The organism is Bacillus sp. AR13-1 (assembly GCF_008042285.1).
Classification (GTDB): domain Bacteria; phylum Bacillota; class Bacilli; order Bacillales; family Bacillaceae_G; genus Bacillus_A; species Bacillus_A mycoides.
Window position 1 is genome coordinate 1 of sequence record NZ_QNUA01000022.1, and the last position, 57,671, is coordinate 57,671.

The following is a 57,671-nucleotide window of genomic DNA, read 5'->3' on the forward strand; positions in this document are numbered from 1 at the left end:
CTTCTAACACTATTTTTCTTCATGATTTGGAATACGCACAATAAATTCTGTACCATTTCCTTCTACACTCTCAACTTTTATTTTTCCTTGATGAAGGTCGAGTACTTTTTTTACAATTGCTAGACCTAATCCACTTCCTCCATAAGCACGGTTTCGTGAAGAATCCGCTTTATAAAAACGTTCAAAAATATGTTGTTTCTGTTCTTCGGATATACCAATTCCCGTATCATGAATACTTACTTCCAGGAATTCCTTATGTTCTTTTAAATGAATTGTAATCGTGCCACCATTTGGTGTGAATTTAATACTGTTATGAATTAAATTAATCCATACTTGGCTCATACTTTCTTTGTCTGCAGTAACACACACTTTATCCATATCAAGATCTAGCTCAAGTCCTTTTTCATCCCAAAGAGGCTCACTATTTAACACAATTTGTTTCAACTGTTGATCTAATCGATAAGTAGCTCTTTCTGGTGAATACTCCTCTGACTCTAAAATTGTTAGCTTCAATAAATTTTGACTCAATTTAGATAATCGCGTTGTTTCAGTTTCAATAATAGTAAGATAATGTTTTCTTTTTTCAACTGGTAGATTATCATCTTGTAGCGCTCGAGCAAATCCCTTAATAGATGTTAATGGCGACTGTATTTCATGAGAAACATTCGATACAAATTCTTGTCTCATTTTCTCCATTGCATTAAGTTCATCCGTCATATCGTTAATACTTTTTACAAGCACACCAATTTCGCCATCATACTTTTCTTCATTCCGTATTTTTACAGAGAAGTCCCCTTTTGCAATTTTTTGTATCGGTTCAATGATCGTCCAAATCATCGCCTCTCGCTTCGGTCTCATTAAAATTCCGATTAATGTCCAAATAAGAACGATAAAAACAAAGCCGACCATATCACTAATTAGAAAAGTAATAAAAGGCGATACGTTTATTTCAAAAGCTTTCATTACACTAGACGATACAAAAAAGGCTATTGACCAAATTATAGTAAGAAAAGTAAAGAGCGCTACTATCGCCCCCATTACTTTTAACATCTTCATCTTACTCATTCTTTCTCTTTTTCTCATTTACTTACCTCTAAGCGATACCCTAAGCCCCTTATCGTCCTTATACTAAACTTCGATAACTCTTCTTGAAACTTTTCACGCAACCGATTAATATGAACGTCTAGCGTGCGTTCATTCCCTTCAAAATCATATCCCCATACGTCTTCTATTAATTGCTCTCTTGAACAAGTTCTCCCCGCTTTAGATCCTAATGTAAAGAGCAACTCAAATTCTTTTAGCGGCAGCGTCACCGTTTGTTCTCCAACGTTAACTTCAAATGTTTTACGATTTAACAGTACATTCCCAACTTGAATAGATTGCGATACTGTAATTTGGTAACGTTTCAATAATGCCTTCACTCTCACAACTAATTCTAAAGGATCAAATGGTTTTACAAGATAATCATCTGTTCCGAGGTGAAATCCTTTTACTTTTTGAGATGTTTCACCTTTAGCAGTCAGCATAAGAATTGGGATATCATAGTATTTTCTTAATTCATAACATAAATCAAACCCATCCATATTTGGCATCATAATATCAATAATCGCCATTTCGACTCTCACTTCTTCTATTTTTCGAAGAGCATCTAATCCATCAACGGCCTCATATGTTTGAAAACCTTCTCGTTCCAAAAATACAGAAACAAGTTCTCTAATGTGCGGATCATCATCTACAATTAAAATTTTGGGTATCAAGGAATCATATCCTTTCTGCTTAACATACTTTTTAGCACTCTAAAATCAACAATCAGTGAAGTGCCCCTTCACTGATTGTTTTCATTCTATAATGCTCCTTCTTTAATTTTCAATTGTTGCATTGCAAATTCACGGTACATGTCATGTGTCCGTAATAACTCATCATGTGAGCCACTTCCTGTAAGATTCCCTTTTTCAATAAAGATAATTTTATCTGCATCTACCACAGTAGAAAGTCTATGCGCAATAACTAAAGTTGTTCTACCTTTCATTAAGTTATTTAACGCCTTCTGAACAACCGATTCCGATTTACTATCAAGACTTGACGTCGCTTCATCTAACATAAGGATTTGTGGGTTTCGTAGTAACGCTCGAGCAATCGCAATTCGTTGTCTTTGCCCTCCAGAAAGCTTCACACCACGCTCTCCAACTTCTGTTGCGTATCCACTTGGTAAATCATGAATAAACGCATCAACATACGCCATCGCTGCTACTTTTTCAATTTCTTCATCCGTCACTTCACCCTCAACACCGTAGCAAATATTATCGCGAATCGTTCCATCAATTAACGGACTATCTTGTGAAACGTAACCAATTTGACGTCGCCATGATTGTAATGAATATGCTGTAATTGGTTCTTTCCCTAATTTTATGAAACCACTAGTTGGCTCATAAAAACGTTCTAACAGCGAGAATAAAGTTGTTTTTCCGCTACCACTTGGTCCTACAATCGCCGTTACTTTTCCAGATTCAATCGTGAAGTCGATATTTTTCAAGATTTTCTCTTCTTCGTTATACTCAAAATGTACATTTTCAATAACGATCGGCTGCTTCGCATTTGTAACATTCATACCTGTTTCATGATCTTCTACTTCATATTCTAAAATCGTATTAATTCTTTCGGTTGCACCAATTGCTTTTTGGAACTGAGTAAAGAACATTGATAACTGACTCATTGGCATAATAATTTGAACCAAATACAAAATAAATGCTACAAGTTCACCTGTTGTTAATGCACCACTAGAAACTCGCATTCCACCATACCCTACGATAATAACAAGCAATGCCATTAAAACAAACGACATAACAGGTGAAATTAATGCTTGCACTTTTCCTTCTTTCAAACCAAATTGCAATAATTTTTGGATACCTGTATTACCTGTTTCATATTCTTTTTTTTCCGTATTTGAAGATTTTACTAAACGAATTTCTGATAGTACTTGTGTTAATACACTAGTAAAAGAAGCCGTTTCATCTTGAAGTGCTTTTGAAATCTTATACATTTTCCGTCCAAGTGGAACTAAAATTAGTACCGATAATGGAATAACCGTTAAAAGTAAAATTGTCATTTTCCAGTCTAAAACAAATAATACAATTAATGACCCAATAATTGAGATACCGCCTGTTAATAAGTTTGACAAATGCTCAGAAATTAATGTTTTAACAACACCTGTATCATTTGTCATACGACTAATTGTATCTCCCGTTCTGTTTTGATCATAATAAGACACTGGTAAAATAAGTACCTTTTTCCACAATCGTTCTCTAAGTCCAGCTACAATTTTTTGTCCAATATAATTCAGTAAATAAATTGACAATCCTGCAGCAATTGTTTGAATAATAAAGAATGCAATTAATCCAACAATTTGTCCCGTACTAATTGAAGAAAGTGAAAAATTATCAACTAAACCTTTTGTCAGCATTGGAATAAACAAACTCGCTCCAGTAGAAAGTAAGCTCATTATTAATGCAAAAATAAGAATGCCTTTCGGTGGATTTGTATCTTGAATGAGACGTAAAAACTGCCTCCAATTCCCTTTTTTCTTTTCTGTATTCCTAACTTCCATTGTCGTTCATCTCCTCGTTATAAACAAAACTATTCTTTCTAAAACTAGAATACGCTATAAATGTAAACTGAATGTAAACACACTTTTTTCTAATTTTACAAAATATACATATAAACTCATCTTTACAACAAGTATAAATATCTGATATTATTACCTGGTACTTATTATTATTCTATGTAAATTATAGACTACGCATAGAAAATATATAACTAATTTTATCAATTAGCTAATTTAAAACACTATATAAATCTCCAGCATTGAAAGGAGTATCCTTTTTGCAAACAAATAAACATTCCGAAAAGGAAACAATCATTTTTATTCATGGATTAGTTGGAAATCGCCGCGCCTTCAAAAAAGAGCATAAACGATTTTCTGCCTCCTACAACATTATAACTTATGATTTATTAGGTCACGGCGACGATAAAGGAGAAGCTATCGACTTTTCAATACAGCGCCTCGTAGATCAATTATTGAACTTGTATGAAAAAGAGGGAATTAAAAAGGCTCATATTTGTGCTCTAAGCTATGGCTGTTATATCTCTACGACATTTGCACAAATGCATCCAGAAAAAGTATTGAGTATTTGTCATATTGGTGGACATTATAATAACCCTTCCCGTTTATACAATGTTTTTCAGAAATTTTGGGAAAAACGTGGTGATGAATATTCATCTTGGCTTTCTCAGTATGCTAGTACTATTTTTCCAAGTGGAATACTAAGGGCAAATCCGTTCGCTGTTATTTCACGAAATATTTATTACCGTTTCGGATTACAATTACACTCGTCCATTATTGCTGAGTCATTACGACACCGCTTAGAATTCGACTTAAAATCTAAATTAAAAGCACTTCCCCATCCTATATTATGGGTGATGGGAGAACATGATCATCTCTATAAATCTTGTCTCTTTGATTTGAAGTCCATTCTTCCGAACGTTTTATATAAAGAAATTCCATTAGCAGGTCATGCAGCAAACTTATTCCGTCCAAACTATTTTCATGATTTATATGCTAAGTTTTTGCATGGAAAATTGACATAAAGTGAAACTTTAATCAGCGGGGATTTGTCCATCCCCCGCTGATTATTATCCCGCAAATAGCAGGATAAATACTACTATACTGTTAGTTTATCCAACTATGAAAAAGGCTTCCCAAGTTTCCCTGGAAAGCCTTTTCTCTATACGAAAAGTATATAAAATACTTTTTCTTAGTATGCTTTTGTGTAACCTAATAGGTGCTTACTCCAGTAAGAGTTGCTTACAGAGCTAATGCGTACACCAGTTGCGTCAGTTTCTGCACTGATGAACTGTCCATTACCTAAGTAAACGCCCATGTGAGAAGGACCTGATTTATAAGTATTTTGGAAGTATACTAAATCACCTGGTTGTGGATTGCTAGTTTTTGTTTTAGAGCTCCAGTATCCAGCAACTGTTTGACGAGCGCCTTTATGACCAGTTTGATTTAATACGTAGTGAATGAATCCACTGCAGTCAAAACCAGCAGGTGTTGTACCAGCAGTTCTGTATGGTGAACCATTTAAAGATCTAGCGAATCCAGCGATTGAAGATGTATCTCCACCTGTTGGTGCTGTTGGTTTTTGTACTTGGTTCGTACCTTGGTTACCACCAGTAACTACATTGTTCACTCCGCCTTTTACAAACTTAACAAAGTCTGCACTTACGTAACCAGTGCGGCCATTATGGTTAATTTTATACCAACCATTTTCAGCGCCAGTAACGTTTAATACTGTACCGTTTGTTACCCCACCAATTACAGGGTTATATGTAGCTGGACCTGTACGTACTTTTAAAGCACCTGTGTTAACAACATATGATCCACCAGTTTGAACTGTAGTAGTATTGTTGTTGTTGTTTGTAGTTGGTTGCTGAGTTTCGTTAGATACAGCTGAGCCACCTTTTGTTACGTAGTCTTTGCTTACGTATCCAGTTCCACCATTGAAGTTAATTTTAAACCAATCTTGAACTTCACCTACAACTTGAACTGTTTTTCCTTTATTTACAGAACCTAAAACAGTATGAGATGCACTTGGGCCTGTACGTACGTTTAATGAAGAAACGTTTACTGTGTAAGTACCTGTTCCTTGCTGAACAGTAGTAGTAGTTCCTTTATTGCCACCAGTTGTTACGAAGTCCCCACTTACATAACCTGTTTGACCATTTACACTAACTTTGAACCAACCGTTTTCTTGTCCAATTACTTGAAGTACTTGACCTGATTTCACTTTAGAAATAACGTTATGTCCTGTACCAGCACCTGAACGTACATTTAATACATCAGCTGTTACTGTGTATTTTAATTCAGAAGTTGTTTCTACCGTTTTTGTTTCAGTTACAGTCGTTTGAGTTTGAGTTTGAGTTTGTCCATTAATTTCTTTTAGCGCATCATTTGAAACTTGTGCATGAGCAGAATCCATTCCAGGAACTGCTACACCTACTACAGATGCTGCTGCTAAACCTGCGATTACTTTTTTCATAAGTTGTCTTTACTTCCTTTCCCTACTATCCTCTTGAGAAAACTATAAACTTAGTACTTTACAATATTATCAAAGTAAAATATTCATCCAGTTCCATTTTTTAGCAAGAGTTTTATTTTTCACACATCGTTTATTTTAAACGATTGAAGTGAATTTAGTGTGAACTTCATGTGAACTTTATCATTAAACAGTGTGTTTTTGCAATGCTTTTTTCAAATTTCTTATGTATTTCATTGAAAATTCGACATTCCATTCATTATCTTAATATATATTTTTCTTTTGCTATCCATTTTAAAAAACTCTATTAATCTAATACAATGCAAAGAATGTATTTTCTAGTAAAGTCCCTTCCATGAAGCATACTCTTATCATGACAAAAAATGCTTTTTTTATCAATAGTATAATATTTTTAGAAAACTATTTTTGATATTATCCATCGTTTTTAAAAGGTTTGACGATTTGTAAGATTTAACTCCAAAAATTCTGTTCTAATTTGACGAAAATGCACATTCCACTATCTATTTTTCACTATCCATGGAATTTTCAGGATATTTATATTATCATATATAAAGTAGGATTTTAATCCATACAAATTTTATTCACCCCACACTGAAACCAATCGAACTTTTACAGGTCGGTATTCTATACGTATCATTGAATTTTGATATGGAAGCCTTACTGCCCGCAAATAGTGAGATAAAAAAAGGAGATATATTTATGAAAAACATAATAGATGATCCTATAAATAAAAATATAGAACTGTACTATGCTTTTTTTCAATTCGTTTCAATTATAACATTACAAAAAGTATCAACTATTGAAACACGTAAAAACAAATTAAAAAATCAGATGAAAAATCCCTACAAAAAAAATCCTTACTACTTATAAAAGGTGAACAGATTATATCTCTGTTCACCTTTTATTTTTTATTTTATTTGTAAATTTTCACACGAGTTTCTAATGGCTGATATTCTTTATCTCCTGCCGAAACTACCGGTTTACCAAATGGCATTTGCGCAGTTAACTTCCAGTTTTCAGGTACATCCCATTCTTTCCTTACTTCTTCATCAATCAACGGATTATAATGCTGCAATGTAGCACCAAAACCTTCAATCTCTAATGCTGTCCAAATCGAAAATTGCAACATTCCAGAAGATTGCTGAGACCATGTAGGAAAATTATCTTTGTATAGTGCAAAGTTCTCTTGCAAACTTTCTACTACTTTACTATCTTCAAAATACAAAACTGTCCCATAGCCACTTTTAAATGCATTCATTTTCTCTTCCGTAGGTGCAAAATTATTTTCAGGTACAATTTTTCGTAACGTTTCTTTCGTAACATTCCATAATTTGTCGTGTTGTTCACCTAGTAATACAACAACTCTTGCACTTTGAGAATTAAAAGCCGAAGGTGTATGTTTCACAGCATGATAAATCACTTCTTGAATTCTTTCATCAGAAACTACTTGCTCTTTACTAATCGCGTAAATAGATCTTCTGTCTTCAATTGCTGAGTAAAAATCTTTTGCCATTACAATTCCCTCCAATTTTCATTTGAGGCAGTATCATATGTACGAAGCATATAATGCCTCTCGAACTTATTATTAATAAGTTCTTAACTTAATAATATCAACAAACAAAAACAAACTCAAATGATATCACTTGAGTTTTCACTTCCTATACGTCAAAAAATAAAAAAACAGTTTATTGTCACCAAAATCAAGGTTCAATAAACTGTCTGTCTTATTTTTATAACAATCTAAATTACTTCTTTCTTCACCTAATTAAGCAATTGAAATGCATAGGACATTAATTTATTTGTTTCTGTAAAACGTTTTGTTTTACTTTTTGTCCCCATAACAACTGTAATAATGCGATTATCACCTTGTTTTGCAGTACCTGTAAAACAATACCCTGCGCTATCTGTAAATCCTGTTTTTAATCCGTCTATTCCTTCTATATATAAAGCTTTATTATTTTTGTTTAACATCTCATTTGTGCTTGTAACATTAACATTATTAAATGCTAACTGACTTTGACGTAAGTGAGTCACTTCTAATATCTCTGGATAGTCTTTTATAAGATGATACGCTAATTTTGCTACGTCAGCTGCTGTCATTTTCGTTTCACTTCCGTCGGGCTCCTGTAATCCGGAAGCATTCGCGAATTTAGCTTTATCTGACATTTCTAACTGCTTTGCTTTTTCATTCATAAGTTGAACAAAGTTTTTTTCTGTCTTAGCTACATGTTCCGCTAAAGCGACAGCCGAATTATTAGCCGATTCAATCATTAACGCATGATATAAGTCCTTAACAGTTAATGTATCATTTGCTTGCATCGGGATTTTTGCACCCTCTGTTTGTGCCGACTTTGCACTTATTTTCACTGGATCTTCCCAGTGGACTTTCCCATTATGTATACTCTCTAAAACGAGATATGCTGTCATCATTTTTGACATACTAGCAGGGGCAACAGCTTCATTTTCATTATTTTGATAAATAACCTCTCCATTACTCGCATCGATAATAATAGCTGCTTTTGCATCAATTTCTGGTGGTATATATTTTGGTGGAACTACTTTTTCAGATAGCCCTGTTTTAGGTAGCTCTGCCACTTGTAAAGGCTGAGTATCTACATTTGTTTCACTCTTTTGAACTCCTTGGAAAAAGAACCAACATATACCCAGAATTACTACTAATAGGATTGTTAATCTTCCCCATTTTAACCGCTTCATTCTAAAACTCCTTTAACAAACCTTTTATACACTCATGTTTAACCATAACAACAATTACTTTATATCGTCAAGGTAAAAAGCATATTTATTCATCTATAACAATTATAATTTCAACCTCGTTCTCTTTTTCATATGTGTTACACTAAAAACAACGAAATATAAGAATATTCAATTACATTTAAACACAAAAACACTATATAATAGAAAGGATTTATACAAATGATACTTCCAAAAGCATTAAAATATGGCGATACCATTGGCATCTACTCTCCCTCTTCACCAGTAACCTATACTTCTTCAAAGAGATTTGAGCGCGCAAAATTATACTTAGAACAGAAAGGATTTCATATATTAGAAGGTTCACTAACAGGTCAATATGATTATTATCGTTCCGGGAGCATTAAAGAGCGTGCTGAGGAATTAAATGACTTGATTAGAAACCCTAACGTCTCTTGTATCATGTCGACAATTGGGGGACTGAATTCAAATTCATTATTACCTTATATTGATTATGAGACTTTTCAAAAGAATCCTAAAATAATGATTGGCTATTCAGACACAACGGCATTATTACTAGGAATTTATGCAAAAACAGGAATTCCTACATTTTATGGTCCAGCACTTGTTCCTTCTTTTGGTGAATTTGAGCCTTTCGTAGATTGCACGTACAAATATTTTGCGGATACTTTATTAACTAATCAAAACCTTCCTTACAACATAAACCAGCCGTTATTTTGGTCAGATGAATTTATTAATTGGGAAGAAAAAACGAAAGAAAAAGATCTTCGACCGAACAATTGGATTTCAGTAATTGGTGGGAAAGCTACTGGACGTATTATTGGTGGGAATTTAAATACTATACAAGGTATTTGGGGTAGCCCCTATATGCCACTTATTCAAGATGGTGACATTCTCTTTATTGAAGATAGCTCAAAAGATGCAGCTACTATCGAAAGAAGTTTTTCATTACTTAAAATTAACGGCGTTTTTGATAAAGTTTCAGGTATCATCCTTGGAAAACATGAGCAATTTGATGATTGTGGTACAAATAGAAAACCTTACGAAATATTATTAGAAGTATTACAAAATCAAAAACTTCCTTTTCTAGCCGATTTTGATTGTTGTCATACTCATCCAATGATTACTTTGCCAATAGGTATTCAAGTAGAGATGGATGCAACCAATAAAACGATACAAATTATAGAGCGATGGAGAGACTAACGACACTTATTCCACTATCTTGTAATGCTTAAAAATACAATTACATTTTTAATAGAAGGAAGTGGATATCACTCATAACAAATAGTGCCTAATGTCTTCTGTTGTTTTACAATAGAAGACATGTTACTATATATTTTGGAATGTGAAATGATAAGCAACAATCTATGATATGTACTGAAAAAACAATTTCAATGTACATTATGTAATAAGAAACTATTGATTACATACATTCATTTCAAATGTATGTATTTATATGTAAAAGAGAGTGAATATATGAAACCAACTATTAAAAACTATGTATTTCTACATGTAGCCTTCTTGATATATTCTATCATTATGGTTTACATGAAATGGGCATCTCAATTCCCTATTGCATCAATTTCATTTTTTATTGCTTACTTCGGACTTGTTGTACTTTTATTCGGATATGCAATTCTATGGCAACAAGTCATTAAGAACTTTGAAATTTCTAGAGCATATTCACACCGTGGGATTATCATACTATGGTCAATGCTTTGGTCAGTATTCCTGTTTGGAGATACGATACAGTGGAATCACATACTTGGCGCAGCTATTATTATCGTCGGAATTGTGGTGGTGACAAAAGATGAATAGTTATATGTTATTATTGATATTTGGGATAATTTTAGCCAATTACTCACAAATATTATTAAAAAAGGCTACTTTACAACAATACGATTCTAGAATAAAAGAATATGTGAATCCTTATGTTATCATCGGCTACTTTTTATTTGTAATTAATGCCGGATTAAATGTGATCGCCTTAAAGGGCATGGCATTAAAGCAAGCATCTGCATTAGAATCATTAAGTTATATCATCATTTTAATTTTCAGTTGGTACTTCCTAGGGGAGAAAATCACGAAACGAAAAATCATTGGCAACATTATTATTGTCATTGGTGTAATCATCTATTGTATTCAATAACAAAAAGATCCGTTCGGCAATATTAGTTTTTTCATTGATTTAATCATCTATTGTATTCAATAACAAAAAGATCCGTTTATGATAAACGGATCTTTTTGTTATTGCCCTAAATTTTGAACCTTATCTTTCAAATCACGAACTTGTTCTATCGTCTGCATAAGCTCAGAGTTTTTAAACTGCTCTACATTCATTTTCCCTTCCTCTATCTTTGTCATAGATGTATCAATTAATGTATTTAACTTTTCATTATACCCGACGATTTGCTGGTGAAGATCCTTCGCTACATCTGGTGGTGTTAATTCATTAAAAGCTGGTATATCTTGTTTAATTTCAGTAAGTTTCGTTTCTAGTTCTTTCCGGGCTTCCCCATCATTAACGGCCTTTTCTGCTAATGCTGGCGCTTCATTTGCAAATGCACTTATTTCATTTACATAGTCTGTCGCTTTTTGAGCGTAATCTATGGAGTTCTTCCCTTCCTCTACTAGCGAACATCCCATCAAACCAATTGAAACTACAATTGAAAGTAACATTGTTTTTGTAAACTTCATTTTTACCTCCTAAATAATTGCCATACTTTTATTCATTTTTAAACACTTTATTTTCTTCTTATACACTTTATCACATCATATCTTATTTTTTTAATCTTCCTCTTATAAATTCTAGAAAAATCATTATTATCCTGTTCAACATGTACCTCGAAACTATCTTCATTTAAATATAAAAACAGACATACTTATTTTAAGTACGTCTGTTTTCCAGATACTTATAACTCTCACTAATTAAAGTTTCTCTTTATCCTCTCACATGCCCTATTACTGTTATAATATCTATGTCTATATGTACACTAATAATATCTTCTATAATGTCCGTATATCCTTGACCTAAAGGTGTTCCGTAATGTAATAAAATTTCTTTTTTTTCATAAACTGACTTCGGTACTGTAAAAATAAATTTCCTCATATTCCGCTCATCAGCAGGCTCCAGTATTAAAACAATGCCATCCTCTTCAAACATATAATCACGCCTTCCAACAATCCTTTCACTATGGCTCAAGTATTGCCTTGAAAGGATAGGTTTTAAACACCCTTTCTAACAATATATAACCATTTCATGATCAAATAGCTTATACGGCTTATATGATTTCACCACAAATACAAAAAAACTCAAACCTTGAACTACCAAGAATTTGTGTTTTTTTGCATCTCATTCTTATATACCTTTATCAAGCTCATATAACCTACGATATTTCTCATTTTCTTTCAGTAGCTGTTCGTGACTACCTTGCATAGCGATTTGGCCACTATCAAGGAAAATAATTTCATCTACATGTTCAATTCCTACAAGATGATGTGTAATCCAAATAACAGTCTTTTCTTCTGTTGCAGAAAACATTGTTTCTATTAAGGCTAATTCCGTTTTAGGGTCTAAACCGATAGTTGGTTCATCAAGCACAATAATCGATGCTTCTTGCATAAGAGTTCTTGCAAATGCTACCCTTTGCCTTTCTCCGCCAGAAAACCTCTTTCCCATTTCATGCATTTTTGTTTGTAATCCATCAGGAAGAGAAGCAATGTGCGGTGCTAGCTGTGCTTTCTCTAAAGCTCTCCATATCTCTTCATCATTACCCTCTGGTTTACCGATCCGCACATTATTTCCAATTGTCGTATCGAATAAATGTGGTTTTTGGTTTAATACAGAAATATATTTTGACAAAAAACCCGTACGAGCTTGTTCACCATTCAATATAACTTGCCCACTCACCGGACGTAGCGCCCCAGTTAACAGTTTTAGTAAAGTAGATTTTCCTGTTCCACTTCTACCTAAAATAGCAATTTTCTTTCCTGCCTTTATTTGCAATGATACATCTTTTAATACAGGTTCATTACTATCCGGATAATTATACGACACATTACTCAGTTCAATATCTATATGTTTTTGTGCAACGTAATCTTTATCTCCAGGTAACTCATTTCCATCTTGCAAAATGCTATCACTTTCTACGCTTTTAAGCCTATGAGCAGATTCTACATAAGATGGAATTCGATCAATAGCATCTGATATAGGGATAAGCGCATTTGTCACAGATAATGTCATTAATACGAACGCTGCAATAACTGTAGGTGCAATCTGTTCACTTGCTGCTTGATTTCCAGTCCACATAATCATTGAAATAACTACAATGCCGACTATTAAATGAATGATACTGTCTCGAATATGGTACCAGCGTTTCACTCTCTTTTCTGTCTTTAACAGCTGGACATTTTGCTCTACATATGCATTAATAAATTCATCTTTTCTACCACTCGCCTGCCAATCAGATAACCCAAATACAGCATCTGTCAATTGTTGATACAAACGATTTCTTCCTCGCTTCAAAGCAACATGATGTCGTTTCATCAAAAGTAGTGATACGAATGGAAGAAGAAAAACAATAACAGCTAACATACAAGCTGCGATAAGTGCAAATACTAAGTCAAATGCACCGATAACAAGTACGAAAATGCTATATACAACTAACGCTAATATACTAGGGAATATTGTACGTAAATATAGATTCTGTAAATGTTCTATATCATCAGACAATACACCTAGTACATCACCAGTTTGAAATCTTGAGCGCAAAAATAACGCCTGTGGTTCTACAATTCTATATAGTTTTGTCCTCATTTTTTCTAAAATTCGTAGAACGACGTCATGCCCTACTAAACGCTCTAAATAATGAAAAACAGCTTGCCCTATACTAAACGCACGCGTTGCAACTATAGGAACATATACAACCATTACATTTTCTGGTCTGAGAGCAGATTTAGAAATTAAATAACCTGAAATGAAAAGTAACATCGCACCTGAACTAACTCCAAGAAGCCCGAGGAAAATAGTCAACGTCATTCTACCTTTATTTTGCTGTATATGAGGTTTAATCCAGTTACTCATCGCTCTCCCCTCTCTTCCCTATGAAAATGTAATGTCTCATTCTTTAAAAGCTCTTCATATGTTCCACTTTCTTTAATTTCCCCTTTATTTAAAATAAGAATATGATCCATTTGCTTCATCCAATGGAGACGATGCGTTGCAAGAAATACTAGCTTACCTTCAAACAGACGTAACATCGATTGCTTTATTTCAAATTCAGTTTCAATATCAAGATGTGCTGTAGGTTCATCTAATAAAATGATTGGCTTTTTACTTAAAAGTGCACGTGCCATAGCGACACGTTGTTCTTGTCCGCCACTAAGCATACGTCCACCTTCTCCAATTCTTTCGTACATCCCATGTGGTAATAATGCAACGAGCGAACGAAGACCAACTTCATTAATAACTCTCTCAACTTCTTCATCAGTTGTATTCGTTTCATAGAAACAAATATTATCTTTTAACGAAAGTGGAAAAATATAAGGCTGCTGCGGAATATAAGCAATATTTTTTTGCCAATCTTCTCGAGTAGATTCACCAATTTCCACACCATTTACTAACATTTTCCCACCCGAAGGAGGTAGAAATCCTGCTAACACATCGATTAACGTTGATTTCCCTGCCCCACTTTCACCAATAATGCCTATAGCACCGTTACCTTGCCAAGTAAAATCAATTTCCTCTAATATAGCCTTTTCAGATTCATCATTATTTACTTTTACATCTTGTAATTTCAAACTACTAGAAGAATTCCATACTATATCTACATTTGAATCTTTCTTTTCTATTTCTTTTTGTTTCTGTAAAATTTCTTCTATTTGCTCCATTGCAAGTTGTCCATCTAATGTAGCATGATAATTCGCTCCAACTTGCTTAATCGGCAGAAAATATTCCGGCGCTAAAATTAAAATCGTAAGAGCTGGTAACAGTATAATTGTCCCATCTATTAACCGTATCCCTAATCCAACTGCTACAAATGCAATTGATAAACTCGTAAAGAAATCTAATGCAAAAGAAGAAAGAAAAGCAACTCGCAAAGTACGCATCGTTGCTTTTCTATATCGTTTACTTACTTTTTCAATCTTTCCTTCGTGCTGTTTACTTTTCCCTAAATACTTTAATGTTTCTAACCCTTTTAACGTATCTACGAAATGATTAGAAAGTACACGATATGTTTCATATTGGCTATCCGCCATTTTCTGCGCTGCTAATCCTAGAAGGATCATAAATATAATCACAATTGGAATCGTTACAACTAAAATGATTCCAGACTTAATGTCCAGTGTAAAAACATATAGAACAATTAGTCCTGGTACGATAGTACTTCTAATCATTTTAGGAATTGTTAATTCAATATAAGTTTTAAATTTTTCAATACCTTCTATCGATAAAGTAACCAGATGGCCAGTCCCATTCGTTTGGACAAATCTCGGCCCTAATGTAAAATATGCTTCTATTAACTGTTTACGTAATGCCAATCCTGTTTTTTCAGCGAAACGCTCAACCAATATTTGCGATGCTCGCACCAACATTTGGCGTGCTGCAAACATGATTCCAAAATAAACAGTTTCATTTAGCACAGCTTGCACTGTTTCTCCTTGAAATAAAAATGTGATTGCTCGTGCTAAAAACACTGTCTGCGCAATGATACTACACGCCTCTAAAATGCTAATAAGACTTAAAGTTACATATAAAACTCGGCTACCAGGATACGACGGAAGTCCTCTTTTTCTTTTCATTAGTACTCCAAATCTTTGTCTGACTTAACAGGTTGTCTAAATACATAGAAACTCCATATTTGACTACCGATAACAAACGGTAAAATAGCAAGAGAGAAATAGCTCATCAGTTTTAATGCATAAGGTCCTGATGCTGCATTATAAATTGTCAAATCATTTACCGCTCCTAATGAGCTAATCATGACACGCGGGAACATACCGATGAACACACTTGCACTTAGCAAAATGATTGTTAAACTTGTCATAAAGAAGGCCCAACCATCTCTTCTTCTTTTATTTAATAAAGTAGAAACAAATAGTGCTACAAAAGCTCCAATCGGAACCATTAGCCACTCTGAACCATGTGCAGTGAAAATATCTGTTTTCCATAACCCTACAGCTGCAAAAACAAGAAGTGTTATTAATGCAAAAGGTGCAATCTTTGTTGCGGCAATACGTGCGCGTTCTCGTAATTTTCCTGTTGTACGTATAGTAAGAAATTGCAAACCATGAACAATACATAGAAGAAGAAACATAACTCCTCCAAGTAATGCAAATGGGTGAAGTAATTTCATAAATCCGCCTACCATATTTTTACTTTCATCAATTGGTACACCTGTCATAAAGTTTGCAATTGCAACTCCCCAAAGTATAGGAGGTAGCATGCTTCCAATAAACATGCCCCAATCCCAGAAACTTTTCCACTTATGGTTTTCTATTTTCGCACGGAATTTAAAGGAAACACCTCTTATAATTAATGCAAGAAGCATAAACACAAACGGAATATAGAACCCACTAAATAAAGTTGCATACCAATGCGGAAATGCCGCAAACATAGCGCCACCAGCACAAACAAGCCATACTTCATTAGCGTGCCAAAACGGTCCAATTGTATTTAAATATATACGCTTTTCCAAATCATTCTTTCCTAAAAACCTTGAAACGATTCCTACACCAAAATCGAAACCTTCAAGTACAAAGAAGCCAACGAATAAGGTTGAGATAATTAGAAACCACAACTCATTAAGAGATAACATACTCTTCCTCCTTATCAAATGGATCATGGCTTTGATAATCCTTTTTCGTTTTCTTATTCGCATGTCCTTTAATGATACGAACGAATAAGTAAACAGTAATGCCTCCAATAATTACATATAGTGATGTGAATGAAACAAGAGAGAATAATACTTCTCCAAATGAAACATTTGGAGATACTGCATCTTCTGTTTTCATAACACCGAAGACAACCCAAGGCTGACGTCCCATTTCAGTCATAATCCAACCTACTGTATTTCCGATAAACGGTAGTGCAATTGCATATACCATTAATTTTAAATACCAAGTTTTTTCAGCTAAACGATCTTTTCTTGATAAGAACCAGCCGTACACTCCTAGAAGAAGCATGAATGTTCCACTCATTACCATCGCTCTAAAACTCCAGAACATAGTATGTACTGGCGGAATATAATCTCCAGGTCCATATTTTTCTTCATATTGTTTTTGAATTTGATTCATTCCTTCTACTTGACCGCTAAATTTATCGTATGACAATAGACTTAGCATATAAGGGATTTGAATTTCAAACGAATTTTCTTTCTTCTCTGTATCAATTTTTGCAAATACTGTAAATGGCGCTGGATCCTCACTCGTATTCCATAATGCTTCAGCTGCTGCCATTTTCATCGGATGTGTCTTAATTAAATTTTGCGCTTGTGCATGACCGAAAAATAATACCAATGCTGTTGAAATTGTTCCAACAACGATAGAAACTCGGAAAGACTTCTTAAACACCTCAGTCTCTTGTTGTTTTGCGATTTTCCATGCACTAACACCAGCAATAAAGAATGCGCCTGTTGCAAGTGCCGCTGTAATTGTATGCGGGAATTGCACCCATAGTTGTGGATTTTGAATAATCGCCAAGAAATCATTCATCTGCGCACGTCCATCTGCAGCCATTTCATATCCTACCGGGGACTGCATAAATGCACTTGCAGTTAAAATCCAAAATGCTGATAACATTGTTCCTATTGAGAGGAGCCAAATACATAAAAGGTGAACTCGCTTCGGAAGTTTATCCTCACCGAATACCCATAAACCTAGGAATGTAGACTCAATGAAAAATGCTAATAAACCTTCAATTGCAAGTGATGGTCCGAAAACATCACCAACAAAACGTGAATACGTTGACCAGTTCATACCAAACTGAAATTCTTGTAAAATACCTGTTACTACACCTACTGCGAAGTTAACAAGGAATATTTGTGTCCAAAACTTTGTCATCTTCTTATAAATTTCTTGTCCCTTTACCACATACAACGTTTGCATTAACGCAATGATAAAAGCTAAACCTATAGACAGCGGAACGAAAAAGTAATGAAAAATCGTTGTTGATGCAAATTGTATTCGTGCCAATTCGAGCGTTTCCATGCTAAAGTCACTTCCTTCATATTTTTTTATATCGTAATATCGATTGAATTGTATGAATTCACTTCATAACGAACAATTCAATCATGTGGAAATACAAAAAGATAAATTCGTTTATGTACTTTCTGAAAATATAGATTGTCAGTTTTTTAGATAATTACAAAAGAACTTTCTTCATACGATTTACCTTTTCACTATTTCAGTAGTGTTTTATTCGTTAATCGAATTGTATAATATACTTACATAATAAATTCAGGTGATTTTTGACGTATTATTGACAGGATTTTGTCTGAAATATGTCTTTTGTAATTTTTTTGAATTTGATTTCTCACATTTTAAAAACGTACTTTTCAAACATACAACACACTCTTATATCAATTGTTATTATGTTTTTCTCTTCATACGCTTGACTTTACCCTTGAAAAATGTCCTCGAATCAAACCTAGAAATATGCTAGTTTTTTGTCAAGAGAAAAATGTATTTCCAAAATTCAAATCAACAATATTGTTATTCACAAATAGAAAAAAACTCCCCTTTCTCTAGACATAAAATTCGTTTTTTTGTCATTTTTCAAACAGACTAAATAAAAAAGTACCGAGAATAAATTATATTCCCGGTACTTTAATCATTATTTCGTTGTATATTTTCTAACAGCCGGCATAATTTCGGTAGCAATTAATTCAATGTTTTTCTCAATCTTATCAAATGGTACACCGCCAAAATCAATCTGTGCCATAAAACGTTGCTGTCCAAATAATTCATATTGATAAAGCATTTTTTCAATAATTTGTTGCGGGCTACCAATCATTAACGCATCACGGTGATCTACTGCGTTAGTAAATTGTTGTTTTGGATACCCACCACCGCGTAGCGCAAGCATACCAGCATTAATATGAGGATAATATTCACTAAGTGCATCTTGTGAATTTTCTGCTGTATAAAATAAACTTGTTGTCGCAATTGGTAATGTTGCTGGATCAAAACCACTTTGCTCAGCTGCTTCACGATATGCATCAACCGAAACTTTAAAATTAACAGTTGGGCCACCAAGTGTCGTAAGCATCATTGGTACACCTGCGCGTCCTGCCTTAATTGCACTAGCAGGTGGCCCTCCAACAGCACGCCAAATTGGCATATTGTTATTTTTAGCTCTCGGTATAATTGCCGCATGTTCAAGTGGCGTTCTAAACTGCCCTTTCCATGTTACACTTTCTTCTTTATTTATTTTTAATAAAAGTTCCATCTTCTCTTCAAATAGTTCTTCATAATAATTTACATCGTAACCAAGTAAACTATATCCCCCAATACGAGAGCCGCGACCAGCAACGATTTCAGCACGACCATTAGAAATTAAGTCAATTGTGGCAAAATCCTCATATACACGAACCGGATCTGACGTACTTAATACTGTTGCAGAACTCGCGATTTTAATGTTTTTCGTAGCTTGTGCAATAGCTCCTAAAATAACTGTATGAGCTTGCGTTGTAAAATGCGCTTGATGACTTTCACCGACAGCAAACACATCAATTCCAGCTTCATCTGCTAACTTAGCTGTTTCAATTAGTTCATGAATTCTTTTTTCTGCACTTATTTTCGAACCATCATGCGGATTTAAAATATGATCTCCAATTGAATATAATCCAAATTCAATTCCCTTACTTGTATCAATACGGTATTTTTCCATAGTTACTCTCTCCCTTTTAATTAAGTGGTATTAATTTCTCTTCTATCTCTTTTCTTCTCTCTTCTAAAAATGGTGGTAAATCCAGCTCTTTTCCTAATTCTTCAACTGTTGAATCTACTGTAAATCCTGGTCCATCCGTCGCAATCTCAAATAAAATGCCATTTGACTCACGGAAATATAAACTTTTAAAATAAAAGCGATCGATAATCCCTGTTGATTGGAACCCTTTATCTTTCACCGCTTCATTCCAATAACTCAGTTCTTCATCATTTTTCACACGAATAGCTAAATGATGAATACTTCCTTTTCCGGGTCTTTCACTCTCTCCATCTTGCTGTTTCACCAAAATTTCTCCAAAAGATTGACCATCAATAGATTGATAAATCCCCTCATCGTCTGAACGAGATACTTCTTTATAACTAAACAAACCTGTTAATGTTTTTGATAATTTATTTAAACTGCGCACTGTCATTTCAACTGTTCCCATGCCTAAAATACGATGATTCTGCTCTACAGAAGATTCATCCCATGCAGTCCAATATTCAGGCACCTCTTCATCTTTATTATTTAACAGCACTAACCGTAGACCATCTGGATCTTCAAAGTGCAGTGCGTCTCTTCCGGCGTAAGTTGTAATTTCCCCATGCGCCACCTGGAGTGACTCAAAACGTCTCTTCCAAAATGTAAGACTTTCTATTGAAGGTACGAGCAAGCCTATTTGTGTTATTGCATTTGTACCACGGATTGTTCTACCTACATTCGGCATTTCAAAAAATGATAATTCAGTTCCGGCACTCCCTGTTAAATCACCATAAAACAAATGATACATAAATGGATTATCTTGATTGACTGTCTTTTTCACCCGGCGTAACCCTAAAACATCTCGATAAAAATTATTATTCGTTTTCGCATTTTTAGTCACCATAGAAATGTGGTGATGCCCTGGAATTGTATACATAAAACTTCCTCCTCTTTATCACTTGATTAGTCAATTGATTAAGTAAAAAAAATTACTCATTCGGTAATTCTTTTTTTTCACTATGCTTATGAACTTTTGACATCAACTCGTATAGTATTTTCTGCTCTTCTTCATTTAATACATCATCAAAAAATGATGATTGAAATGCAAGTTGCTCTGGCAATGCTCTTTCTAAAGCCGCTTCCCCTTGCTCTGTAAGACTAATTGTTTTCGTTTTCCAATCTTGTTTTCGTATAATATATCCTTCTTTTTCAAGACGTGTTAACATTCGAGAAATACCGCCTTGTGTAACGGTAACCTTTTCTGCTAACTCCATTTGTGTTAATGGCTGATAAGTCCGTATTTGCAAAAGCACATCAAATTGGGCTGTTGTTAAATCAAAACGTTTTAAAAACTCATTTGACATTTGATTACTTTGGTTCGTAAATCGTATTAAACGTAGCCATATTAACGATCCTATCGTATTTTCACGCATGTTTCATCACTTCCTAGCGTTGATCTTACTATCACTTTACCACTCAAGTGATAGTAATGCAAGTAGAAATATGTTAAAAATACCTCCCAAAATCATCATTCTTAACTTTCCATTTCATTCATTGCTATATTTAAAGCTGCCACAGCTTTTGGCCAACCAACGTAAAAAGCCATATGTGTTATTAATGCAACTAATTCATTCCCCATTATCCCATTTTGTTTAGCTAGCTTCAGATGAAATGGTAATTGTTCTGTATTACCAAGACTGATTAGTGCCGACAATGTACATAAGCTTCTTTCTCTTAATGTTAAAGCGGCATCCCGCCACACTTCCTCAAATAATATCTCTTCACTATAATGAGAAAATACAGGTGCTACTTCTCTCATTTTCTTTGGAATATAGAATTCAATTGGTTCATTCATCATTTTGCTCCCTTCATTTTTACCAATTGTGCCATCCCTTGACCAAATGACCAGTTTTCAGCAGCTGTCTCATGTAATGTAATAAAAATGTCAGTAACTTTCAGATTAGAACATGCTGAAATTTCAAAGGATATAGATTGATACAAACCTTTTTTCTGTTGCACTGTTCTTCCAGGTCCACATGTAATAGAAACATGAATCATATTCTCAGTTCTCCTCTTTCCAACAAATAATATGGATTATACAAAAATTGATTTTGTTGATAAGGTAAAAATATTTGAAAATAATCATTTTCAGGGATGTTAAAATGTTCAATTAATGAAAGATGGATACATTCACCTATCTTTTTCAACTCTTCTTTATTTAATATATCTTCATGATAATAAACGTTCACAAAAGGCATAGATTTTCATTCCTTTTTCTTAATTTAGCATTCAACAACATATCCTCGTGAAATATGTAAAATCTCATAAATAGTAACATCGTCCATTACATCTATTTCAGGCTTTTCCTTATAAAAACTGAATTGACTATATCCCCACTTATCCGGATTATAAACTATTACATTTCCTAAACATTTTTCTATGTTTTGCACATTTTCATTTACTTTATTTAATTGCGTCCCAATCAGCGATTTACTTTGAGAAATACTCCCTGCATATTCAACAGCATATCTACTTTTTCTAAAATCATTACTTAAATTAACAACTAATGGAACACCTATATTTATTTGTTGCCACCCAAACGATTGCAAAATATTATCGTAATACCCTTCAAAGATAAATTTATTCATCCCTTCATGACCATTCCACATATATAAAGGTGCATAACAGTTATAGAAATCCCCATCCTTACCTGTCTCAGTAATTAAATAAGCCTTAAAATTTAGTTCTTGAAAACCATCAGTTTTAAACCCATTATCCTTTACCCTTTTTTTAATAATCTCCATGTCATAATCCTTTGGTAAAATGACCTTATATTGCATACCAATCATGTTTATCACTCACTTTCGATCTTATATACATAATGATAAACCGATGATCGGCTGACGTAAAATAGGTATAAATTATGTTTGATATCATTTATAATGATACCGTATAAGGGGCTGAAATGAATGGAAATAAATGATCTTATTATATTTAAAACTGTAGCTAACGAAGGATCTATTAGTAAAGCTGCTAAAGAGCTAGGCTATGTACAACCAAATGTAACTGAGCGAATCAAAAAATTAGAACAAGAATTAGAAACACCTTTACTACATAGAGATAACAAAGGTGTCTCCCTGTTACCTTCTGGTGACATTTTATTAGACTACACGAATAAAATATTAGCTCTTTTAGAAGAAGCGAAAGATGAAATTAAAACAAGTGCTTCTTCTTATGTAATAGCGACGTCACAATCTATTTTGACTAATTATTTAAGTATGCGTATTAAAGAAAATTTCAGGAATTATCAAATATATATAGAAAGTAGTAGCCATTTACAAAAACTACTACAGCAACAAAAAGTTGATATGGTCATAACTTATGAGGATTATCCCGACGCAGCGTTTAAAAAAGTATTCACCACTTCAATTTCTGTAGGCTTATTAAAAGCGAAAGAACAGTGTAACATTGACTTTTCAAAAGAACTTTTCTTTGTTAGTAACGATAAAAAGTGCCCTTTTAGAAATATGACAATACAATTTCTAAAAGAAAACAATCTATCTCAGCATCAACTTCAACAGTTAGATTCTTATTCGCTTATTGAAGAGTTTATTGTTGAGGGAAATGGGATAGCTTTTTTACCGATTAGAAATGATAAATTAGTTCCAGTTGAAAATGTCGCGGTTGAAAAACTACCTATTAACTTCTTTACAACTCGAGACTTAGATAAAGTGATTCCAGGTGAACTATTTAATTAATAAAGAGGCTACACTTGTCGTATTTTACGGGTAAATAGATATCCCTTTTCGAATCGCTAATATAACTTCATATACTATCGTACGGCCTAATAAAATAAAAAGGGATGTTACCTAGTTAATATGTTTAACTACTAGGACATCCCTTTTCATCTTGAAGACTTATTTTACACGTTCTGCTCCACCCCTGTGCTCTTCTCCTTCTTATCCCTTTTAAAATTCTTCAACTTCTTAACTGTTCCAACTAACCCTTTCGGAAAAACTAGAAGCACGATAATGTACAATAAACCAAGAATAATCGTCCACCTTTCAAAAATTGGATACTCTGTAGCTAGTTCTGATAAATAATATTTCAATGATTCAATAATCCCCGCTCCAGCAATAGCTCCGATTAACGTTCCAACTCCCCCAATCATTGTCATCAATAATGCATTTAATGTCATTTCAATTGAAAATACAGTTGTATTAACAAAGCGTAAAGTGATAACAAATAAACCACCGCTAATCGCTGCAACTACTCCTGCAACAACACTAGCAATAATTTTATAATGAAGAACTTTATAGCCAAGTGCTTCAACTCGTTGTTCATTTTGTGAAATCGCCTTTAACACTTTCCCAATTGAAGATTTTGTAAAAAGACGTAACAAAATGAAAATACTGATTAGACATATAAATGTTATATAATAAAATGTAAAACGATCACGGAATATATCTGGTACACGAAATGTAAATCCATCTCCTCCATGAGTCAGTGAACGCCATTTTTCAGCAAGTACAAAAAACAGCTGGGAAATAGCGAGCGTTAACATTGCATAAAAATGACTTTTCAGCCGTAAAGAAAGCAAACCGATTATATAACTAACGATGGCTGATACAATAATTGCGGCTGCTATTCCTATAAAAAAGTTTGTGATAGACACCCCTTGTCGATCAAATAAAAGTGCTACCCCATACGCCCCTATACCAAAGAACATACAATGACCGAATGAAACAATACCTGTATATCCAAGGAGAACATCAAAACTCATAGCGAAAATAGCAAAGATGAAGATTTGAGTGAACAAAATTAACAAGCTCCGTGAATCATTTACGAATGGAAATACACTTAAACAAATGAGCATAAATACTCCGAAGTATACTTTAATTCGATTCGATGTGCTGTTCACCATTTCACCCCTTTTCACCAACAAGTCCCGTTGGCTTCACTATTAAGAAAAATAGTAACATTAACATATTAATTGCAAGTGATAAATCCGGTATAAAATATGCTGTAAAAGCACCAGCTAATCCAACAATTAAAGAAGCGATTGCTGAACCTTGTACGCTTCCTAATCCTCCAATTATCACTACTATAAAAGCTAAAATCGCATACTGCATACCCATCTCGGCGAAAATAACACCTGAATACGGTGCTAATAAGAAGCCTCCCAAAGCCGCCATCCCTGCTCCTAATAAAAAGACGAAAGAAAATATCGCTTTTACATTAATACCGAGCGCTTGAACCATCTCTTTATCCATTACACCTGCGCGAATCATAAGACCTATCTTTGTTTTTTTGAGCAATAATAGTAAGGCAATGTAAATGATGATCCCAATTAAAATAACGAATAGACGATATTTAATTAATATAACGCCTTCAAATGTATAACTACCTTGTAACCATAACGGTAATTTAGCACCAATTGGATTTGGCCCCCAAAATACTTTAATACATTCACTAAGTACAAGCATTCCTCCAAGCGTCACAAGAAGCTGGCGAACATGATTTCCATATACCGGTCTAATAAGGAATCTTTCTAAAATGAATCCAAGAAACATCCCCATAGCAATTGCTCCAATTAAAGCGAGTAAATAGCTTCCAGTTGTATTAAATATCCATACACCTGTAAAAGCTCCCCATGCAAATAACCCACCATGTGCGAAGTTTAGAACGCTCATTAAACCGAAAATAAGTGAAAGACCTGACGCTAATAAAAAAATGAGCATCCCTGTTGAAATCCCATTTACAAGTAAATTGATTAACACATCCATCCTTCTCACCCCGGATTCATGTTAAGAGATTCCTAAATATTTGTGACACATTTCCTTATCCTCTTTTAATTCATGCATAAAACCGTTATGAACAATTCTTCCGTTATCCATAATATAAAAGTAATCACCAATTTGACTAGCCATCATAAAGTTTTGTTCAACGAGTAAAACTGTTGTTTTCTCTTTCATTTTCAAAATGGCTATCATTAATTTTTCTATCATAATGGGCGACAAGCCTTTACTCGGCTCATCAATAAGTAATAAACCATCACTATTAATAAATGCTCTTGAAATTGCTAGCATTTGCTTTTGCCCTCCGCTTAAGAGTCCGCTTTTTTTGTGCCAAAATTGCTTTAAATCTGGAAATAATTCAAGCATCCAGTCTATTTTTTCTTCCGCTTCTTCTCCCTTCCCCCTAGCAAGAGCGAATGTTTCTTCTACTGTCAGGTCGTGAAAAATACCTTGATTTTCTGGTACATACCCTATTCCTTTCCTTGAAATTAAATGTGTAGATAATCCATTTACTTGTGTACTATCATAATAAATTTCACCATGTGCGATATGGTGAAATCCCATAACCGAACGTAATGTCGTAGTCTTCCCTGCCCCATTTCTTCCAAACAGTACAGTAATCGTTCCTTTCTCAACAGTAAGAGATACCCCTTGTAAAATATGAAACTGATCTAAATACGTCTCTATATTATTCACTTGTAATAGTGCCACTATATAATCCCCCTAAATAAGCACTTTGTACACGCTCATCTTTCATCATTTCTTCGGGCAAACCTTCAGCCAATAACTCTCCATGGAATAAAACGATAAGATGGTCTGACAAACCTAGTACCATATCCATTTTGTGTTCAATAAGTACAATTGTACTCTCTGGATGTTTCTTAATATTTTCAATCACTTGTAAAATAGCCGGTACCTCCTCAACTGATATACCTGCCGTCGGCTCATCAAGTAGTAACACATCCGTTTTTAAAGCTAATAACATCGCAAGCTCTAACTTTCGTTTTTCCCCATGCGCTAGATCTTTCGCTAATACATGTTCTTTCTCGTGAAGTAATACTGTTTTTAAGAAACGTCTCGCCTCTCCAACTTGTTGCTTAAATTTTGCCGAACTCGGAAAAAAACTATAGTAATCTTGCACAAATGATTGAACACTTAAACGAACATTTTCAAGTACCGTTAACTCTGGGAATATATTTGTAAGTTGAAAAGAACGACCAATTCCTAATCGAGTACGATCCGAAATTGATAAATTTGTAATCTCTTGTCCTTTAAAATATACTTCACCCTTTGTTGGAGAAATTTGTCCACTTAGTAAATTGAATAGCGTTGTCTTTCCTGCACCATTTGGTCCAATAATTGAAATGAGCTTTCCTTTTTGTACTGTTAAATTCACATCCTTAATAACATGATGCTCGCCAAAAGATACGCAAAGATTTTTCGTTTCTAGCAAATGTGTCACGAAATCCCTCCCTTTAAAGCTTTAAGTATGAAAGAAATACGTATAAAGAGGGTGTACTCCCTCTTTATACGTAAACAACAGAAAATTCAGTCTATTTATTTTGAACTTGAGGTTCTGTCTCTTTCATCGTTAATTCTCGCTCTAATACTGGCACCGGATAATCAACACCATCTTGCTTTTTCAATGTGATAGAATAAAGTGTCTGCATCGCTTGGTGATCTTTTTCTCTAAACTTCATCTTTCCTTTCGGTGTATCAAATTCCATTCCTTCCATTTTCTTAATCAATGTATCTACATCTGTATCACCTTTTGTTTTCTTTAAAGCTTCTACAATTGAAATTGCCGCTGACATTCCTCCTGCTGTAAATAAATCTGGCACCGCACCATTAAATCGTTTTTTATGTTCTTCAACTAACCAATCATTCACCTTATTTTTCGGAAGTGTGTGATAATAAACAGAAAAACCTTGCATTCCTACTAACGCATCCATCGTTTTTAATGCCGGTATATCTGGTGCACCGGTAGAAATTTTAATACCCTGCGCTTCCACATTCATATCTTTTAACTGTTTCCAAGGTGAATTTGCCCCTGCCCAAACGATAAATAAATAATCCGGCTTTGAGCTAATGATATTTTGAATATTTGCAGTGAAGTCAGTCGAATTTGTATCAGCATATTGCTCGTTTACAATATTCGCACCTAATTTCTTTGCTCCAGCTTTAAATGCCGCAATTCCCTCACGGCCGTAAGCATTATCTTGTGCTAACGTTGCTATTTTTACATCTTTTTTAGCAATTGCCGCAGCACCAGCGACTGCATCTTGAGATGAATTTCTACCTGTTCTAAAAATATATTTATTCCAGTTCTTCCCGGTAATACTATCAGCTACTGCTGGTTCTACAACCATTATTTTTTCATATTCTTCTGCAAGTGGTAAAACCGCTAATGTATCACTTGAACTAGACGATCCGACTAAAAAATCGACTTTCTCTTCTTCTAATAATTTCGTAGCTTTTTTAACTGCTACATCAGCTTTTGTTTCCGTATCTTCTACAACAAACTTAATCTTCTTCCCTTCCACTTTCCCAGTTCCACCCGTTGCATAGTCTAACCCTAATTCAAATCCGTTGACTGTTTGTTTTCCATATGATTCTAATGGACCTGTTAATGAAGCAAGAACCCCTACCTTAATCGTCTTTTCATCCTCTGTACTTGTTTTCTTTCCTGAACAAGCTGCCGTTATTAATAACGAACCTAACACACAACCAGTAGCCACCATTCTTAGCCATTTACGTTTTTTCATCGACATTGTGATCCTCCCCATACTTTACTTTCTGATAGAATCAAACACGCCAAAGTTACCCATCCGTAATTATGACTTTTCCTTTGAATAATATAAACGAGATTGTTAGTATACATGTATCTTCTCCGATTTCCATTAAACACCTTTACAATTTCATATAAATATTTTATTCCTACCTATACCGCATTCCCAAACTATTAAACTTCTATCCTTTCTAACAAGCATTTTGAGTCTCCAATATTAATTAGCTTTCTTAAAAAATTGAATTCTTTGGAGTAAACCATCTGTAATAATGATATTCCCTTGACTATCCACATCTATTCCTTGTGGTGAGAAAAACTGCCCTGACATACCATTAAAACTTCCAAAAGACTCTAAAAAATTCCCATTTTCATTGTAAATATTCACACGATTATTAGAAGTATCTGTGACATATACCGTATTATTTATATCGATTTCAATTCCTATTGGCAAAAAAAGATCTCCTGAACCCTCTCTCCAATTTTCTAGTGGATCTAAGTTTCCAGCTCCATGATTTGTACCCCATTTTGTAAGAAAATTACCCTCATTATCAAATTTTTGAACCCTATTATTAATCCGATCCACAACATAAACATTATCTTTTGAATCAATTGCTAATTGCATAGGTTGAAAAAACTCTCCCTCTCCACTTCCTTTTCTCCCCCATTCTTTCATATATACAAAGAATGGATTAAATTTTTGAATACGATGATTGTATTCATCCGTAATATAGTAATTGTTATCGCTATCTACTGCAATTTCCCTAGGAAACGAGAACTGCTCACTTCCTTTACCTTTTGTGCCCCAACTTTTAATAAATTGAAACTCCTCATTAAATTTTTGAATACGATAATTCGCTGTATCCGCAACTAAAATATTACCTTCTTTATCAACAGCAATACCAAATGGCATATTAAACTGTCCCGGACCTTCACCTAAAGTTCCTATAGCATCAACAACTTCTCCATTCTTATCTATTTTCAAAATCCTATTATTCCCCATATCAACAACATACAAAAATCCTTTTGCATCCCTTGCCATCGCCACTGGTGTCCTTAATAACTTAGAAGTATCTAGCTCACTCCCCCATGATTTCACATATTTTACAGCAGAGGCACTTCCTACAGAAGCAAACATCCCTAGACTCACAATAACAATGAAAAAACAACATATAATTTTTTTGATAAAATCCATGCTTACTACCATCTAATCACAGTAGCTGCCCAAGTATACCCAGTACCTGCACTAACCACTACTGCAATATCTCCAGGCTGTAATTTCCCTTGCTCATTTGCAAAATGAAGACCTATACATGGGTCAAGTGCTGACATATGCCCATAATGATCTAAATATACAACTTGCTCTTCTACTAAGCCCAGCCCCTGTAACAATTCTATTAGCATAGAGCGTTTTGTATGCAGTGGTAACAATACTTTAATATCTTTAGGAGTAAATCCACTTTTTCTTAACGCCTCCCGAATAACCTTATCAAAATTAGGGGTTGAAATTGGATCTAAACGTTCTTTCATACTAATAGGATCTATTACATCAATATAATGTTGTCGATTCTCAACTGTATCATAGCTCGCAACCTGCTTCGATCCACCAGCTGGAATACGAACATCGTCATGAAATGAACCATCCGTTATAATCGCACTGCCTAATATTTCACCGTTGCTAGCTCCCCTTTTTACTAAAGCTGCACTTCCGCCATCAGCAAAATTAAACATAAAACGTGAGCGTGGATTATCATAATCTACAATTTGAGATTCTTTACATCCACCTACTAATAATATATTTTCAATTGATTTATCAGAGTAGAGCATATCCTTTGCGACTTTGAGAGCGATTGGAAAGCAAGAACTAACATTCATAATTTCAAAAGCATAAGCATTTTTCAATCCAAGTTCATGCTGAATTTTTGGGGCACTAGACCATACGTGGTAATCTTTATGTGGACTGCCAAAATAAATGACTACATCAATAGATTGAGGATCTACTTGTAATAATATTGGCTTTGCAGCAGCAATAGCTAAATCTGATGCATGCATCGTTTCGTCTGCGACATGTTTTTCATATAACCCAAACTTTTCTATAATAATATTCTCAGGAATACCTGTTTTTTTAGATAAATCTGCGGCCGTCTCTACGTCTTTTGGGAAGAAAACACCAGTTGCTTCAATCCCAATTCTCATTAGACAATTCCTCCTTCTTTTGGCACCATCATAGTCGCTACACCTGTTAACACTAAATCTCCTTTTTGGTTATGACACTCAGTTAACAATTTCAAAACTCTCTTTTCTATCATAAATTCTTGTACTGTTGCCGTAGCTGTAATCGTATCTCCTATAAAAACTGGCGCTGTAAATTTAATAGTTTGTTCCATATAAACGGAACCCTTTCCTGGTAAATGAACGCCTAACAATTGTGATAATAAACTAGAAGTTAATAAACCATGTGCGATTCTTTGATTAAATCTAGTTTGTTTTGCATACTCATGATCAATATGAATTGGATTAAAATCCCCGCTCAAACCCGCAAATAATACAAAATCCGTTTCTGTTATTGTTTTACTACATGATGCCTGTTGACCGGAACTATACATAATCATCCCTTCACCTACTTTTCAGTTGATTTGCTAACTGTGCTTTTTGAATTTTACCAGTTGCATTTTTAGGCAATTCCTCTAGAAACACAATTTCTTTTGGAACTTTATATTTGGCTAGAAATAAACGACAATGATCAATGACTTCCTTTTCAGTTAATACACTGCAACTCTTTTTCACAATAAAGGCGATTGGAATCTCTCCCCACTTTACATGTTGTGTACCAATTACTGCTACCTCACATACTTCTGATAGTTTATTAATAACTTGCTCTACTTCAAGGGGATAAATATTTTCACCACCGGAAATTATCATTTCTTTTTTTCTACCGACAATGTATACAAAACCATCTTCATCAACTTTAGCTAAATCTCCCGTATATAACCAACCATCTTGAATCGTTTCTTCTGTTGCATCTGGCCGATTCCAATACCCTTTCATTACATTTGGTCCTCTTATTAGTAACTCTCCAACTTCACCAATCTCAACTTTATTTTTGTTTTCATCAATAAGTACATAATCACAAAACAGAACAGGTTTTCCAATTGAGCCTACTTTACGTCTTGCATCTTCTTCTGAAAGCATAAATACGGTTGGTGATGTTTCAGTCATACCAAAGCCTTGACCAAATAAAAATCCTCTATCTATAAATTCTCTCATCAACTCTTCTGGACATGGTGCACCACCGCTATAAAACCAGCGAACTGATTGTAAATTTGTAGTTTCAAACTTTGCGCAATTAATTAATGCTTGGTGAATTGTAGGTACTCCCATTACAACAGTCACTTTATATTTTTCTATCATAGAAAGAGCTATGGTTGGCTCAAATTTTCTCGGAACAATGATTATTCCACCTGCAAATAAAGTTGGAAATGCGAATAAACCAATCCCACCAATATGAAATAAAGGCAATAACACAATGGAGCGGTCATGAACAGTTAGGTCAATCGCAAATGTATTATTAAGCGCATTCCAAAACATATTCTCTTGTGTAAGTACAGCTCCTTTCGGTTGTCCTGTTGTCCCCGAGGTATAACATATAATAAAGGATGCGCTTTCATTTATCTCTTCAAAGTTGTCAATTTTTCTATCTTCTATTTCTTTTAAACTTTTAATCGAAATAACTCTTTGTACATATGTTACATTCTGCATTGACAGTGCCATATTTTGAAATGTTTCCTCTACAAATAAAACTGTAGCTCCACTATCTTTTAACTGAAATATAAGTTCATTTTCTGTTAACCGTATATTCAGTGGAACAGCAATACATTCTACCTTTGCTATAGCAAATAAAAGTACAATATATTCCAAGCTATTTTGTGATAAAATAGCTATCCTCTCTCCTTTTTGCACATTTAAGTCGTAAATTAAATATGCTGCTACTTTACTTACATACTCATGTAACTGTTTATATGTCATTTCCTCCTCTTCTGTAATAATGGCAATGCGATCTGGATGTAAATAGGCCCGTTTTTCAATCCAATAAGCAATGCCTTGCATATTTTCCCCACTCCCTTATCTCTTTCTCAATCCTTCAAATATTAATGACATCGCTGCTTCAAATACATCTCCCGGAACATCTTTCTCTTCCCAATAGCCCCATCGCATTCCTAAAAATTGACCAATTGACATAAGACAATACGCAATTGTTTCTTTATCAAGTTGTTTAAATTCTCCCGCTTCCATGCCAGCCGATAAACTTTTTAAAAATCCATTTGCGAGCTTTGCATAATACCATCTATATAAATTATCATCAACAACTACCGCCTGTTGTACAATGTTATATAGATTAGGACGATCTTTCACCCATCGAAAAAAGGCCTGAAAACCTCTTCTTTGTGCCTCTTCATAACTTGATATCCCCTTCATTTCTTCTTTAATAATTAAGCGTAACTCACGGTTCAATCTGCGAATCAATTCATCAAATATATCTTTTTTAGATGGAAAGTAATTATAGAAAGTTCCGTGCGCTACCGTTGCTTCTTGTGTAATATTCACGATAGAAGCTTCGTAATATCCTTTATTACCAAATACCTCTTCTGCAGCACACAATAATTTCTCTCTCGTTTCTAACCCTTTTGTTGTTAGGTTTTTTACATCCATTATTATTTTTTCTGACACCTGAATCACCTCTTAGATTTGATTATAAATATTTTTCTGAATTTTTCAATTATTTTCATTAGACAAAATCCGCAAGCGTTTTTCTACATACAAAAAAGGACTAACTTATTTTGAAGTTAGTCCTTTAATCTTAATTAGAATTAAGTTCTACTTTCTCTAACCCCTCAACCAATTGCTTCTTATCTAATCCTTCCCCTATTACTACCAAATTTGTCGGGAAACCGAAGTCTTGTTCCAGTAAGGTTGGTACGCCAAATGAATATTGGAATAAGTGAGGGTATTTATCTCCATGGAATTTCACAAATCCTTTTACGCGATAAATACTATCTGGTAAATTCGAAAGCCATTCATATAATTTATCTTGATCAATCGATTTCGTAAATTGATACGTCATCGTTTGTATATGTAAATGCTGTTTGACATGTAGTGTCTCATGTTCTCCATCTCTCACAAATTCAGCTTCTTCTATATCTTTTAAAGATATATTACAATACTTTGTTTCAAACAATTTCGCATGATTATTTATTGCCTTTACGTCTTCAAGTACTTTGTTCTTATCCGAATCTGTTAATAAATCTGATTTATTAATAAGAATATGACTTCCATATTTCATTTGCTCATGTAATAGCTGTTGTACATTTGCACTTAATATACTTCGGTTTAACCATCTTACTGCATCTAATACGACTACTATAGATTTCACTTCAAGGAAAGGAGCTAAAATTGGTGATACACATGCATCTAACACTTCAATTGGATGTGCGACACCTGTTGTTTCTATATAAATTACATCTGGTCTTTCTTGTTGATATAAAGAATGTAATTGAATTTCAAGCTCTTCTTTTAACGTACAACAAATACATCCTTTCAGCAGTTCCCTTAACACATTCTCTTTTCCAATAATATCTGTATCTACCGAGTATTCACCGATTTCATTCATCAAAACTGCAACTTTTCGATTTTTCTTCTTTTCTGCTAATAATAAATTTTGCAGCAATGTTGATTTTCCGCTACCTAAAAAACCACCTAATATATGAATTTCTACTTTACTCATTCGACCGACCATCCATTTCTCTACTTCAAATTTCTTCAAAGCGTAATTATTACGATTTATATTTATCATTTTATTAAAAGAATACTTATTTGTAAACAAAACTGCTAGATTATCGTTTCATTTTCCATTCACTTCATGAGCAACTCTAATTCCAGACTCGATTGCTCCTTGCATCCATCCATGTGTTAATGTCGTATGTTCTCCTGCAAAGTGCACTCTACCCGCTGGCGGCGTAATATATGGAAACAATTCAAGCTCTTGCCCTGGTTCAAAAGCTGTAAATGCTCCGCAAGAATACGGATTTTGACTCCAGCTAAAAGATTCACCCGCAACATACTCACTATAAACCACATTTCCATATATTTGCGCTAAATTTTTCAACGCATAACGAATACGTTCTCTATTCGAGAGACTATCCCACGTTAACGCCTCATCTGCCCACGTATAACTCACTAAAACGATAGCCGCCCCTGGTGTATGAATGCCGTAGCTCGGATAATATGTAAAGCGGATAGGTAAATCTGTAATTGACTTACCACCATATTGTCCTGCTCTTTCCCAAAATCTACTTTTAAACTCTATCGCAATTTTAGTTGAAGCAATATAATTTAATTCACGAATTGCCCGCCTTTTATAATAAGAGAATAAATGATATGGCTGAACTTCTACAAATCGCAAAGCTGAAAATGGAATTGTGACAATAGCGATGTCACCAGTTACTATAAATGAATTTAACGTTTGTTCATGTGTTACTTGCATCATTACTTTATTATCTTCCTGTATAATTTTTTCTACTTTATACGGCACAAAAATATTATCCTTTAGCTCTGGTAAAAATGAATTTGGTAATGCATCCATCCCGCCCGTTATCTCATAATATTTCGTCGTTGAAGTGAAAAAGATCATTTCGCGTAATACTTCAATTAAAGACATTCCCATGTATGCTTCCATATCAAGAAGTACTCCGATCATATCTATTGCCCCATCTGAATAATACTCGGTTAAAAATGAACCGAGCGAATATGTTTTATACTTTTTTTCAACAATAATCCAGTTTTTATCCGGATCTTTCTTAATATAATTAAGTATCGGTTCCAATACCCCTAACATTAACCCTTCTGCTGTTTTCCCTCTTTCTTTATCTAAAACTGGATATCCAAGTACACTTGGATCCTTTTCAAACACATCCAATCTCGTTCTTTTGTTATTCGTATAAATTATATCTGAAGAAGTTTTATTAATAAAAAGGTTTAACGGTAGTTTAAATTTACGAATGTAGGCTAAAGTTAAATCATGAGTATCCGGAATACGCATAGGACCTGCGTTAAAATATAATCCTGCACTAAATGGTTCCCGAATCGTATACACCCTGCCACCTATTCTGTTATTTGCTTCTATAATCGTTACCTCGTGCCCAGCCTCTTTTAATAAAGATGCTGCAACTAATCCAGATATCCCTGCACCGGCAACTGTAATCCGTTTGGGGTTATTCGTTTTGGCAAGCCCTTCATGAACAATTTGAAGCATTTGTTCCATCGATAATGGATTCCCCATGCCAATTCCCCTTTTACGAAGGATTTTACTGAATTATATTCGTTTAACAGAATTCCTATGTTTCATTCAAGTAATTGAGCGGATACATTTTCAAATACTTGAATATCTTTTATAAAATGTAATAAAATAGATATGAAATTATAGAAGTAAGACGTATTATCTTACATAATAAAATTTATGAAATAGCGAGGAATTTTGAAATGAAAAAAGGTATTAACCGTGTTGTATTAGTAGGAACAGGAGCAGTTGGGTGTAGTTATGCTTACTGCATGATTAACCAAGCTGTAGCTGAAGAATTTGTTTTAGTGGATGTAAATGAAGCAAAAGCTGAAGGAGAAGCAATGGACTTAAGCCATGCCGTTCCTTTCGCACCAGCTCCAACAAAAGTTTGGAAAGGTAGTTATGAAGATTGTAAAGACGCAGATCTTGTTGTAATTACAGCTGGATTGCCACAAAAGCCAGGTGAAACACGTTTAGATTTAGTTGAGAAAAACGCTAAAATTTTCAAGCAAATTGTTCGTAGCATTATGGATAGCGGCTTTGACGGTATCTTCTTAATCGCAACAAACCCTGTAGATATTTTAACTTACGTAACTTGGAAAGAATCTGGATTACCGAAAGAACGCGTAATCGGTTCTGGTACAACTCTTGATTCTGCTCGTTTCCGCTATATGTTAGGTGAGTACTTCGATATTGGACCTCATAACATTCACGCTTATATTATCGGAGAGCACGGTGATACAGAACTTCCGGTGTGGAGTCACGTATCAATTGGTATTCAAAAACTACAAACGCTTCTTGAAAAAGACAACACATATAACCAAAAAGATTTAGATGATATTTTCGTAAACGTTCGTGATGCAGCTTATCACATTATTGAACGAAAAGGTGCTACATACTACGGCATCGGCATGTCACTTTTACGTGTTACGAAAGCAATCTTAAGCAATGAAAACAGCGTATTAACTGTATCAGCATATCTTGAAGGTCAATACGGCCAACAGGATGTTTATATCGGCGTACCTGCTGTTTTAAACCGCGGCGGTGTTCGGGAAATTTTAGAAGTTGAACTAAGTGAAGAGGAAGAATTAAAATTCGATCACTCTGTTCAAGTGTTGAAAGAAACAATGGCTCCTGTTCTTTAATCATATTTTCCAATCAAAAAAGCCATCCGATTTATATTGGATTGCTTTTTTATACTTTTATAGTTCCCCCTCAATTTAAACGGTAATATTATCTATAAAAAGGGGTGATTTCATGAATGATTCTTTGACGATTGCAATCCTCTTGCTAGCTGTAGCATCCTTAATACTTTTCCTCTTCTTAATCATCAGAACGCTATTTCCAACTAAAAAATATGATAAGAATCTCGGATTGATTCTAATTTTTTTAAGCTTGTTAGCAATACCGATAAGTATCTTCCTTGTAGGAGGATGGCCAGGTATGGGAGTTAGTGTAATTGCAGTCTTTATTTTTGCTGCTGTTATTATAGCTTTATTTGCAAATACCTTCATTAAACTACCTCCTCCAAAGAAAAAATAATAAATGACCGATGTTTTCATCAAGAGAAAACATCGGTCATTTTCTATCACTTATTATCTTTAATCGGTTCATCATTATTTACATCAAGTACATCTAATAAAAAGATAAAGATTGGAATCCCAATAATAAGCCCCCATATTCCGAGGAAATGCTCTGAAAAGATAAGAATCATAAATGTATAAAAAACAGGTAAATTCGTTTTTGCAGACATAAATTTTGGATTTAATAAATAACTTTCAAGAGCGTGGATTACTGTAATGAACACTAGTATGTAAACAACATACACAACCCCGCCGACGTTATAGGCAATGATACAAAGTGGAAACAATGAAATGATAACACCAGCAACTGGAATCAAACCGAGTAGAAAGACCATGACAGCCAATACAAGAAGCTGTGGAAATCCTAAAATGACAAGTGCAATTACAGTGAGCACACAATTTACAACCGCAATTAAAAACTGTGCTTCAATCACTTTTCCGAACGATCTTGCAAACCTTTCACCGAAATATGCAATCTCCTCATAAAAAATTTTCAGCTTACTATCTTTAAATTTCGAAGTAAATGCTATAATGCGTTCTTTTTCTAATAAGAAAAATAAGCTTAAAATAAGAGAAAGTAGTATTTGTAAACTGACTTTTCCTATGTTTGCTATCGATTGATAAATGACATCTACACCTTGTTCGATATATTTCGATACTTCCATTCCATTAATTGTCGAAAGTGCATATTTAATTATCTCGTTATCAGGTGGGTTTTGAAAAAACAATTTAAATTGATAAATTAATTGTGAAATTTGTATCGTTAGTACAGGCAAATATTTATATAGTGTAGTTACAATAAACGTCACTAACACAATATATAAACCAGCAATAACCACTTTCCTATTTACTTTCAATTTTTTTGAAATAAACTTTTGAAATCGATCCATCAAAAACGTGAGAATAAACGTAATTAATATTAAATTAATCATACTTTTTAATCCATACAATACAAGCACTAATATTATTAAAACGAGAAACCGTTGAAACCCTCTGCTTCGAAAGAAATTTTTCACTTCATTCATTAAGAATTAACCTCCCCCTTCAATGGATGGAAATTGGATATATTACATTTTATGAACTTCTATAGACAATCTTTCTTACTAATTGGAAAGAATCCTTTTTTTCTTTTTTATTGTCGGATTTTTTTATCTACTACTTTTCTAAAAACCACTTTATCAACTCTATATTTTAGGAGATCGTCTATTTTTAGACTGCTGTTCATACGCATATCCAATATTAAAAAGTTCTTTTTCACCAAACTGTTTCCCAACAAACACTACACCTACCGGCTGACCATCAGAATCATATCCTGCCGGCACTGCTAATTCTGGATAACCAGCCACAGCTGATAGAAGAACTTCATCGTTATTAATCATCACAAGAGCATCCAAACCTTTTTCTACTAAATACCTATCTAGCTCTTTTCTTGCATTTTCTTGACTCGTTTGAACTATTTTTTCAAACTCATCTTTCGTTATAGCAGATTTCTCAGAACCCTCAATTAATGTTTGTCCATACTTTATTCGTCGTTTACTATCCTTTTTATTAAACGCTATAATCTCTTCTAACGATTTTACTGGCACATTTTTTTGCCGTGAAAGATAATCGTTAACATTATGCTTGAACTCATATTCTAATGTTTGCAGATTATCTACACCCTCGCTGTTTAACTGAACATCATCAGTCAATATTGCACCTGCATCTTCAAGGTCCTTTCTAATCTTTTTCGCTACTGCTTTTCTAATTTCATCTTGTTGTTCTATAGAAAAAAGAATCCCTATCTTTTTCCCTTTTAATCCATCTATCGATAACTCCTTCGTATAATCCATTCTATCTCTATCTTTCATTTTTTCTATCATAGCATCTTTTCCATCATAACCTACCATTGAATTAAATAGCGTTGCTGCATCTTTGACCGTTCTTGCCATTGGCCCTGCTGTATCAAGTGTTTCAGCTAACGGGATAATTCCTGTTCTGCTAACCATACCTAAAGACGGACGTAACCCAACTACTGATTGTTGCGTTGCCGGTGCTACTATGGATCCCGTCGTTTCCGTCCCGATTGCAAGCGGTGCAAAATCAGCTGCAACCACTGTAGCAGATCCTGAACTCGATCCTGATGTATCAAATGTAATCGGGCCATATGGATTTAAATTTTGTCCTTTCTTCCCACTATATCCACTTGGCATTGTAAAAGATAAATAATTCGCCCACTCAGACATATTTGCTTTTCCTAAAACAAACGCCCCTTCTTCTTTCAACTTCTTCACAATCATCGCATCTTCATCTGCAATCCAATCTTTTAATACATAAGTTCCAGCACTTGTCGGCATAACATTCGCTGTTTGTACATTATCTTTTACGATGACAGGAATGCCGTATAAGTTCGATTTCTTATTTAAAAATCTCTCTTTATCTAACTGTCGTGCTTCCTCCATTGCATTAGGATTAATCTCTGTAACAGCATTTAATGATATTCCATTTTGATCATGTTCTTGTATTCTAAAAAGATAAATACTCGTTAATTCTTCATATGATAATTTCCCATCATCAACCATTTTTTGAAGCTCATCCACAGTCGCATTTACAACTTCTTTTTCTTTTATCTTTATATTATCTATGTCGATCCCTTTAAGCTGATTATGTATCGGTTTTAACACTCTGTCTTTATCATATACAATACGCTCAGGTTCCTTTGGAAAATAATTTTTATACACGTAATATCCTCCGGCACACACCAATAGAACAATACCTCCAGCGATAGACAACGTTATCTTTACCCATTTTTTCATGTTGCTTCCTCCACTCTAAAAGTTGCTCATTTATATAAAAAAGAGAGTTACCTTTTACTTAACTCTCTCCAATCAAAATGCTAAATGAAAAAATGAAAAATTTCAATCTAATTACTTTTTTTTTGCATTTGCTTTGCTAACAATTCCTTCACCTGATTATATGTTAACCCTGAATTTTTATTTAAACGTTTCACTTCATCAACATCAGTACCGACAACTGTATATTTTTTCTCATCATTCATGTTCCCACTTCCTTTCTCACCAGATTATTTCTTATATTTCTTCCCTAAATGCACATAAATTAACACCAATACGAATAGGGAAGCTGGACTAAATTAAATAGACGAGACAGATGATATAGTATTCAATAACTAAAAGGAGTTCTGTTGCGTAAGAGGAATAGATAAAAATATGTCGAATTTATATACTTATTGAATTTAAGGACATGGAGGATGCATTTTGAAAACATATGAGTTTAAACATAACATTCCAACATTGGAAGAGTACAAATATTTGTGTGATTCTGTTGGATGGACTAATTATATGAATTTTGAAGTAGCGGATACTTCACTGAAGCATTCTATTCACTGCATCACGGTCAAAGATAATGAAAAAATTGTGGGCATGGGGAGAATTGTTGGTGATGGATCTATCTATTTCTATATTCAAGATATAGTGGTTCATCCGGATTATCAGAAACATGGTATTGGGAAAGAAATAATGCATCTTTTGGTTGCATACTTAAATGAGACTGCCCCTGATAAGGCGTTTGTCGGTTTATTTGCATCACAAGGTAAAGAATCGTTCTATGAAAAATTTGATTTTAAAAATTACTCACCAAACATGACGGGGATGTTTACTGTCATTTCAAAAACATGATAGATTTTTAATTGTAGGGAAAACTTCGATTCATATGAAAGAAATTATTCTTGCAGTAACCTTTTCCACAATCGCATTTAAACATTACATACGAAAGGAGAGTACATATATAGCTATATATGTACTCTCCTTTCATTTATTTAACTCTGTATATATTAAATTTCTTAATAAAATTTCACTACATCTTCAGTAGGTAAGAATGTTCTTTCCCCTGGTTGTTCATTTGGCTCACCAAATGGCATTTGTCCTACTAAACTCCACTCCGCTGGAATATTCCATGTTTCTTTCACTTCAGCATCTACGATTGGATTGTAATGTTGTAATGATGCGCCAATTCCTTCAGCTGATAATAACATCCATACAGTATGTTGTAACATTGCATTACCTTGATGAGACCAGAATGGGAATTGATCTTTATATAACGGTGCATTTTCTTGCATTTTTTCTACAGTTGCTTGATCTTCAAAGAATAGAACTGTTCCTACACCTGCATGGAAGCCTTTTAGTCTTTCTACTGTTGCTTCAAAATTTTCTGCTGGCACGCGTGATCTAAGTGTTTCTTTTACGATATCCCAAAACTTTTCATGCTCTCCATCCATTAATACGACCATACGGCCACTTTGCATATTGAAAGAAGTTGGTGCGTGTAAAGCTGTTTTTAATACTTCTTCAATTCTTTCTTTTGTAATTGTAGCGTTTTTTGTTACTTTACGAATTGAACGACGGTTCACGATTGCTTCTTTTAAGTTTGTTGTAGTTACTGACATTTTAATTCCTCCAAATATATGTTTTATTATTTTTATTTAAACAAATCAATTTGAGTCTTTCATGCAAGACGAATTAGCAATATCCATCCGCCTTACATTGCATACCTTCAAATGAATTTGTTTTATCCTTTTCGATTTCTTTATCAATTACTCTTTCTAGCGTTTCTTTACTAGCAAGTCCTTGAATGACTTCATCTCCAATCATTACAGTTGGTACCGCCATAATATTCGCTTCATCATATGCATGTTGAATCGCTTCTTGATGTTTTTCTTTATATTTACGATTTACTAAAGCATCTTTAAATTCAGCTTCAGGAAGCCCTACTTCTACCGCTAATTTCGTTAATACATCAATATCTTCAATGTTTTGCTCTTCTTGGAAAAACGCAGTAAATACTCGGTGATGATACTCATTTCCAAGTCCACGCTCTTTCGCGAATTGGCACCCTTCAAAAGCTAAATGTGTATATGGATGCGGAGAAACGCGTGGCAGACGCATTTCAACCCCTAATTTTTTTGCAGTAGGAAGAATGAAAGAATCCCATGAACCTAACTTATCTGGCTCGTTCCAAGGATCTATTTTAGAATATGGACTTGGACGCAATTCAAATGGCATCCATTCGATTTCTACATCTTTCTCTTTCGCTACTTCATCTAATGGGCCTTTTGCTAAAAAGCAAAACGGGCATATAAAATCTGAGTATACTTTCATTTTTACAGTCATATCTTTTACACCTTACCTTCTTTTTATTTTTAGATGTAACCAAAACAGTTACAATTTTAAGAAAAAAATATGCATTCTCTTTTAGAGACTTGCAATTATCATATTATGCTTTCATTTTTTGTTGTAAAGATTCAAATAACTGCCCCATCGTAATATTTCTCAACACTTCTTCCATCGCAGATTGCGCCTGAACTAAAATAACCTCTAAAACAGCTTGAATATTCGCCCCAATTGGACAGTCTGGATTCGGTTTTTCATGAAAGTGAAATAGTTTGTCTTCTTCCACTACATTCACTGCATGATACACATCTAATAATGTGATTTCATGTAAATCCTTTAATAATCCCGCGCCACCTGGTCCGCGATTTACGTAAACAAATCCAGATTGTTTCAAGTAAGACATTATTTTACGAATGACTACCGGATTTGTATTTACACTCTCGGCCATATAGTCTGAAGTGCAAACTGAAGATGGATTGTTTTTCAAAATAGATAAAATATGAACAGCTATAGAAAAGCGGCTACTAATTTTCATCGTGATCACCACCTCGATGTAATCATTATAGTTACAACATAAAAATAAGTCAATCCTTTTTACAAATTTTTTAAAGCAAATAAAAAAGTGCCCCATTACAATATATGAGACACCTCTTCTTATTCTGCAAACAAGTCTTGGAATTCTTCAATAAATAGCTGTACAGCGAGTGAAGAATCCTTTAATGAAGGAACAGCTAAAGCGATTTCTCTCCATATTTGTGGTTCCAATTCTCTCGTTTGTATATTCTTTGGTAAACTCGTTAAAGATAACTCAGCCAAAATTGCGATTCCTAATCCTTCTTGAATCATATTTAAAGCTGTTGTAACTGTGGAAATTATATATTCAGCCCGAAGTGGTACGTTCGCTTGTTTAAACATATCGATAATGGGTGGTTCGTACCCACCCTTACATAATATGATTGGTTCATTCTCTAAATCACCTATTGTAATAGAATCGTTCTTACAAAGAGGATGATCCTCCCTTAAGACAACAACCATTTTCCCCTTCGTTAAGGGCACGATCTCCATATCTTTATTAGGCAAAATAACAATTCCTATATCAACAACCCTCGATACTAACCAATCTTCAACTTCTTTAATCGTGCCTTCACAAAGAACGACTTCTAAGTTCGGATACTTCTCCTTAAAAAGATTTATCATTTTGGGTAAGAAATGTGCAGAAGCACTCGGAAAACTCCCAATTCGAATCGTCCCAACTTCGTGCCCTTTCTCCATCGCTACTTCTTGTTCAATCTTCTCAACGCCGTTTAAGATTTCTCTAATATGTACAAGAATTCTATTTCCAACATCCGTAACGATTAGCCCTTTTCGTTTATCGCGTATAAGAATGGTAACTCCTAACTCTGACTCAATGCTTGAAATCGCATGACTTACAGCTGGCTGTGTCATATTTAACATCCCGGCAGCCTTCGTAAAACTCCCTAATTCAACCGTTTTAATTAAAACTTGAAGTTGTGTAATGGTCATAACTAATCACTTATACTCCTTATAAAAAAGATTCATTTTATTTATCATAGTCGATATCATATCATAGTGAAATGGAATACAACAAGGAGGGATTACAGTGACACAGCTTTCTCGAACTAAGACTGCCATAATCCTTACATTTCTCGTTATTATGTGGGGAATTAATTGGCCGTTATCAAAATTCGCTCTGCATTACACACCACCCGTACTCTTTGCAGGGATTAGAACATTAATAGGAGGATTTATCTTACTTACTTTCGCATTACCGAAATACAAACAATTAAATTTAAAGGAAACTTGGCATTTATACTTTATTTCATCTTTACTCAATATTATTTTGTTTTACGGACTACAAACTGTCGGACTTCAGTATATGCCCGCCGGACTCTTCTCCGCAATCGTATTTCTCCAACCTGTCTTACTCGGCATTTTCTCATGGATTTGGCTTGAAGAATCTATGTACGGCTTGAAAATTTTCGGACTTATTCTTGGATTTATTGGTGTTGGGGTTATTAGCTCTAGTAGTTTAACTGGACATATTTCTATTATCGGTGTACTACTTGCTTTAGGGTGCGCTATCGGCTGGGCACTCGGCACAGTATTTATTAAGAAAACTGGACACCGCGTTAATGCCATTTGGATGGTAACACTTCAGCTTATTATTGGCGGACTTTGCTTAATCGGATTTGGTTCAGAATTTGAGAACTGGTCTAACATCGCTTGGAGTATACCATTTGTAAGTGTACTACTATTCATCTCGTTCTTCGTTATTGCAATGGGATGGCTCGCTTACTTTACACTTGTAGGAGCTGGTGAGGCAAGTAAAGTTGGGGCTTATACGTTCCTTATCCCACTGATCGCTATTATTGTAAGTTCAATTTTCTTACATGAGGCCATTACAATTAGCTTATTTATCGGACTTTTATTTATTATCGTAAGCATTTGTTTTGTAAATATAAAGCCGAAAGCACTTGCTGTAAGGCAGCAAGTTGAAGTGAAATAAATAGATATGAGAAAGAGTCTACCACTTGTAGGCTCTTTCTTTTTTACCATTTTATGAGTACAGTCACTTAACATCTTAGCAAAAGGAAAATTTTCCTTTTTTATTGTATGATGATAATTAAGTAGAAAATATTATCTCTAATACATATGTATGGACTAACAATTCTAATCATAAGGGGGAATTATATGGTTTTACAGTATAAAGAATTTGGAGATTCAAGCTCTCCACTTATGGTTTTTATTCATGGGGGCGGAGTCAGTGGATGGATGTGGGACAAACAAATTAAACATTTTACTAACTTTCACTGCCTTGTTCCTGATTTACCCGAGCAAGGGGAAAATAGTAGTAAGGATCATTTTTCAATACACTTTAGTGCTGAAAAAATCATTGAATTAGTTGAAGAAAAAGGACAAGGTAAAACTGTTATAGTAATCGGTTTTTCGTTAGGTGCTCAAGTATTAATTGCAATGCTCAGCATGAAACCAAACTTAATTCAATACGCTATGATAAATAGCGCATTAGTTAAACTAATTCCTTTCGCTAAAACATTAATAAGATCCCTTGGCTTAACCTATCCACTTATAAAGAGTAAGACGTTTTCCAAAATACAAGCAAAATCAATGTACATAGATGAAACACAATTTGATAACTATTATCATGAAAGTTGTCAAATAAGTAAAAATACATTTGTGAGGATATTAGAAGAAAATGTGTCGTTTACAATACTAAAAGGTTTCGAGAATGCTAGTAGCAATATATTAGTGACTGTTGGAGAAAACGAAAAAAGAATCATGAAAGACTCGATGGCTGAAATCCTTGAAAGCAATCCTAATTGCACAGGTATTATCATTCCTAAAATCGGTCATGGAATCCCTTTAGCAAATCCCAAACTATTTAATACTTTAATTGAAAACTGGCTTAAGCATGATAACCTACCAGAAGAAGTAATGACAGTCAATTGAGTTCCTTATCTTAATAAACCATGTTGTATTTGTAGCTCTAATCCCCCTCGAAGCTGCTTAATCTCAAAATTTTATTAACAAAGGTCTCATTACTTTCAATGAGACCTTTCAATGTTCCCTACTTTTTACGACGTACTACAAAAACACACGTACCTACGGAAGATACAATCGCTAAAACTGATAAGACAATTGCTATTGTTTGCATATTACTTGTACCTTCATTTTTTTCCACACTAGATACTTCACCATGTTCTCCTGTTAATGATGTACCTTTTGCAATCGTAGTAAGTGAGTGGGGCTTTTCAGCTTTCTCATCGCCTGTCCATTCAACAATTTCTCCATCTTTATATTGTTGATATGCATTCCAAGCTATTTGTTGCTCTTTATCTGGATTTTTAGCAACGAAAGTAAATCGTTGGAACTGACCAGGTAAAATCCCTTCTCCTGTTGCTTCCCATATTACAGTTTTAACTTTTCCAGCTGCATCTTTTTGTTCTTCCACTTTCCACCCTGGCACTGGCTCGTACTGTTGAAACTCGACTCCAGACGGTATTTTCAGTGTGACTTTTGTTGTTGCCATATTCTTTTCAACAGGTACCTTTATTGTATAAGTCTCCCAAGAGCTAACGTCAGAAGTTGCTGGTTTCACAGTTACGTGAGCACTAACAGGTAACGAAAAAATCCCCATTGCAATTATTGTTGCGATCATTGTTGTTCCTAATTTTTTTATACGTTTCATTTTCTATAAACTCCTTTTCATTTATAACGTCTTTTTTATCTGCCACCTACAATAAATTTATAATCCGTATCGAAACTATCAAGAGATTTTGTTAATCCGTGAACTTGTATATTCCAGTTTCCTGTCATGTTAATATACATACCTTCCGCTTCATATTCTCCCGGTGACACTGCCGAAACTTTAAATGAACCTTTGCCCATATTCATATCTAAAGATTGAGTCGTCAATACAATTTGTTCCATATCAGTAACAGGCTGTCCATTCTCATCCTTCAAAGTAATATGAAATGTATTCTGTCCTACCTTATTAGGACTTACATGTAAAGTAAGCTCATATCCATTATCTAATTGTTTACTCTCTGTAAAAGGTCCCGTAGGAGGCATCGGCGGCGTTTGTACATTTGTCATAAACGCTACGATTACAAAAACGATAATTCCAATGATAAACTCTACTTTCACCGTAGCTCCTAACCTTCGCTGCGCTCGCATTCTCCCTTTCACATAATGAATAATTCCCAATATCCCCATACACACGAATAAAAGTATCTTTGCTAATAAGGCCAATCCATACTTCGTATCAAATAGGGAATGGATCGTGGGAATAAAAAATGTACTGTTAAAAAGACCCGTTAATAAAATCACTATGACAGTACCTGTTGCCCATGGTGAAAAACGCTTAATCGCATCCCAATACATAGTCCACTTGTCATCCTCTTTACGTAAAAGAAGAACAATCGATGATAGCCCCCCAATCCATAACGAAGCTGCGAATAAATGCAGAAAGTCCATAACGACAGCAATTTCTTTAAACTTTAATCCATATGCATGACTATTGAAGGCTTTCATAACAAGTAACCCAATAAATAATACAATTGGAATGCTCCATACTTTAAACGACGAAAGCCTCTCACTCTTCACTGCAAAATATGTAACAATCATCAGCATACTAATAAGTACCATTTGAGTGATCCATACATAACGAAAAACAGATAGCTGTAATGTTTCTTTTAATAATATAGGATCGAATGCTTCTAACCATGAAACATCAGCATTTATTTTCGCCTGCAATGGTAAATTGAATAGTAAACTAATAAATATCCCAAATAATGCTATCCATATTATTCTCTTACTCCTTGATTGAACTGGGGTTGCATTCCCTTTATACATAATAAGATTAAAGAATAGAACTCCTAAAAATAGTGAGAAACTTGTATATAGAACCCCACGTTCCATGATCATATCGATTTGCGGAACATAGCCCATCTCTTCTACTTTTATATCATCTGTTCCCGCTTCTGCTAATCCAATACGGAATGGAATAACTCCTTGAATCGGATGTCCATCAGCTGAAATAGCTTTCCACTGAATAGAGTAAAGACCATTTTTGAGATTCTCTTTTAACCCAGCCTCTAATATTTTTTTGTTTTTCTTATCAATATGTGCATCTTTTAAATCTACTCTTTTACCTGAGGTGTCTCTTACGAACAATGTATTAAAACTTGAAACTTGTATGTCCTCATCGAATTCAATTTTCACAATAGATGGTGCTTTCTTCAACGTTTCATTTTCAGTAGGATTTGATTTCACAACATACGCATGAGCGGATGCGCTTTTTGGTATCAATATGATCAACACGCACGCGATTAATAGCCATGCCCCTAACCTTCGTATTACTTTCACAATCATTTCACTTCTTTCTTTTTCGTCACTACACTTTCATTACTTTTTACTTCCCAAGTTTTATTTCTTGATAAAATATTAACCTGATTAAGTATAAGGATTTATTTAGTATCACTCTCTATTTATTCCTCACCTCTATACTTCCAATATAATAGTAGCTACCTTCATGGATATTACTAATATTTTTAAAGTTGATTATCATTATAGCATAAAATATATTTATGTAAGTTCCCTAAGAAGAAAAGTTATCGTGAATCATTTGTGAAGAAAATGTGAAATACATAAAGTGAAACTTTAATCAGTGGGACTTTTACGGGCATTCGATCTCCCACCTAACTCCCTCGCATTCTCCGACTTTTGAAGCGGGAATCTTATTGCCAACAAATAACGGGATAAATAAAAAAGGTATTACGTTATTACGCAACACCCTTTCTCCATAATACACTTCCTTTACTTCTCTTCCGGATAATCACAATAATTAATGATCGTGCCCTCCGTATCCGCTAGGTTAAGATAAATTAATCTTCTACCATGCTTATTCATTCGAAGTGTATGCTCTTCCATTCAAATACCTTATTCTTTAAATATGTTGTGTTTCAACACATTCTTTCCCTATTTTTAAATTTCATTTTCTTTTTTAGGGTTCATTTCAATTATTTTTAACAGCTGTTGTACCCTTTTATCATATGTATGTTCGATTAGCGTTCTCTTCAGCCCTTCCATCGCAATTTTCTTTCTTTGTGCCGGGTTCGATAAATATCTTTCAGCTTTCTCTATAAAATCAACCGCTGAGGTAAATGTCTCAATTTGTACCCCTGGAATATAACACTTTTCTAAATCTGAACGAATATCCGTCATTTGAAAAGAACCTGTACTAGCTATTTCGAATGTACGATTATTAATAGAACAAGCATTTACTTTTACTCTATTTCTATTAAATGTTAAATCCTCTATCGAGCGATGTATATTCATATTGATTTTACTTTTTTTGTAATATCCTATACTGTTTTCGTAAACCAAAAATGGTAAAAGTAAAATTTTATCTTTCAATAACTCATAACTTTTTAGTCTATCCCAATTACAACCTATAATTAGAGTATTTTTAGTCACTAAGTACTCTGCAATTGAATCAATAAATGCGAGCCGATTATCAAAAGCAGTCCCTATGAAACTAATATCAAATATGTATTCCTCTTCCCTAAGTATCGGCGTATATACAGGAGGTTCTGCTGCTAAAGGCAAATAATATACATTATCACAACCTAAATCTTTATAAAAATCAATACATCCTGTATCTTGCGTAAACACATAATCATAATCAAGCACTAAGTTTTTCGTCACATCTGTAAAGTAAGGGTCATCTGTAAGCCAGAGTGCAGTTTTAAAGTTGTATTGTTTTAAATCTTGAATTCCCTTAATTATCCCTTCTTCAAAACCATGAAATACAATAATGAGTGCCGGTTTTATCTTTAAAGCCGTTTTCACCAAGTTTTCGTATGTTACCATCGTTACATTACGAATTGCCTTTTTCAAACTATTATATATAGATTCCTCTAGCACCGGAAAATAGACAGGAACACTAGATGTAACAAATAATACGTTAAAATTTTCAGCACTATTTGAAATCTCCACAGATAACCACTCTCCAATACATGAAATTCACAATTTATATTATATGTATTGCATAAAATATATAGTTGGTTATAAAGCACTCTTTTTCTTTCATATATTACTGTGCAAAATGAGGATTGCTTACCCTATAGTCGGCTCCATTTGCTCGCAAATACTAAAAAAAATCATGCCCACTCCTACAGGATAGTGGATAGCTTCTCATAATATATATTCAACATTCCGAAATACTTTCGTCGAAATATTGAAAAGTATACAAATAAAAAGGCGTTACATTAGTACGTAACACCTTTCACAAAAATACACTTCCTTTATTTCACTTCCGGATAATCACAATATTCAATAATCGTCCCTTCCGTATCCGCTGGGTTAAGGTAAATTAATCGTCTACCATGCTTATTGATGCGAAGCGTATGTTCTAACGTTCGAATCCCTTGTTCCTTTAATTCTTCTAAAGCTACATCTAAATCGTCTACACGATACGCAACATGATGGACACCTTTCCCTTTTTGCTTTATAAATCGTGCTATTGGAGAAGTTGTATTATTCGTTGGCGCAAGTAATTCGATTCTATCACCATCAACTTCAAGAATAGCTACTTCGCTTTCAACACCAGGTGCTTCACTTACGTATCGATCTATTAAAGTTCCTGATAAAACCTTTTCATAAAAATGTATCGTACTATCTATATCACGAACTGCGATCCCGATATGGTCAATTGTTTTTTTCATTTTATTTCCCCTACTACTTTATTTTTTCTATTCTTATCAATAGTAACAAAAAAAGTTATAGAATCAAATTCTATAACTTTTTTTGTTTAACTTATTTTCTTATTCGCACCAGCTGCTGGTTGCACTCCATTTTTCGTTTTTACAACGCTAATACCATAGCCGATAAATCCACCGATAATCGCTGGGAAGATCCAGCCTAATCCTACTTCCTGCATCGGAAGGAATTTAGTGAACACTTGGCTTACTACTTCAATGTTAACTCCAGCTGCACTTAATCCATCGAATAAGCTGATGATAAATGTTACGATTAAGCTCACTTGGTAAACTTCAGCTCTACCTTTGAATAACGAGTGGAAGAATGTTAAGAAAATCAGCACGATTGCTAGTGGATAAATCGCTGTTAATACTGGAACAGAAACTGCGATTAGTTGTGTTAATCCAACATTTGCAACAATAGCACTAAACACACATAACGTAATTGCAATTGCTTTGTAAGGAACATTTGGGAATAACTTATGGAAGAATGAAGAACATGCTGATACAAGTCCCACACTAGTTGTTAAACAAGCAACTGTTATCATTAATCCTAATAATACCCCGCCATATGATCCGAAATAGTAGTTAGAAACTTTCGCTAATACTTCTCCGCCGTTTTCTAAATGTCCAAGCTTCGCAACGCTTGAAGCTCCCATATAAGAAAGTGCTGTATAAATAATTGCTAAAATAGATGCTGCGATCAGTGTTGCTTTTGCACAAACAACCATAATTTGTGTTTTCGTTTTCGCACCTTTTTCTTTAATTGCATTAATAATGATGATCCCAAATACGAACGATGCAAGCGTGTCCATTGTTAAGTATCCTTCTTGGAATCCTTTGAAAAATGCATGTGATGTATACCCTTCAACTGGTGCTTGCATTTCTCCAATCGGATGAATAAAAGCAACGATTACTAAAATACCGATGAATGTTAATTTAATTGGCGTTAAGATTTTTCCAACAATATCGACAATTTTCGCAGGATTTAGCGAAAAAAAACAAGTGATGCTAAAGAATATAATTGTAAAAAGAATTAACGGTGTAGAACCTAATCCCTCTGGCATAAACGGCTTAAGACCAATTTCATAAGAAACATTTCCCGTTCTTGGTATTGCAAATAACGGACCGATCGCTAAGTATAAAACTGTCGTAAACACAATCCCGAATACCGGGTGAGCTCGACTTGCTAATGACTGTAAATCATCTTTACCTGAAAAACCAAATGCTAATACACCTAGTAATGGTAAACCTACTCCTGTTACTAAAAATCCAGCGTTAGCAATCCATACATTCTCTCCTGCCGATTGACCAAGCATCGCTGGGAATATTAAATTTCCTGCTCCAAAAAATAGTGCAAATAACATTAATCCGATAACTACTATGAACGAAAACGGTACTTTATTCGCCATAATATAACCCCCCATTCAAATTTCCTTATCTCATTTCCAATTTTAACTAATTGAATTTTCTGAATATTTAATTTAAGTATCAACTATTCTTGAACTCATTATAGTTTGTTATATAATATTTTGCAATACTATTTTCAAACTTTTCATTTATTTTATGAATATACATTTTTTAACATGGAAATTAGACTAAAAAACCAACATGGTCATCCATGTTGGTTTTTACATTTACTATCATTATTTAAAATTTCGCCGCTACTTTCTTAACGTTCTCTAAACCTTCTTCAACAATTTGCTGTGAGCGATCTGGATATTGATTGTGTCCCTCAATTACAACTGTCTCTGGATTGGTAATTCCCCAGAACCCAAGTACGTTTGTAACGTAATTAACAGCCATTTCCATAGGAGCCATTTGTTCAGAAGAGTAATCTGAACCACGAGCGCCTAAAACAACTACTTTCTTATCACCAGCTAAACCTTCTGGACCGTTCGCTGTATATTTAAACGTTTTTCCAGCTTGAGAAAGATATGAAATATACGTAATTAATGGTGCTGGTACTGTAAAGTTCCATAATGGGAATGCAAATACTACTTTTTCAGCTTCTAAAAACTGGTTTAAGTACTTATCCACTGTAGCAACTGCCTTCTCTTCTTCAGCTGTTATCTCCATTCCTTGACTACGTTTATATCCACCTGAAATAGCGATATTTCCGTAATACGGAAGATCTAATGCGAATAAATCTAACTCCGTAATTTCTGTATTCGGATTTGCTTCCTTATAAGCACTTACAAATGTTTCATACATTTTTGAACTAATTGCTTGCTCCGCTGGACGATCGTTTGCTTTTACAAATAATACTTTTGACATTGTTTTATTCCCCTCTACTTTTGTATTTTCTTCTTTTTTACCAAATAACGAGCTAAATAATCCCATTTTCTTCACCTAAACTTTCTTATCATATTCATTATTCATCATCATAAAAATTCTTATTCTAATAAAAAGTTCCAATAGATACCTTAACCTAAGTAACTCAAAACTTTTTGTTATTTAATTACCTTATGTAAGTGATTGTAATACATCTACTTACTTTAGTCAAGTAACTTCTCAAAAAGAAAAATATCTCGAGTTAAAAATAACAAAGAAATATATTTCCTCATTCGAAATGATAAATTCGAAAACACGTAAGTGAAATCCCTTGTATAATACAACTAGAGAGAGAAATTCATCTATAGAGAGGATTTATTAATGAGTACTTTAGAAAAGATTCAAACCTTTATCATTCTTGCAGCTGTTATATTCGGGGTTATATTAGGACAATTTAATATGATACATATGCATTCAGAAAAATTTATTGTCCCCTTCTTATTTTTAATGCTTTACGGATTATTCCTCAGCATCCCATTAAATGATATAAAAAATGGCTTCCGTAACTTAAAATTCGCTGGAACAAGCCTAGGTATTAACTTTATATGGACACCTTTTCTTGCTTGGGGATTAGGCGCGTTATTTCTTTCAGATCACCCAGCACTTTGGGTCGGCTTTATTATGTTAATGGTTACTCCGTGTACAGATTGGTACTTAATCTTTACTGAAATAGCGAAAGGAAATGTAGCACTTTCTACTGCAATTTTGCCTGTAAATTTAATTTTGCAAGTACTACTTCTTCCAATTTATTTATTTTTATTTGCTGGTGTCATGAAAACTGTAGCGGTTTCTGTTTTAGTAGAAAGTATTGTTATCGTAATCGTCTTACCATTTTTACTTGCGCACGCTACAAAATTCATTATGCATAAAATGAAAAAAGTTGAAACACTGGAGAATAAACTCATTCCATTTTTCAGCTCTGCTCAAATTGTATTTTTAAGTTTAGCAATAGTAGCGATGTTTGCCTCACAAGGTAAGTACTTATTACAAAATATGAATGTTGTTTTATTGTTACTTATACCAGTATTACTGTTCTTCATAATTAACTTTATACTAGGACAGTTTGTAGGACGTATGATGCATTTATCCTATGAAGACACTGTAAGCCTAAGCTTAACAACATTAGCGAGAAACTCGCCTGTTGCACTCGCAATTGCTGTGACTGCTTTTCCAGACGAGCCTCTTATCGCGCTTGCATTAGTGATTGGACCGTTAATAGAACTACCAGTACTAGCGTGTGTGTCACAAGTGTTATTACTTATTAAGAAAAAACAGCAATACACATAAAAAAAACGTCCTACTTTGGGACGTTTTTTTATTGTCGAGAAAGTATAGAAGTAACGATACTTATCGGCTCTAAGGATTTTATACGTTATAGAAAATTAGCTTGTCGTTACGTTAACAAAGTCTTTCTAATTAAAAATTATAGGGAAAGTAAATATAACGAAAGCTGCCCAAAGTCCGTAAATTGGCAAATACTTCGTAACGGCATCTTGGATAGCTGTCGGTCCTGATTTGTTTTGTAGAAAACGCATATAGGAAAACATAATCCAAATTAGATTTGCCCAGATCAGTATGTTTACTCCTAAGACAGCAAGTCTATTAGGTGTAATCCCGTAAGAAGAAAGTCTGAATACGATGGCTGACAAAGCTACAGTGTCAATAATAAGCGCAAGAACAATTAAGGCAAAATTGATATAATCTGAAATGTTCTTTTTCTCGTCTGATTCACTCTCAACAATGGAAAATATGGTAACAGCCAATACACCAAGGAGTATTCCGTTGAAGGCCATTAGGAAATTGCGGTCCAAGAACGGATTTTTCCCGACCCATATAACCGTTATAAGATAAATCAACAATGTGATCAAGACGAGAGGACTAAAAATGTTAGATATGTATGGTGTAATATTCTTAGCAAGTTTAAGATTCATTGATGCCAAGTATGCAGCCACAATAGCGAGAGCGGCAGCACCAAATAAAATAACATTACTAAAATAGAAGTCTTCTATATTCAAGTCAACAAACCTAAATAACTGCATGGTTAATGCTGCTAGTACCATTCCGCTCACTGCCATGCTGGCGTAGAGAATACAATATTCCAAATTAAATTTAATATAAGCTAATCTCGTACTTCCTTTTGAATATTCATTTCCTGTAAACGCAAGCCCTACTAAGACCCATAAGAATATAGGAAGATGTAAATACGCAAGGATACTGCTGTCTTTATAATTTAATGGCAACATATTAAGATACCCCCCGGCAATTAGGAACAATGCTGCAAGGAAATAAATAATACTTTTTTTCGGAGTATTATTGTAAATAAAATAAGCAGCAATAAAGGGAATTACACCAAAAGCCAAGTTAATTGGAGCAATTGCTTCCTGTTCGACAAAATGGAAGATTACCCTGGTGCTTAGCCCTGCCAGAATAGCTAAAATGCCCATGAATAAGAAACCTTTTTGAAACAATGAAGGTTTTTCTGTATTTGCCGTCTCCTTGAAATGCAATCTTTCATACCAAGCACCAAGAACCTGAGAATCAGGGTTTTCATCCCATGCTTGTGAGAATGACTTTTTAAAAGCTTTCGGGTCTTTTCTATACATTCTCTCCAACTCATGAGGGTTATCCATATTTTCAATTATCACATTGTTAACCTCCATATTTATACCTCCTCTAATTTTAAAAATAACGTTGTTACCTTTTCCATAAAAAGCATCACACTTATTTATTCTGATTTTGATTTTAATATAAATTTTATCGTTTCGCAATAAATTTTTATTATTTTAGATAGTATTTTTGTTGTATGTTTTTATTCCAAGCAAAAACAAAAAGCATTCCTCATTCAAAGAAATGCTCTATAACTTTTTATAAACATCGGTGTAAGCTACTTTCAGCTGTTCTCTTCATTGCTTGTTTTTATTTTCTAATTCCTTATTTTTCCTTTATATAAAAGAAATGATCAAAATGATATAAACGCCCAATTTAATAACACCTTTTCAAACAATTATTTCAAATAAATTTTAGTGCTAGTATACAAAACTCTGTAATTATAAAATAAAAAAGCATGACATAAAATTGTCATGCTTTTTCTTTTCTATCTATATTTTCAAACCTAATACAGCACATTTTACTCGGGAAAGAGCTTTTTCATTTGTTAAAACCACTTAATTCTCAAACACAAAATTAATCTTATTATCTTTCCACTCTAACTTCGCATCAAACGTTTTCTCGCCTTTTTTAAAGCCTTTAATTAAATCGGTCTTCTCACCTTTTAATAGTTTCGTCATGTTTTTTTGCGAAATAGCTTTGCTTAAAATCTTCTTCGAGATGGTAAAGTCACATTGTGTTGTATTGTAGTTAGAACAACCGTAAAACGTCGACTTATCAATAACATCGCCATCGCATTTTTTACAGTTCCCGACCTTTTTACCTGTTGTAAATTTCGATCCTTTTCGTTCAATCGATTCAACATGTAATCCGGTGAAATCCCATTTCTCCGACATTTCTACCGCATCTTCAATAATTTTAGCTGATAGCTTTTTCGTTTGCTCCATAAATGTCGCTGGTGAAGCTGTACCTTCTCCAATTTCCGCAAGGCGTTGCTCCCATTTTGCTGTCATTTCTGGTGAAGCCAGTATTTTATCACCGATTGCTGTAATTAATACTTTCCCTTTATCGGTTGCGTACACTTGGTTTTTCTGTACATCTATATATTTACGGTCTTTCAGCATTGTAATAATACCAGCACGAGTGGCCTCAGTACCTAAACCTTCTGTTTTCTTCAATACTTTCTCAAGCTCTTCATTTTCTAAATACTTACCGGCCGTTTTCATTAACGTAATAAGTTGTCCTTCTGTATAACGTTTCGGTGGCTGTGTTTTTCCTTCTTTCACTTTCACCTTTACAACTTTTCCTTGTTCACCTTCAGCTACAATTGGAAGAATCGTTTCGTCATCTTTATCGTCTTGGAAAATAACTTTACGCCAACCTTCTTGAATTTGCTGTTTTCCTTTTGAAATGAACGCAGCACGTTCGTCTACAAGAGTTGTAATCGTTGTGTAGTCAAAGATTGCTACTTCATAATGCGCCGCAATCAGCCTTCTTACGATCATATCGTAAATTTTCTTTTCATCACCTGATAGTTTGCTTGGATTTGTAACTTGCTCTGTCGGTATAATTGCGTAGTGATCTGTAACTTTCTTTTCATTCACATAACGCTTATTATTCATAATCGATTCAATTGGTGCTGGCAATAAACCTTTATATTCATCAAACTGACTTAACTTCTGTAAAATATCAGGGAACGTCGCTGCCTCTCCTTGTGTAACATAGTTAGAATCCGAACGAGGGTAAGAGACAATCCCTTTTTGATATAGTGCTTGCGTTATATCAAGTGTCTTTTTTGGTGAAAATTTAAAGGCTTTATTCGCTGTCGCTTGCAGTGCTGATAAATTAAATAAAAACGGCGGCTGAAACTCTTTACGCTCCGTTTTCATTTCTTTTACTACAGCCGGTTTGTTTTGACAAAACGCTGCAATTTTATTTGCCAAATCAGGGTCATTTAAGCGGGACTCATTATCTTTCTCCCATTTCCCCTCATATTTCTTTCCTT

General features: G+C 34.2%; 56 protein-coding genes and 2 pseudogenes (1 of these 58 running past the window's edge). 12 read left to right on the forward strand and 46 right to left on the reverse strand.

Annotated features, from left to right (window positions below):
- Nucleotides 1-9: 9 nt before the first annotated feature.
- The 3 genes from hitS to DN408_RS17470 all read right to left on the reverse strand — a co-directional run bounded on the left by hitS (nucleotide 10) and on the right by DN408_RS17470 (nucleotide 3,604).
- Nucleotides 10-1,083 (reverse strand): envelope stress sensor histidine kinase HitS, encoded by a 1,074-nt coding sequence (gene hitS, locus DN408_RS17460; RefSeq protein WP_016126786.1) that lies wholly within the window; start codon nucleotides 1,081-1,083, stop codon nucleotides 10-12.
- Nucleotides 1,080-1,757, reverse strand: coding sequence for an envelope stress response regulator transcription factor HitR (hitR, locus tag DN408_RS17465; protein WP_002126920.1), 678 nt, complete (start codon nucleotides 1,755-1,757; stop codon nucleotides 1,080-1,082). The genes hitS and hitR overlap by 4 nt, the downstream gene beginning before the upstream one ends.
- Nucleotides 1,758-1,843: 86 nt before the next feature.
- Nucleotides 1,844-3,604: an ABC transporter ATP-binding protein gene (locus tag DN408_RS17470; RefSeq protein ID WP_002031356.1), complete on the reverse strand. Its 1,761-nt coding sequence runs from the start codon at nucleotides 3,602-3,604 to the stop codon at nucleotides 1,844-1,846.
- 275 nt (nucleotides 3,605-3,879) lie between these two features.
- Here DN408_RS17470 and DN408_RS17475 point away from each other — a divergent pair, with 275 nt between their 5' ends.
- On the forward strand, nucleotides 3,880-4,644 hold the full coding sequence (locus tag DN408_RS17475) for an alpha/beta fold hydrolase (RefSeq protein WP_002086164.1): 765 nt from the start codon (nucleotides 3,880-3,882) through the stop codon (nucleotides 4,642-4,644).
- 167 nt (nucleotides 4,645-4,811) lie between these two features.
- On the opposite strand, the gene entFM is transcribed toward DN408_RS17475, so the two are convergent.
- Nucleotides 4,812-6,098, reverse strand: coding sequence for an enterotoxin EntFM (entFM, locus tag DN408_RS17480; protein ID WP_098168060.1), 1,287 nt, complete (start codon nucleotides 6,096-6,098; stop codon nucleotides 4,812-4,814).
- A 717-nt stretch (nucleotides 6,099-6,815) separates the two neighbouring features.
- Between entFM and DN408_RS17485 the strand changes: the two genes are divergently transcribed.
- Nucleotides 6,816-6,986, forward strand: a complete 171-nt coding sequence (locus DN408_RS17485; protein ID WP_016126784.1) for a hypothetical protein — start codon at nucleotides 6,816-6,818, stop codon at nucleotides 6,984-6,986.
- Nucleotides 6,987-7,029: 43 nt separating this feature from the next.
- Here DN408_RS17485 and DN408_RS17490 read toward each other — a convergent pair whose 3' ends face one another.
- Entirely contained in the window at nucleotides 7,030-7,629 is a 600-nt protein-coding gene (locus DN408_RS17490; RefSeq protein ID WP_002086169.1) for a nitroreductase family protein, read from the reverse strand.
- Between the two features lie 248 nt (nucleotides 7,630-7,877).
- A complete protein-coding gene (locus DN408_RS17495) occupies nucleotides 7,878-8,831 on the reverse strand; it encodes a D-alanyl-D-alanine carboxypeptidase family protein (protein ID WP_002086170.1) in 954 nt (317 codons plus the stop codon).
- Nucleotides 8,832-9,050: 219 nt separating this feature from the next.
- On the opposite strand from DN408_RS17495, the gene DN408_RS17500 reads away from it, so the two are divergent.
- From DN408_RS17500 to DN408_RS17510, 3 genes are all read left to right on the forward strand, one after another.
- Nucleotides 9,051-10,052, forward strand: coding sequence for a S66 family peptidase (locus DN408_RS17500; protein ID WP_078178913.1), 1,002 nt, complete (start codon nucleotides 9,051-9,053; stop codon nucleotides 10,050-10,052).
- Between the two features lie 273 nt (nucleotides 10,053-10,325).
- Nucleotides 10,326-10,667: an EamA family transporter gene (locus tag DN408_RS17505; RefSeq protein ID WP_002086172.1), complete on the forward strand. Its 342-nt coding sequence runs from the start codon at nucleotides 10,326-10,328 to the stop codon at nucleotides 10,665-10,667.
- Entirely contained in the window at nucleotides 10,660-10,998 is a 339-nt protein-coding gene (locus DN408_RS17510) for an EamA family transporter (RefSeq protein ID WP_002135751.1), read from the forward strand. Before DN408_RS17505 ends, DN408_RS17510 begins: the two co-directional genes overlap by 8 nt.
- A gap of 98 nt (nucleotides 10,999-11,096) precedes the next feature.
- On the opposite strand, the gene DN408_RS17515 is transcribed toward DN408_RS17510, so the two are convergent.
- From DN408_RS17515 to DN408_RS17570, 12 genes and pseudogenes are all read right to left on the reverse strand, one after another.
- Nucleotides 11,097-11,546 (reverse strand): DUF6376 family protein, encoded by a 450-nt coding sequence (locus DN408_RS17515; protein WP_002012340.1) that lies wholly within the window; start codon nucleotides 11,544-11,546, stop codon nucleotides 11,097-11,099.
- A gap of 244 nt (nucleotides 11,547-11,790) precedes the next feature.
- Complete coding sequence (locus tag DN408_RS17520; RefSeq protein WP_002031341.1) at nucleotides 11,791-12,012, reverse strand: hypothetical protein; 222 nt, start codon at nucleotides 12,010-12,012, stop codon at nucleotides 11,791-11,793.
- A gap of 195 nt (nucleotides 12,013-12,207) precedes the next feature.
- Nucleotides 12,208-13,932: a thiol reductant ABC exporter subunit CydC gene (gene cydC, locus DN408_RS17525; RefSeq protein ID WP_002126913.1), complete on the reverse strand. Its 1,725-nt coding sequence runs from the start codon at nucleotides 13,930-13,932 to the stop codon at nucleotides 12,208-12,210.
- Entirely contained in the window at nucleotides 13,929-15,650 is a 1,722-nt protein-coding gene (gene cydD / locus DN408_RS17530) for a thiol reductant ABC exporter subunit CydD (RefSeq protein ID WP_078178914.1), read from the reverse strand. Before cydD ends, cydC begins: the two co-directional genes overlap by 4 nt.
- Nucleotides 15,650-16,666 (reverse strand): cytochrome d ubiquinol oxidase subunit II, encoded by a 1,017-nt coding sequence (gene cydB, locus DN408_RS17535; protein ID WP_002126907.1) that lies wholly within the window; start codon nucleotides 16,664-16,666, stop codon nucleotides 15,650-15,652. Before cydB ends, cydD begins: the two co-directional genes overlap by 1 nt.
- Nucleotides 16,653-18,056, reverse strand: a complete 1,404-nt coding sequence (gene cydA, locus DN408_RS17540) for a cytochrome ubiquinol oxidase subunit I (RefSeq protein WP_002126904.1) — start codon at nucleotides 18,054-18,056, stop codon at nucleotides 16,653-16,655. The genes cydB and cydA overlap by 14 nt, the downstream gene beginning before the upstream one ends.
- Nucleotides 18,057-18,681: 625 nt before the next feature.
- Nucleotides 18,682-19,737 carry an LLM class flavin-dependent oxidoreductase gene (locus DN408_RS17545; RefSeq protein WP_078179198.1) on the reverse strand — a complete coding sequence of 352 codons (1,056 nt, stop codon included), beginning with the start codon at nucleotides 19,735-19,737 and terminating at the stop codon, nucleotides 18,682-18,684.
- A 16-nt stretch (nucleotides 19,738-19,753) separates the two neighbouring features.
- Nucleotides 19,754-20,695 (reverse strand): ring-cleaving dioxygenase, encoded by a 942-nt coding sequence (locus DN408_RS17550; RefSeq protein ID WP_078179199.1) that lies wholly within the window; start codon nucleotides 20,693-20,695, stop codon nucleotides 19,754-19,756.
- A 52-nt stretch (nucleotides 20,696-20,747) separates the two neighbouring features.
- Nucleotides 20,748-21,191, reverse strand: coding sequence for a MarR family winged helix-turn-helix transcriptional regulator (locus DN408_RS17555; RefSeq protein WP_002012331.1), 444 nt, complete (start codon nucleotides 21,189-21,191; stop codon nucleotides 20,748-20,750).
- A gap of 101 nt (nucleotides 21,192-21,292) precedes the next feature.
- A complete protein-coding gene (locus tag DN408_RS17560) occupies nucleotides 21,293-21,616 on the reverse strand; it encodes a carboxymuconolactone decarboxylase family protein (protein WP_033669504.1) in 324 nt (107 codons plus the stop codon).
- A pseudogene (locus tag DN408_RS17565) lies at nucleotides 21,613-22,016 on the reverse strand (tautomerase family protein). Before DN408_RS17565 ends, DN408_RS17560 begins: the two are co-directional and overlap by 4 nt.
- Before the next feature lie 24 nt (nucleotides 22,017-22,040).
- On the reverse strand, nucleotides 22,041-22,607 hold the full coding sequence (locus tag DN408_RS17570) for a DUF4865 family protein (protein WP_078179201.1): 567 nt from the start codon (nucleotides 22,605-22,607) through the stop codon (nucleotides 22,041-22,043).
- 120 nt (nucleotides 22,608-22,727) lie between these two features.
- On the opposite strand from DN408_RS17570, the gene DN408_RS17575 reads away from it, so the two are divergent.
- A complete protein-coding gene (locus DN408_RS17575; RefSeq protein ID WP_002031321.1) occupies nucleotides 22,728-23,516 on the forward strand; it encodes a LysR family transcriptional regulator in 789 nt (262 codons plus the stop codon).
- Between the two features lie 164 nt (nucleotides 23,517-23,680).
- On the opposite strand, the gene DN408_RS17580 is transcribed toward DN408_RS17575, so the two are convergent.
- The 12 genes from DN408_RS17580 to DN408_RS17635 all read right to left on the reverse strand — a co-directional run bounded on the left by DN408_RS17580 (nucleotide 23,681) and on the right by DN408_RS17635 (nucleotide 35,677).
- Nucleotides 23,681-24,634, reverse strand: a complete 954-nt coding sequence (locus DN408_RS17580; RefSeq protein WP_078178804.1) for a branched-chain amino acid ABC transporter permease — start codon at nucleotides 24,632-24,634, stop codon at nucleotides 23,681-23,683.
- 49 nt (nucleotides 24,635-24,683) lie between these two features.
- The gene (locus DN408_RS17585; RefSeq protein ID WP_078178797.1) at nucleotides 24,684-25,544 is read right to left on the reverse strand and encodes a branched-chain amino acid ABC transporter permease; all 861 of its coding nucleotides are present in this window, start codon (nucleotides 25,542-25,544) and stop codon (nucleotides 24,684-24,686) included.
- A 21-nt stretch (nucleotides 25,545-25,565) separates the two neighbouring features.
- Complete coding sequence (locus DN408_RS17590) at nucleotides 25,566-26,267, reverse strand: branched-chain amino acid ABC transporter ATP-binding protein (protein WP_001196706.1); 702 nt, start codon at nucleotides 26,265-26,267, stop codon at nucleotides 25,566-25,568.
- A complete protein-coding gene (locus DN408_RS17595; RefSeq protein WP_000149306.1) occupies nucleotides 26,245-27,018 on the reverse strand; it encodes an ABC transporter ATP-binding protein in 774 nt (257 codons plus the stop codon). The genes DN408_RS17590 and DN408_RS17595 overlap by 23 nt, the downstream gene beginning before the upstream one ends.
- A 91-nt stretch (nucleotides 27,019-27,109) precedes the next feature.
- Nucleotides 27,110-28,327, reverse strand: coding sequence for a substrate-binding domain-containing protein (locus DN408_RS17600; RefSeq protein ID WP_078178798.1), 1,218 nt, complete (start codon nucleotides 28,325-28,327; stop codon nucleotides 27,110-27,112).
- A gap of 234 nt (nucleotides 28,328-28,561) precedes the next feature.
- On the reverse strand, nucleotides 28,562-29,479 hold the full coding sequence (locus DN408_RS17605; protein WP_033730544.1) for a 6-bladed beta-propeller: 918 nt from the start codon (nucleotides 29,477-29,479) through the stop codon (nucleotides 28,562-28,564).
- Between the two features lie 62 nt (nucleotides 29,480-29,541).
- Nucleotides 29,542-30,537, reverse strand: a complete 996-nt coding sequence (locus DN408_RS17610; RefSeq protein ID WP_078178799.1) for a 3-oxoacyl-ACP synthase — start codon at nucleotides 30,535-30,537, stop codon at nucleotides 29,542-29,544.
- A complete protein-coding gene (locus DN408_RS17615; RefSeq protein WP_002012316.1) occupies nucleotides 30,537-30,953 on the reverse strand; it encodes a MaoC family dehydratase in 417 nt (138 codons plus the stop codon). The genes DN408_RS17610 and DN408_RS17615 overlap by 1 nt, the downstream gene beginning before the upstream one ends.
- Nucleotides 30,954-30,957: 4 nt before the next feature.
- Nucleotides 30,958-32,448: an o-succinylbenzoate--CoA ligase gene (locus tag DN408_RS17620; protein ID WP_078178800.1), complete on the reverse strand. Its 1,491-nt coding sequence runs from the start codon at nucleotides 32,446-32,448 to the stop codon at nucleotides 30,958-30,960.
- 15 nt (nucleotides 32,449-32,463) lie between these two features.
- Nucleotides 32,464-33,069 (reverse strand): TetR/AcrR family transcriptional regulator, encoded by a 606-nt coding sequence (locus DN408_RS17625; protein WP_002165957.1) that lies wholly within the window; start codon nucleotides 33,067-33,069, stop codon nucleotides 32,464-32,466.
- A gap of 130 nt (nucleotides 33,070-33,199) precedes the next feature.
- Nucleotides 33,200-34,123: a CobW family GTP-binding protein gene (locus DN408_RS17630; protein ID WP_041868035.1), complete on the reverse strand. Its 924-nt coding sequence runs from the start codon at nucleotides 34,121-34,123 to the stop codon at nucleotides 33,200-33,202.
- Between the two features lie 117 nt (nucleotides 34,124-34,240).
- Nucleotides 34,241-35,677, reverse strand: coding sequence for a flavin monoamine oxidase family protein (locus DN408_RS17635; RefSeq protein WP_078178801.1), 1,437 nt, complete (start codon nucleotides 35,675-35,677; stop codon nucleotides 34,241-34,243).
- A gap of 200 nt (nucleotides 35,678-35,877) precedes the next feature.
- Here DN408_RS17635 and DN408_RS17640 point away from each other — a divergent pair, with 200 nt between their 5' ends.
- Entirely contained in the window at nucleotides 35,878-36,822 is a 945-nt protein-coding gene (locus DN408_RS17640) for an L-lactate dehydrogenase (RefSeq protein WP_002012312.1), read from the forward strand.
- 112 nt (nucleotides 36,823-36,934) lie between these two features.
- Nucleotides 36,935-37,219 carry a YesK family protein gene (locus tag DN408_RS17645; RefSeq protein WP_078178802.1) on the forward strand — a complete coding sequence of 95 codons (285 nt, stop codon included), beginning with the start codon at nucleotides 36,935-36,937 and terminating at the stop codon, nucleotides 37,217-37,219.
- 46 nt (nucleotides 37,220-37,265) lie between these two features.
- Here the strand turns inward: DN408_RS17645 and DN408_RS17650 are convergent, their stop codons facing one another.
- The 3 genes from DN408_RS17650 to DN408_RS32075 all read right to left on the reverse strand — a co-directional run bounded on the left by DN408_RS17650 (nucleotide 37,266) and on the right by DN408_RS32075 (nucleotide 40,297).
- Nucleotides 37,266-38,285: an AI-2E family transporter gene (locus DN408_RS17650; protein WP_002031308.1), complete on the reverse strand. Its 1,020-nt coding sequence runs from the start codon at nucleotides 38,283-38,285 to the stop codon at nucleotides 37,266-37,268.
- Nucleotides 38,286-38,444: 159 nt separating this feature from the next.
- The gene (locus DN408_RS17655) at nucleotides 38,445-40,055 is read right to left on the reverse strand and encodes an amidase family protein (RefSeq protein WP_002141334.1); all 1,611 of its coding nucleotides are present in this window, start codon (nucleotides 40,053-40,055) and stop codon (nucleotides 38,445-38,447) included.
- A 107-nt stretch (nucleotides 40,056-40,162) separates the two neighbouring features.
- Complete coding sequence (locus tag DN408_RS32075; RefSeq protein WP_002012306.1) at nucleotides 40,163-40,297, reverse strand: hypothetical protein; 135 nt, start codon at nucleotides 40,295-40,297, stop codon at nucleotides 40,163-40,165.
- Nucleotides 40,298-40,514: 217 nt separating this feature from the next.
- Between DN408_RS32075 and DN408_RS17660 the strand changes: the two genes are divergently transcribed.
- Nucleotides 40,515-40,934, forward strand: a complete 420-nt coding sequence (locus tag DN408_RS17660; RefSeq protein ID WP_078178803.1) for a GNAT family N-acetyltransferase — start codon at nucleotides 40,515-40,517, stop codon at nucleotides 40,932-40,934.
- Nucleotides 40,935-41,098: 164 nt separating this feature from the next.
- On the opposite strand, the gene DN408_RS17665 is transcribed toward DN408_RS17660, so the two are convergent.
- The 4 genes from DN408_RS17665 to DN408_RS17680 all read right to left on the reverse strand — a co-directional run bounded on the left by DN408_RS17665 (nucleotide 41,099) and on the right by DN408_RS17680 (nucleotide 43,949).
- Nucleotides 41,099-41,701 (reverse strand): nitroreductase family protein, encoded by a 603-nt coding sequence (locus DN408_RS17665; protein ID WP_078178891.1) that lies wholly within the window; start codon nucleotides 41,699-41,701, stop codon nucleotides 41,099-41,101.
- 73 nt (nucleotides 41,702-41,774) lie between these two features.
- Nucleotides 41,775-42,425, reverse strand: a complete 651-nt coding sequence (locus tag DN408_RS17670) for a DsbA family oxidoreductase (protein WP_002135718.1) — start codon at nucleotides 42,423-42,425, stop codon at nucleotides 41,775-41,777.
- Between the two features lie 103 nt (nucleotides 42,426-42,528).
- Complete coding sequence (locus tag DN408_RS17675; protein WP_078178890.1) at nucleotides 42,529-42,960, reverse strand: Rrf2 family transcriptional regulator; 432 nt, start codon at nucleotides 42,958-42,960, stop codon at nucleotides 42,529-42,531.
- 119 nt (nucleotides 42,961-43,079) lie between these two features.
- Complete coding sequence (locus DN408_RS17680; RefSeq protein WP_078178889.1) at nucleotides 43,080-43,949, reverse strand: LysR family transcriptional regulator; 870 nt, start codon at nucleotides 43,947-43,949, stop codon at nucleotides 43,080-43,082.
- Nucleotides 43,950-44,046: 97 nt separating this feature from the next.
- Here DN408_RS17680 and DN408_RS17685 point away from each other — a divergent pair, with 97 nt between their 5' ends.
- Both DN408_RS17685 and DN408_RS17690 read left to right on the forward strand, forming a co-directional pair.
- Nucleotides 44,047-44,952, forward strand: coding sequence for a DMT family transporter (locus DN408_RS17685; protein WP_078178888.1), 906 nt, complete (start codon nucleotides 44,047-44,049; stop codon nucleotides 44,950-44,952).
- A 185-nt stretch (nucleotides 44,953-45,137) separates the two neighbouring features.
- The gene (locus tag DN408_RS17690; RefSeq protein WP_078178887.1) at nucleotides 45,138-45,914 is read left to right on the forward strand and encodes an alpha/beta fold hydrolase; all 777 of its coding nucleotides are present in this window, start codon (nucleotides 45,138-45,140) and stop codon (nucleotides 45,912-45,914) included.
- Nucleotides 45,915-46,032: 118 nt separating this feature from the next.
- On the opposite strand, the gene DN408_RS17695 is transcribed toward DN408_RS17690, so the two are convergent.
- The 7 genes and pseudogenes from DN408_RS17695 to DN408_RS17725 form a co-directional block, all read right to left on the reverse strand.
- Nucleotides 46,033-46,653 carry a YcnI family copper-binding membrane protein gene (locus tag DN408_RS17695; RefSeq protein WP_002126863.1) on the reverse strand — a complete coding sequence of 207 codons (621 nt, stop codon included), beginning with the start codon at nucleotides 46,651-46,653 and terminating at the stop codon, nucleotides 46,033-46,035.
- 35 nt (nucleotides 46,654-46,688) lie between these two features.
- On the reverse strand, nucleotides 46,689-48,338 hold the full coding sequence (locus DN408_RS17700) for a copper resistance CopC/CopD family protein (protein WP_078178886.1): 1,650 nt from the start codon (nucleotides 48,336-48,338) through the stop codon (nucleotides 46,689-46,691).
- Nucleotides 48,339-48,782: 444 nt separating this feature from the next.
- Nucleotides 48,783-48,890: pseudogene (locus DN408_RS17705) on the reverse strand (glyoxalase); the annotation flags it as partial.
- A gap of 60 nt (nucleotides 48,891-48,950) precedes the next feature.
- Complete coding sequence (locus DN408_RS17710) at nucleotides 48,951-49,964, reverse strand: CgeB family protein (protein WP_033730339.1); 1,014 nt, start codon at nucleotides 49,962-49,964, stop codon at nucleotides 48,951-48,953.
- 308 nt (nucleotides 49,965-50,272) lie between these two features.
- Nucleotides 50,273-50,692: a VOC family protein gene (locus tag DN408_RS17715; protein WP_002086225.1), complete on the reverse strand. Its 420-nt coding sequence runs from the start codon at nucleotides 50,690-50,692 to the stop codon at nucleotides 50,273-50,275.
- 86 nt (nucleotides 50,693-50,778) lie between these two features.
- Nucleotides 50,779-52,137 carry a branched-chain amino acid transport system II carrier protein gene (gene brnQ, locus DN408_RS17720; RefSeq protein WP_078178885.1) on the reverse strand — a complete coding sequence of 453 codons (1,359 nt, stop codon included), beginning with the start codon at nucleotides 52,135-52,137 and terminating at the stop codon, nucleotides 50,779-50,781.
- A gap of 238 nt (nucleotides 52,138-52,375) precedes the next feature.
- Nucleotides 52,376-53,068 carry an FMN-dependent NADH-azoreductase gene (locus tag DN408_RS17725; protein ID WP_016126776.1) on the reverse strand — a complete coding sequence of 231 codons (693 nt, stop codon included), beginning with the start codon at nucleotides 53,066-53,068 and terminating at the stop codon, nucleotides 52,376-52,378.
- A 312-nt stretch (nucleotides 53,069-53,380) separates the two neighbouring features.
- On the opposite strand from DN408_RS17725, the gene DN408_RS17730 reads away from it, so the two are divergent.
- Nucleotides 53,381-54,346 carry an arsenic resistance protein gene (locus tag DN408_RS17730; protein WP_078178884.1) on the forward strand — a complete coding sequence of 322 codons (966 nt, stop codon included), beginning with the start codon at nucleotides 53,381-53,383 and terminating at the stop codon, nucleotides 54,344-54,346.
- 125 nt (nucleotides 54,347-54,471) lie between these two features.
- On the opposite strand, the gene DN408_RS17735 is transcribed toward DN408_RS17730, so the two are convergent.
- Both DN408_RS17735 and topB read right to left on the reverse strand, forming a co-directional pair.
- Nucleotides 54,472-55,719 (reverse strand): DUF4153 domain-containing protein, encoded by a 1,248-nt coding sequence (locus DN408_RS17735; RefSeq protein ID WP_078178883.1) that lies wholly within the window; start codon nucleotides 55,717-55,719, stop codon nucleotides 54,472-54,474.
- A 504-nt stretch (nucleotides 55,720-56,223) separates the two neighbouring features.
- On the reverse strand, nucleotides 56,224-57,671 hold the 3' portion of the coding sequence (topB, locus tag DN408_RS17740; protein WP_002012275.1) for a DNA topoisomerase III. The gene runs 697 nt beyond the window's last position; only the last 1,448 of its 2,145 coding nucleotides appear in the window; its start codon lies beyond the right edge, outside the window; its stop codon occupies nucleotides 56,224-56,226.

Bases quoted from the DNA above. Each gene is read 5' to 3' on its own strand.
- DN408_RS17630 (WP_041868035.1), bottom strand. From the start codon at position 34,123: ATGAGTAAAGTAGAAATTCATATATTAGGTGGTTTTTTAGGTAGCGGA.
- cydA (WP_002126904.1), bottom strand. From the start codon at position 18,056: ATGGAAACGCTCGAATTGGCACGAATACAATTTGCATCAACAACGATT.
- brnQ (WP_078178885.1), bottom strand. From the start codon at position 52,137: ATGGCGAATAAAGTACCGTTTTCGTTCATAGTAGTTATCGGATTAATG.
- DN408_RS17550 (WP_078179199.1), bottom strand. From the start codon at position 20,695: ATGTATACAATTCCAGGGCATCACCACATTTCTATGGTGACTAAAAAT.
- DN408_RS17610 (WP_078178799.1), bottom strand. From the start codon at position 30,537: ATGAGAATTGGGATTGAAGCAACTGGTGTTTTCTTCCCAAAAGACGTA.
- DN408_RS17650 (WP_002031308.1), bottom strand. From the start codon at position 38,285: ATGAATGAAGTGAAAAATTTCTTTCGAAGCAGAGGGTTTCAACGGTTT.
- DN408_RS17505 (WP_002086172.1), top strand. From the start codon at position 10,326: ATGAAACCAACTATTAAAAACTATGTATTTCTACATGTAGCCTTCTTG.
- DN408_RS17645 (WP_078178802.1), top strand. From the start codon at position 36,935: ATGAATGATTCTTTGACGATTGCAATCCTCTTGCTAGCTGTAGCATCC.
- DN408_RS17485 (WP_016126784.1), top strand. From the start codon at position 6,816: ATGAAAAACATAATAGATGATCCTATAAATAAAAATATAGAACTGTAC.
- DN408_RS17510 (WP_002135751.1), top strand. From the start codon at position 10,660: ATGAATAGTTATATGTTATTATTGATATTTGGGATAATTTTAGCCAAT.
- DN408_RS17695 (WP_002126863.1), bottom strand. From the start codon at position 46,653: ATGAAACGTATAAAAAAATTAGGAACAACAATGATCGCAACAATAATT.
- DN408_RS17520 (WP_002031341.1), bottom strand. From the start codon at position 12,012: ATGTTTGAAGAGGATGGCATTGTTTTAATACTGGAGCCTGCTGATGAG.
- DN408_RS17655 (WP_002141334.1), bottom strand. From the start codon at position 40,055: ATGAAAAAATGGGTAAAGATAACGTTGTCTATCGCTGGAGGTATTGTT.
- DN408_RS17500 (WP_078178913.1), top strand. From the start codon at position 9,051: ATGATACTTCCAAAAGCATTAAAATATGGCGATACCATTGGCATCTAC.
- DN408_RS17635 (WP_078178801.1), bottom strand. From the start codon at position 35,677: ATGGGGAATCCATTATCGATGGAACAAATGCTTCAAATTGTTCATGAA.
- DN408_RS17725 (WP_016126776.1), bottom strand. From the start codon at position 53,068: ATGGGATTATTTAGCTCGTTATTTGGTAAAAAAGAAGAAAATACAAAA.
- entFM (WP_098168060.1), bottom strand. From the start codon at position 6,098: ATGAAAAAAGTAATCGCAGGTTTAGCAGCAGCATCTGTAGTAGGTGTA.
- DN408_RS17680 (WP_078178889.1), bottom strand. From the start codon at position 43,949: ATGACCATTACACAACTTCAAGTTTTAATTAAAACGGTTGAATTAGGG.
- hitS (WP_016126786.1), bottom strand. From the start codon at position 1,083: ATGAGAAAAAGAGAAAGAATGAGTAAGATGAAGATGTTAAAAGTAATG.
- DN408_RS32075 (WP_002012306.1), bottom strand. From the start codon at position 40,297: ATGAATGATGAGAAAAAATATACAGTTGTCGGTACTGATGTTGATGAA.
- DN408_RS17515 (WP_002012340.1), bottom strand. From the start codon at position 11,546: ATGAAGTTTACAAAAACAATGTTACTTTCAATTGTAGTTTCAATTGGT.
- DN408_RS17580 (WP_078178804.1), bottom strand. From the start codon at position 24,634: ATGCTCATTTGTTTAAGTGTATTTCCATTCGTAAATGATTCACGGAGC.
- DN408_RS17640 (WP_002012312.1), top strand. From the start codon at position 35,878: ATGAAAAAAGGTATTAACCGTGTTGTATTAGTAGGAACAGGAGCAGTT.
- DN408_RS17490 (WP_002086169.1), bottom strand. From the start codon at position 7,629: ATGGCAAAAGATTTTTACTCAGCAATTGAAGACAGAAGATCTATTTAC.
- DN408_RS17615 (WP_002012316.1), bottom strand. From the start codon at position 30,953: ATGATTATGTATAGTTCCGGTCAACAGGCATCATGTAGTAAAACAATA.
- DN408_RS17735 (WP_078178883.1), bottom strand. From the start codon at position 55,719: ATGGAGGTTAACAATGTGATAATTGAAAATATGGATAACCCTCATGAG.
- cydC (WP_002126913.1), bottom strand. From the start codon at position 13,932: ATGAGTAACTGGATTAAACCTCATATACAGCAAAATAAAGGTAGAATG.
- cydD (WP_078178914.1), bottom strand. From the start codon at position 15,650: ATGAAAAGAAAAAGAGGACTTCCGTCGTATCCTGGTAGCCGAGTTTTA.
- DN408_RS17575 (WP_002031321.1), top strand. From the start codon at position 22,728: ATGGAAATAAATGATCTTATTATATTTAAAACTGTAGCTAACGAAGGA.
- DN408_RS17665 (WP_078178891.1), bottom strand. From the start codon at position 41,701: ATGTCAGTAACTACAACAAACTTAAAAGAAGCAATCGTGAACCGTCGT.
- DN408_RS17730 (WP_078178884.1), top strand. From the start codon at position 53,381: ATGAGTACTTTAGAAAAGATTCAAACCTTTATCATTCTTGCAGCTGTT.
- DN408_RS17700 (WP_078178886.1), bottom strand. From the start codon at position 48,338: ATGATTGTGAAAGTAATACGAAGGTTAGGGGCATGGCTATTAATCGCG.
- cydB (WP_002126907.1), bottom strand. From the start codon at position 16,666: ATGTTATCTCTTAATGAGTTGTGGTTTCTAATTATCTCAACCTTATTC.
- DN408_RS17715 (WP_002086225.1), bottom strand. From the start codon at position 50,692: ATGAAAAAAACAATTGACCATATCGGGATCGCAGTTCGTGATATAGAT.
- DN408_RS17670 (WP_002135718.1), bottom strand. From the start codon at position 42,425: ATGACTGTAAAAATGAAAGTATACTCAGATTTTATATGCCCGTTTTGC.
- DN408_RS17470 (WP_002031356.1), bottom strand. From the start codon at position 3,604: ATGGAAGTTAGGAATACAGAAAAGAAAAAAGGGAATTGGAGGCAGTTT.
- DN408_RS17545 (WP_078179198.1), bottom strand. From the start codon at position 19,737: ATGGAAAAATACCGTATTGATACAAGTAAGGGAATTGAATTTGGATTA.
- DN408_RS17560 (WP_033669504.1), bottom strand. From the start codon at position 21,616: ATGATGAATGAACCAATTGAATTCTATATTCCAAAGAAAATGAGAGAA.
- DN408_RS17690 (WP_078178887.1), top strand. From the start codon at position 45,138: ATGGTTTTACAGTATAAAGAATTTGGAGATTCAAGCTCTCCACTTATG.
- DN408_RS17495 (WP_002086170.1), bottom strand. From the start codon at position 8,831: ATGAAGCGGTTAAAATGGGGAAGATTAACAATCCTATTAGTAGTAATT.
- DN408_RS17600 (WP_078178798.1), bottom strand. From the start codon at position 28,327: ATGTCGATGAAAAAACGTAAATGGCTAAGAATGGTGGCTACTGGTTGT.
- DN408_RS17555 (WP_002012331.1), bottom strand. From the start codon at position 21,191: ATGCGTGAAAATACGATAGGATCGTTAATATGGCTACGTTTAATACGA.
- DN408_RS17605 (WP_033730544.1), bottom strand. From the start codon at position 29,479: ATGTTTGCTTCTGTAGGAAGTGCCTCTGCTGTAAAATATGTGAAATCA.
- DN408_RS17570 (WP_078179201.1), bottom strand. From the start codon at position 22,607: ATGATTGGTATGCAATATAAGGTCATTTTACCAAAGGATTATGACATG.
- DN408_RS17675 (WP_078178890.1), bottom strand. From the start codon at position 42,960: ATGAAAATTAGTAGCCGCTTTTCTATAGCTGTTCATATTTTATCTATT.
- DN408_RS17620 (WP_078178800.1), bottom strand. From the start codon at position 32,448: ATGCAAGGCATTGCTTATTGGATTGAAAAACGGGCCTATTTACATCCA.
- DN408_RS17585 (WP_078178797.1), bottom strand. From the start codon at position 25,544: ATGGATGTGTTAATCAATTTACTTGTAAATGGGATTTCAACAGGGATG.